The sequence below is a fragment of the Mucilaginibacter sp. cycad4 genome (genome assembly GCF_034263275.1).
Lineage (GTDB): Bacteria > Bacteroidota > Bacteroidia > Sphingobacteriales > Sphingobacteriaceae > Mucilaginibacter.
In genome coordinates this window covers 4900908-4958578 of the sequence record NZ_CP139559.1, presented here as the reverse complement: position 1 = coordinate 4958578, position 57671 = coordinate 4900908, and the positions used below count along the sequence as shown (strand labels likewise).

Here is a 57671-nt window from a genome sequence, read left to right as displayed (position 1 = left end):
AGTTTGATAACGGACGCTTATTCGCACAAAGTAGTTGGCTATCATTTGGCTGATACCTTAGAAACGATCGAAACGATACAGGCCTTGAAAATGGCTTTAAAAGACCTGCCTGAACAATTGCCGGAGGCACTTATACATCACTCGGACCGGGGAGTGCAATATTGCACAGAAAGCTATGTAAAGCTATTACAGGACAGATACATCAAGATCAGTATGACCGAGAACGGTGACCCATTAGAGAATGCCGTTGCTGAACGAATGAACGGCATTCTTAAAGAAGAATATCTTAAGCATCACCGGCCTGAGAATAAGCAACAAGCAAAACAATTACTGGATAGAGCTATCGAGTTGTATAACAAACACCGGCCACACTTCAGTATCGGTCTGCTAACGCCCCAACATGTGCATGATAAAAGCTTGCTACCTCAAAAATTGTGGAAGAACTATTATCGCAAAAACACTAACATTGTAAACGTATCACAGGACATCACTACACTTGTAAATACATAACAGGACTATCTCATAAAATGTAAACTTTTTTTAGGACGAGACAAACTTCAAAACTCCGTAGGAGTATCATGTTTATAGAATTTATTAACAACAGCGCGTTGGCTCCGTAGGTGCCTCCTTTTTGATTGGCAAAACAAGTCGCTTACTCATAACTATGCCGCTCAAAATCATAATCAGATTGTGAGCTGATGATCTTCTTTCGCCGCTGGATATCTGTATCCAGGTTATGGTCATAAATATTATCGGTAACAGCCATATCGCGTTCCTTATCGCGCTCGGCAAGATGAATATTGGCTTCGGCGGTTTTAGCGATGGCTGTATCATAAGGCCCTTTGGGCGACATCAGTTTTACAAACACCGGCAAACATTCAAACAGAATAAACAGGTAGCCAATAAAGGAGATAGCGAGATACGTATCCAGGTCGCGCTTGCCGTTTTCGGTGTAGGTGAGTTGCCCTAACGCCCAGTTACGGTCGGAGAAACCTGCTATGGCAGACAGGCTATCCAGCTGATGTTCGGTAAAAAGGCGCGTGCCGTTTAAACCCTCATAATCCTTACGGGCGCTCAGGTACTGGTCCATCTGCCCTAAATTATCGGTAACGGTTTTAAGGCGGACTTCCTTTTCTTCCAGTACGGCCTGCTTTTGCTTGGCATATGTGCCATAACCGGTAATGCCCGACGTTTGATTGGTTTTATCGCCAAAAACCTCCTGGTTAAGCTGGTAGCGCGAACGGTTAATATCCCGCTCCAGCGAGTCCTTTTCTTTTTTCAGGTCGGTATTTTTACCCAGCTCCATGGCATATTTTTGCATGTAGGTTTTTTCAAGGGTATCGATCTTGCTGCGCTGGCCTTTAAGATAAGCGGTTTTTAACTTCTGGCGAATCTCTTTATCGAAGATCTTGAGTTCGAGCGGGCGCGATATCACTATACCTATCATAATGGCCAGCAAAATACGCGGTGATGCCTGCAGGATCTGCTGGTTGGTTGTACCTTCTTTATTGATGCTGGATACAATGTAGCGGTCCATGTTAAAAATGGCAGTTCCCCATAGCAGGCCAAAAAGTATAGCAAAACCTACAGCAAATGCGTCACCATTAAAAACAAAGTACATGGCATAGCCACCGGATAAGGCCGCGAATAAAGCGGTAAAAAATATGGTTGCCCCAATACCAACATACTTATTATGTTCAATTGGGTACTTTTTTAGGGTATCGATATGTGCTCCTGAACAGAACCAGAAAAAGCGAGTAACTTTTTTCATTAAGTAATTATTGTGTAAACATATATGAAACGCTCATACACTTTGATTGTTACAAATAACAAGCCTAAATATTTGATTAAGAAAAAAACTACCTTTGAATTATAATTACATTTAACATGAACGAGATAACCGTACAGGAACTAAAAGAAAAAATTGACAAAGGCGAAGACTTTCAACTGATTGACGTTAGGGAAGATTTTGAATATGAAACTTCAAACCTTGGCGGACAGCTTATACCGCTTGGCGGCGTGCTGATAGAATCGGAAAAGATAAGTAAAGACAAGCCGGTAGTAGTAATGTGCCGCAGCGGTAAACGCAGCGCGGCTGCCATTATGCAACTGGAGCAGCAGGGTTTTACCAACCTGTCAAACCTAAGAGGCGGGATCCTTGCATGGCAGGCCGAAATTGACCCTGAATTAAACGTATACTAATAATGGGTTTTAAACTGGTGCTCAATGTGCTTTACACCATGGGTGTAGCCTTGTGTTTTATTGTGGCTTATAAAATGTTCACCGAAAAAAACTACCTGATCATGGCCGGTGCCATGGTTGTTGGTGTAGTTGTTATTTTTATGAAGCTGAGACTTTTGAAAGAGGTTAAGGAGACCCAGCAAGTGAAAGAGGTTAAGGGTGCGCAGAAAAAGAAATAATTGAGCACTAATTTTTTCGAATTAGAGCGAATTACACGAATTAACAATATCCTTTAACATATCGCATAACAGACTTACGAAGTTTTTGAAACTTCGTAAGTCTTCTTTTTCCCTGGCGCAAGTTTTGAGCGGCGGAAATGAGCCCCGGATAACTTGTGCCCATCATGCTAAGCCAACCACCAATCTCAGGCAATTTAACAGCCCTAATCACCCTAAAAAACATTCTTTTACAATAAGCTTGCAGCATGCAAAAAAAGCTTAACTTCATTGCATGTTTATAGCAGTATTAGGAGTTATTGTACTCATTGTGGGTATAGTGCTCAAACGTTCGCCCGAGCCGGCCGGCCGCTTTAATGGCGTGGTAACCGCGGTAGGTATAGCGATGGTAGTATTGGGTTTGGTACTTAACATGTTTAAAGTTATTGAACCGGGTAAAGTAGGTGTGCAGGCCCTGTTTGGTAAGGTACAGGACCAGGTGCTTGAAAGCGGTTTGCATATTGTAAACCCGGTTGTGGAGATCACCACCTTTGATGTCCAGACCCAAACCTATACCATGAGCGCGGTAAATAACGAGGGCCAAAAGGAAGGTGATGATGCTATCCGGGTGCTTTCATCAGATGGGCTTGAGGTTACCATCGACCTTTCAGTGCTGTATAAAGTAAAACCCGACAAAGCTCCTTACATTATGCAGAACATTGGCGAAAACTATGTGGATAAGATCGTTCGCCCGGTTTCGCGTACTGCCATTCGTGATAATGCAGTTGCTTATGCTGCTGTCGATCTGTATTCGACCAAACGTCAGGAGTTCCAGGATAAGATAAACCGGTACATTACCGCCAGTTTTGAAAAACGCGGACTGGAACTGCAGCAGATCCTGGTGCGTAACATAACACTCCCCGCCTCGGTACGGGCCAGCATCGAATCAAAGATCAATGCCGAGCAGGATGCCCAGAAGATGGAGTTCGTGCTACAAAAGGAACGCCAGGAAGCCGAGCGTAAACGCGTGGAAGCACAAGGGATTGCCGATTATCAGCGCATCCTTTCCACCGGGCTATCGGATAAACAGCTGCAATATGAAGCCATAAAGGCCCAGAAGGAAATTGCGCTTTCGCCAAATACCAAGGTGATCATTATGGGTGGTGGCAAGGGAAACCCAATCATGATAAGTGATAAGTAAAAAGTAATACGTTCCTGTCGTAACGGGAAGGCATGAGATGAGGGTAAAAGTTTAGTCTGCCTTATAGGCTTTCAGCACTTTCCTTTCCCTGCCTTCCCCCGGCCAAAGGGTGATCTTGTAATGGTCGGTGCCTTCATCCTCATCGGGGTTCACGTTTTTTACCGCGTACGAGTAAATACGTACGCGATATCTTGCCGGGGTGACAATGGTTTTCAGGATGATTTTGGTATCCGGGAAATTCAGGACCTCCATAATGCCCGAACTTAGTTTTACACTGCCCTCTACAACATGGTCGTATTTGCCGAAATCCTTTTCGATGTCGGCCGTGTTGAGCACATTAAGTTCGGCCCGTATGTGGCCGTAACTGGCTGTTTTTATGCCGATGATATCTTCGGTAGTACCTAAGCGCGCATTTTGGGCATCGTTGTTCCAAAAGGTTGTGTCGCCGGTAGTGCCGGTAAACGCTGAATCGCACAGGTAAAATTGGTTATGGGTAGTAAAAAAATCAAGATTGTATTTGCCGGAGGGGCGCATGGAAAAAGCAAAGAGCACAGGCAGCATCAAAAGGCATACGAGTAATACTGAGCGGTGTGTTTTTTGCCTTTTCATTGATAAGGCAAGTTACAAAAAAGATAAAATTAAATCCTCCAATCAAAATAAACAACCCCTAAATGTTGCTTGAAAAGGATACTTTTTATTGCTTTTGCGTGGCTTTATTCACAACTTCTTTAAAATCGGCATAATAAGAATCTATTGTTTCTTTCTTGATACCAGGCCAAAGGCTTTTATCAACGCTTAACTTATCTATGTCTTCGTCTTTTACCTTATCAGGGGCAGTTAAAACATTGATCCATCGTTGATCATATAACTCGTCGTTTGCGGTTACATAGGCTATAACCCGGGGAACAATCTTTTCTAAGGTATCCAAATGCTTAAACGCATATTCGTTTATCGACATCCCGATTGGGCCGTTCCAGTTGGCTGCCGATACGGTTTTATCTATACTGCGGTTTACATCATACCTTGCCCTTAATTGCGCTACATAAAACCAAAAACAGGCATCGCTATATTTTTCCTGCCCAAATAAAACCATGGCCATAGTAAATAATACCGGTGGGATATGTTTACCGGCGTTGGCCTGCAAAGAGGCAATAAGTTTATTTTGAGTTTTGTTGGCCCCGGGATCATAAAATGCCATCATCGTTTTCAGGTCTTCATCATTCAATATGATCTGTTCGGCTTTTGATTGTTCCGCTTTTAAAGCCGCAAAATCCTGCGCTTTAACAATACAAGCAGTTGTGATAAATATGAAAAGTAAAAGGTACTTCATGGTTTAGCGTTTGTTGCTAAATGTAAGCAAAAAACAAAATTATTCAGGCAACTTAATTCTCCCTAAAGCTAAAAACGCATCACCTGCGCCTCCCGCCATACATATTTAACCTGCATAGCTGGAGACGCATGTGATGCGTCTCTACAAAAAGCCCTCCCCATTGGGGAAGGTTGGGTCGGGTTATTTCTCGTTGCTCATTGAATAAGGCGCATCGGCATCTTTTGTACCTCTGTCTTTATTCGGGGCGGCTTGCATATCAAAATCAAGCACGGCACCATTTAATAACCCTTTATGGCTTAACCAGTTGTTGGTATATGGTTTTCCATCAACAGTAAGGGTGTTTACATACTTGTTATCTGCACTGTTTTTTGGTGCGTTGATGGTGATGGTTTTGCCGTTCTCTAAATTAACGGTCACTTTTTTAAACAGCGGGGCACCTAAAACATACTGATCGCTGGCCGGGGTAACCGGGTAAAAGCCCATAGCCGAGAAAATGTACCAGGCCGACGTTTGGCCGTTATCTTCATCCCCGCAATAGCCATCAGGGGTGGCTCTGTAAAGCCTGTTCATAGCTTCGCGAACCCAATATTGGGTTTTCCATGGCTGGCCTGCATGATTATATAAGTAGATCATATGCTGGATGGGCTGGTTGCCGTGTGCATATTGGCCCATACCCGCAATCTGCATTTCACGGATCTCATGGATGACGCCGCCGTAATAACTGTCGTCAAATACCGGCGGCATTTCAAACACCGAATCCAGTTTAGCTGCAAATTGTTGCTTCCCACCCATCAGGTTTATTAAACCCTGGATATCGTGGAACACCCCCCAACTGTAGTGCCAGCTGTTACCCTCTGTAAAAGCATCGCCCCATTTAAATGGATTGAACGGAGTTTCAAAAGTACCATCCTGGTTTTTACCGCGCATCAGTTTAGTTTCCGGATCAAAAATGTTGCGATAGTTTTGGCTGCGCTTTTTGTAGATCTCGATTTCTTTTTTGGGTTTGCCTAAAGCCTTACCTAATTGATAAATGGCAAAATCATCATAAGCATACTCGAGCGTACGGGCAGCGTTTTCATTAATCTTAACATTATATGGCACATAACCCAGCGTATTATAATATTGAACACCACGGCGACCTGTCGCGTTCGGGCCTTCATTGTTAGCTCCGTGTTTAAGGGCCTGGTATAATGTTTCGATATCATAACCGCGTAAACCTTTCAAGTAAGCTTCGGCTACTACCGATGCCGAGTTATTACCGATCATACAATCAGCATATCCCGGGCTCGACCATTCGGGCAGCCAGCCGCCTTCTTTATAGTCATTGATGAGGCCTTCCTGCATTTCCTTGTTGATAGATGGATAAACCAGGTTCAGGAAAGGATAAAGCGCCCTGAAGGTATCCCAGAAACCGGTACCGGCAAACAGATACCCCGGCGCAATTTTGCCGTTGAAGGGGCTGTAATGCACATTTTGCCCGCTGGCATCAACCTCATACATTTTGTTGGGGAAGAAAAGCATGCGGTAAAGGCTGCTGTAAAAAGTACGGGTTTGGTCGATAGTACCGCCTTCAACATCCAAACGGCCCAGGGTTTTGTTCCAGGTATCTTTTGCCTTTTGGCAGGTTGTGGCGAAATCGTCGTTACCAAGCTCACGTTTCAGGTTAAGTTCAGCCTGCTCAATGCTGATGAATGAGGAAGCTACTTTCAGATGAACTTTTTCGCCTTTAGCGGTTTTCAGGGTGATCACCGCTCCGGCATGGTCGCCGGTATATTCCAGCTGACCGGCATCTTGCTTCCAATCATGCCATGCTGAAGCCAGCGCGAATGGTTTATCTACATAAATAACAAAATAGTTTTTGAAGTTGGCAGGTACCGCGCCGCTGTTCTTGGTGCTGTAACCAATGATCTTTTGCTCACCGGGAATGATCTTTACGTATGAGCCTTTATCAAAAGCGTCGATCACGATATGTGAGCTGTCGCCTTTAGGGAAAGTGAACTGGAAACTGGCGGCACGCTCGGTAGGTGTAATTTCGGTTGTTACATCATAATCGGCCAGGTAAACGCTGTAGTAATACGGCTTTGCAGTTTCGGCTTTGTGCGAGAACCAGCTGGCGCGATCTTTTTCGTCCAGTTTTAACGCACCGGTTTCAGGAAAAACGGAGAACATACCATAATCATTCATCCATGGCGATGGCTGGTGGGTTTGTTTAAAACCGAGGATCTTATCGGCGTCATAGGTATATTGCCATCCATCACCCATTTTACCGGTTTGAGGCGTCCAGAAGTTCATCCCCCATGGCAGGGCTATTGCCGGGTAGGTGTTACCATTGGAGAGCGATGGCTTTGATTGCGTGCCCATGAGCGGGTTGATCAGATCGACAGGTGACGACACCTTTTCTTGTGCCGAAAGTGCCGCCGGTAAAAAGGCAAACGCCAGAAGGAGTAACTTTTTCATTTATTATTTTGGGTGCTTTATTTGCAAATCAATACAACACAGGTGTTCGGAGGAAATAAAAGGTACGGGACTGCGCGATTCCCTCCCCAGGGAGGGTGCAGGGAGGGGTTAACCGCCATGCATATTCGCTTAGCGAGAAGTATAAACCCCTTCCCTGCACAACACTTTCCACCGCACCCCTCCCGAGGGAGGGAATTAAAAATCTTCCGAACAACTATTTATCAATACAAGGACAATTTTCTTGAGCGAATTACGCAATCTCTTTTCAAAAAAACTTCCGCACACGAAATTTCATGTACAGAAGCATAAACCAACTTTCTCTCAAAAAAGAACCTTTTACCATTTAATACTCACCTTAATACCGTCAGGGCTGTTGGCAAAGCCCAGGTACAAGGTTTTTGATGATTTATCCCAGGAGGATTTTACATCAGTAATGGTTTTTCCTTCGTTATCGGTAACTACTGTTTCCGTTGGTTGCGCCGGCAACAAAATCCGGGCACTGTTTAATGTTTTTATGGGGCTTTTGGCCACAAATGTGTAACTGTTTTCCGTTACAACTTCATCATAAACCCTTGAGGCCGACGCCAATACTTTTGGCTGTTTTTTATCGGCAACGCGCTTAACTACATATAACAAGGCCTGCTCATTAGGGTTGATGATTTTTTTATCCAACACAGGTAACTGCGGGTCAAAGAGATCGATAACCGGGCCTTTTACCACGTATGGCTTGCTATCAGCATTTTCATCCATTACCGAAACAACATCATACGGTCCGCGTTCCAGATACATACTATTTTTAAATTTCAACTTACCGCCATCAGCATCTTTTTCATAAGCCTGTTTTACCAGGTTAATGAAAGTCTCGTCATTATTGGCCTGCATTACAAACTCTTTAGGGTTTTGCCTCAGTACATAAACCGCACCTTTGCCGACAACAAAACGCTGATTGTCGCCCGTTGGGTTTACTCCCAATAGTTTAAACAGGTGCTGCGATGGCGCGGTGAAGCTGTTCCCTTTGGTATCCCACCATTCCATTACCGATTGATAAGGATCATCATCACGACCGGCGTAGATCAACACACCGCCCTGTTTAACCCAGGCCGCCAGCTGCTCATGAACTTCGGCCGATACAGGTTTCATGTTGGAGTAGCTCATCACCAAAACTTTAATATCCTTAAGCGATGCCGAGTAGCCCAGGTTTTCCATGTGCACAGTTTGTACCGGAACGCCGCGTTTTACCAGCGGCAAAGTTTGTCCGTAAAAATTGGAAAACTGCGGATCTTCAAACCCATTGTGAGTAGGAAAGCGCTGAAACATCAGGGTATTGCTCATCAGCACACCGATGCCGTTAACGCCCGATACCTTATTGGTTGAAACAGGCATATCATTAAGCGCGTTCACCATGATCTGCATCTGGGTTGAGTAAAACTGCGGGATGAGTATTTTTTCATTAGTACCTAACACCGGGTAAGGATGGGTATAGATCCTTTCGGGCCATGGCATTACCTCGTAATCGGCAACCATTGGGTATAACAATTTGGCGGTAAAGGTTGCCTGGTAATTGCGTTTATAATCGCTCCAGTCGTGCACACGGTCTTCAATAGGGTCGGTAAGGAAAAACACTTTACGACCGGTTGGAGCAGTCATGGATACTACCGAACCATATTCCAGGAAAGCGTTTTCAAACACCCGTTCCTTTTCCTTACCGTTAAAATAAGTAGGCTCGCGAGAAGTACCTGTCCACACCTGGGCAATATATCCGTCAATACCCGGCAATGATGCCAGACTTGCTTCAGGGCTTACAATTTGCCATGACGAATAGTTTACCAGCGAGTGTGTAGCTATGAACACTTTAATGTTCATGCCCTTGCTTTTGCCGTACTCTTTGGCATATGATGATACCTGTTTTATGGTTTCGTAATAAAGGTTATATTTCAGTTTGTTGGATAAGTAAGTATTTTCAGGTGATGCGTCCTGCGGTTTCCAGGGGAAGCCGTAATATTTTTGCCATTGATTTTTAAAGCCGGCGCTGTAACCTGCACGGGCCCAAAACTCTGGTTCTTCTAAAAAAATGTTGGTGATACCCACATCTATCACACGCTTAACCACCGCGGTTTTCATGTATTCGATAAAGGAATCATCAGGCACTACGTAAGGCATATCCTTACCGTGGAAAATAGTATCGCCTCTTTGAGTTACCTGCCCAACGCCAAGGTGGTTTTTACCATCCCATTTGCCCCAAAAGTAATCCTTGTAATCGCCCCAGGCAATGCCGGTCATAAAATTTACATCATACCCCCTGTCTCGCCATGATTTTACGCGTTGCTCAAAGGTCATGTTTGGATGATCATTAGTACCATAAACAATGGCAATGTCTGATCGCACATCAATTTCGGGCCTCCACGGACTGCTTGTTTGAAAAGCAGTTTTCTCTTTCAAGGATGCCGGTTTCGGGTTAGGATCCTGCGCATAAGCGCCGGCAGCAAAGGCAAGTCCGCAACAAAAAAGTAGCGTATTCTTCATAGTTGTATTTTATTAAAACTGTGTTTGGGAAGAACCACTCCCTGGCCCCTCCCGCACACAGGTATTCATATTGTTTTACGGAACCTTTACCTCTTTAACGTCGGTATAGTTGTAATAATTAAGACCATAAGAAACCCTTGCACCTACGCGTACAAAGTAGCTCCTTTTACCGGGCAGTTTGCCGCCAAGCGTAGTAAGGCTAACAGTTTGACCAATGGTTGCGTTGGCCGCGTCACCGCTCAGCTTAGGCGTATAACGGTTATCGTAGTTATTGTTGCCTACGTAGTTATTTGAATTGATAAATACGGCTACATCACTCACGTTTTGCTGAAAATTAGGATCGGCAGTACCGCGGGTAACTTTAAAGCTGGTAGTTATGGTACCGTCTGCATTCAAAACAGGATCGCCGGCCCATTCTATCCTCAAAAATGGCTCGACCGAAAAGTTTACAGTGGTCACACCTTTAACATCAACGGTCTGGCTTTTATCAACAATGGTCTTGCCGGCATCATCAACCTGAACCAATGGCACAAAAGCCCCCTCGGCCGAAATTACATTTTTACCTGCAAACAGTTTGGTGTTTTGATAAGTACCATCCTGAAATGAGGATATATAAAACGGGGTTGGGTTTGAGCTCCAGCTTATCTCCAATAATTTGATTCGGGTACCCGAACCTTGTTCTGTTTGCAGGCTTTTGCCAGTCCCGGCATCAGTTACAGTACCTTTTAAGGTAACGTTGGGAGCGGCATAATTATCAACCTTTTTGCATGAGCTGCCCGCGGCAACCAATACACTTAATGCTATGCTATAAAATAGTTTTTTCATCTCTCTCTTAAAATTAATAACCCGGATTTTGAATTAAATTCTGGCTTTTCTGGATCTCGCCCTGCGGAATCTGCTCGTAGTACCAGCGCACATCAAAAGTGTATCTTGAGTTACGCTCATCTAAACGGGCATCAAAGAAGTATTTACCGTCATTAGCCGAATAGAAAGGCATCAGCGTACGGTAAATGGTACTGTTTTGTTCCTTATCGGCAACCCTCCAGCGGCGCATATCCCAATATTGTTTGTTCTCAAAACCAAGCTCTTTTTTGCGCTCTTTACGAACTATGTCGATAGTTAAATTGGCAGTACCGGTTAAAAGATCAGCACCGGCGCGCTCACGGATCTGGTTGATCTGGGTAAAGGCATCCTGTAAATAGCTTTTATCCGACTGGCCTAAGGCGTTCAACTCAACAGCTGCCTCGGCACGATTAAGTAATACTTCGGCATAACGCAGCTCGATCCAGGTTTGATCAGAACGGTTTTCCAATACTTCAGACGTCGGTTTATCAGGTACAATGTATTTACGGATAGAAAAGCCAGAAACAGAGTTGGTTCCATCGCCTGTAAAATAACCGCTTAAACCGGCAGGGTTCATGGTTGTACCGTTTGGTAATTTGTACGGGGTTTGGCTGGCATTAGCCGATTGAACAATATTGTCAGTTGGGTAATGAGCAGTTGAACCAGCAGGCAACAGCGGACTAATGCCGCCAGCGGAAGGACCGGTATAAATACCTCTGCGGATCTCGATGCTTACGCCTTTCATCACATCGCCAGGCAAAACTACGGTTGCCCTTAACCTTGGCTCTGCATTGGCAAATATATCCACAGTATTGGTGTACAGATCGTATTTACCACCGGTTGTAGTTTTGATAGTACCATCAGCATTTTTAGGGAAACCATCAAACAGCTCCACAAAATCTAACGTCGGGTTAACTTCTGATGAGTAACCGTTAGCGCCCATTAACTGGCGTGGTACGTTGTAGGCATCATAACCATGTACCGATTCAGGATAATGATACTGACGTACAAATATGTTTTCAGGGCTCGATGCATCAAAAAACAGGCTAACGTAGTTTTGATATTGCGCGTTTTTATCGCCCGCAGCCCATGCTTTTTTGTATAGGCTGTATTTACCGTCAAGCAATGCTGCCGCATCATAAGCTGCTTTAAAGTAAGTAACCGCTTTTGCAACCGGAATACCGCAAAGCCTGTTACCGCTGCCATCAACCAATGTGATCTGATTGTACTTAGCTATTGTACCGGCGTAAAGCATTGCCCTTGATTTGAACCCCGCAGCCGCATATTTACTTGCCCTGCCTGCCTGGTTAGTTTCAGGAAGGTTAGTGTAAGCATAATCCAGGTCGGCGCCGATAAAATCATAGATCTTTTCTTCCGACGAACGGGGGATTTTTAATTCCTCGATGCTTTGTTCAGGATAGTTAAGCACTTTATCAACAAGCGGCACACCACCGTAACGTTTAACCAATGCAAAATAAGTAGCCGCACGCACAAACCTTGCTTCACCTAACCAGTTATTTACCTGATCGTTGGTAAAGTTGCTCGCGTATTTGGGCAGGGTCTCGGCAAAATAGTTAGCATCCCTGATAACCTTATAGCAATCGCCCCAGGTTGAAAGACCTGTGTTTTCCTGCATGGAGTTATTCTGATCACGGCTCAGGGCTTCGCCTGTGGTAGCGCTCGTAGGGCTGATGATCCAGAACATATTTAAACCTCTTTCGGGCGAGTACCTGAAATCTTCGATAGGTAATTCGCTGTACAGCCTTGACATGTAGGCCTGAATCCCCGCGGCGGTAGCAAAAACGTCATCGTCCTTAACAATGCTCGGGGGCAGGGTATCCAGCTTTTTACATGCCGTTGTCCAGCAAAGTAAAAAAGCCAATATCGTATATGTGTATTTTTTCATGATCTGTAATTGATTATAGTTTAACATTTACACCGATGGAATAAACTTTATCTAAAGGATATAAATAGCCGTAGTTGGCCGATGGGTGTTCAGGATCAAGATATTTCAAGCCTGTGATGGTTAATATATTGTACCCGTTCACAAAGATCCTTGCACCTTTAATCCCCACCTTTTTAGCTGCCCCGGCTGGGATGCTGTAGCCAATCTCGGCAGATTTTAACCTCACATAAGCTGCGCTGTGGATGTTTGACAGCGAGTTAGTATTGGCTGTTGTACCCGTAAGGGCAAAAGTACCCGGGGTCCATGCGGTGTTTGGATCGTAAGGATCGGCCTTAGGATCAGTTGGGTGATACCTGTCCATGAACATAGATAGGGCACTGCCACCACCCCATAGCGGGATATTCAATTGTTCGATATATGATACGTTAATACCGGCAGCTCCCTGCCATACGGTATTGATGTCAAAACCTTTGTATGAACCGCCCAATGTTAAACCAAATGTGGTTGAAGGCACGCTGTAGTTATTGTTACTTACGTTTTGTGCAATAGGGTGTACGTCCTGATCGTTGATGACGCCGTCGCCGTTCCAGTCCTGCAAAATATAATCACCAACTACCGCGTTGCGTGATACAAACTGCGGACTGTTCAGGATCTGCTGGTAGTTTTGAAACTGGCCGTTGGCACCGTAACCCCAGAATATGTTGTTATAACGGTTATCGTTATTATTATGCCAGTTAAGCTGCGAGTTACCATAAGCCGAGTGTACTTTACTGATCCATTGTGTGCGGGTATAACCGAATGTACCTTTAACAAAGTAGTTAAAGCTGCCTATGTGGTAACGATGGTTTATCTCGATATCGAAACCCTGGGCACGATCGCTGTTAAGATTTTCCTGTGGTAAACCGGCACCTACTACACCCGGCAGGTTATCGGCGCGGGTATCAAGCAAGCCGCTCCTGTCGCGCCTGAAAGCATCAACAGTTAAACCTAACAAACCGTTCCAGGCCTGCAAGTCGATACCTGCATTGTATGTTTTTGCAACATACCAGAAAATATAAGGGTTAGCTATGCCGCGGCTTTGGGCACCGTTAACAAAAGTACCGTCAAATACCGAGCCCGGAGGCAACCTGTTGTTGTCGCCCGAAGCCGGGTAGTTATAACCTGTAAGATATTGGTAAGCGTTAAGACCTGCGTCATCACCCAGTTTAGCGTATGACAAACGGATCTTCAGGTCATCAATAAATGACAGAGCCGATGTGTTTTTCCAGAAGTTTTCCTGTGAGATCCTCCAACCGGCAGATGCACCCGGGAAAAAGCCCCATCTTTTAAGCGGAGAGTTTTTGGAGTTGGCGTCATCCCTGAAGCTAAACTCAACCAGGTATTTTGATTTATAATCGTAGTTTACACGACCAACAAATGATTTAGTTACAAAATCATAAGGCCAGCCTCCGTCAACCGTAGCTGTTTGATTTAAAGCATTACCCGCCGACAGCTGATCAACAGGCAGTGAAAGCTGGCGCTGTGCATTGAAGTTATCGCCTTTTTGTTCGCTTTCTTCATAAAGCGCCAAAGCTGTAATGTTATGACCTCCTTTAAACTGTTTTGCATAGTTTAGAGACAACTGCATCAGGGTGCTTGGCTTTTCATAAAACTGGCGGGTGAGTGAACCTGGTGTTTGATTAGCTATAGGCGCGTAGGTATTACTGTTAGCATCATAGTTATACTGATTATATGAACGCTGATAGATCTTGTTACTTGAAAAATAGTAATCATAGTTATACAAGCCTTTAGCACTCAAGCCCGGTACAAAGGGTACATTGTACGTTGCGGACACTGATGACTGTAACCATTTATTGGCGATTTGTTTGTAACCATCAACATCTGCATTGACCATTGCAACAGGATTTGAACCATCAACTTCGCCATTGTTCAGGTATGCCGGGTTGTTATTGGCATAAATGCTTTGGGTAGGTACCTGTCTCCAGAATGAGCGGATGATCCACCAGGCGTCCTGGTAAGGTTGATTTTTTTGTTCGATGGTACCGCTCAGGTTTACATCAATGGTAAGATTTTTATTGATTTTGGTGGTTAGGTTTGAGCGCAGGTTATATTTCTTATAGTTCAGGTCGCCGCTTTTGAAAAAGCCGTCCTGATCGGTAATACCCATACTCACAAAATAGCTGGTATTATCAGTACCGCCTGTAGCATTCAGGTTATGCTGTTGCTGCGGAGCACTGTTAGCGAAAACTGGGCTATACCAGTCTGTGCTTGTTTTTGAACCGTTTTTATAAGCAGCAAAATCAGCATCGGTGTATTTTACCTGTCCGCCATTAACGTTGTGCAAAAGTTGCTCGTTAACCAGGGTCATGAAATCAACTGCACCAACAGGTTTTGGCATGTACGATGGGATCTGCCAGCCGTAAGTACCGGAATAGTTAAGATCAACCGCACCTTTTTTGCCTTTTTTGGTAGTAACGATAACTACACCGTTTGCGGCGCGCACACCGTAAATAGCGGCAGATGCGTCTTTCAATACCGAAACGCTTTCGATATCGTTAGGGTCAAGCCTTGAAATGTTATCGCGCGGAATCCCGTCGATAACCACCAGGGGGTTACCAAAACCACGGATATCAAATGCGTTGCTGAACGAACCCGGCTCGGATGTATTCTGAGTGATGCGTACACCGGCCACTTTACCGGCAAGCATGTTCAGCACGTTCTCGTTCTTGGTGGTCACGATCTCGCTGTTGGTAACTGATGCCACCGATCCGGTTACGGTTGCTTTACGCTGAGTACCGTAACCTACCACAACCACCTCATTCATGTTAGTGGCGTTAGGCTGCATTTTAATGCTGATAGATTTTTGGCTGCCTACCGCTACCTCCTGAGGCATATACCCTAAAAAACTAAATACCAGCGTTTGACTTGGTTCCGCATTAATGTTGAACTGGCCGTTTACATTGGTAGTTGTACCATTGGGCGTGCCCTTTAGCTTAACGCTTACACCGGGCAGGGGTTGTCCGTGCTCATCATTTACTACACCGGTTATTTTGCTGCCCTGAGCAAAAGCCGAAGTACACATGGCTAAAAACAAAAGAGCGGTAATGCAGCATTGCAATACTCCCTTAATTTTAGCACGATAACGGATGCGATGGCACCCATCATAATTGGTAAAATTTTCGTACATAAATAATTGGTTAATGGGTTTATAACACTTACCTGAGGAAGAGCAAAAGCATTAAACGGGGGTGGTTAGACCCGCATAATATTTATCCTGTTTTCCATTTGGCACAGCAATGATATAGCGGGTGGTATTAAAACAAGGGTTAAAAAAGGGGTTAATTCGGGTAAAATTTTATTAACCGCGCAAAAATTAACCGCTTTTTTAAGTGGATGAGGGCAATTGAAGAAAAACAGAATAAGAATATAAGCTGCCGCGGGTTCAGCGATAGCGTAACCCGTGGTTGGATACACAGTAAGCTTTCAGCTACATTATTAAATGCGGTTCAGCTGAAAGCTGAAATCATGGTTACCACGGGTTGAAAACCCGCGGCAGCATTAAATGCGGAAGGCCTGTTTTGTTACGCAAAACAGGCCTTCCGCTATAGTTCCCCTTCAGGGGGGTAGGGGCGGGCTAAAACACCCGGCAAAGTAAACCTTTCAGGTACTCACCTTCGGGGAAGGAAGCGCGTACCGGATGGTCTTCGGGCTGGTGGAACTGGTAAATAAACTGCACCTGCTTACCGGCATCAAGCGCGGCCCAGGCAATTACCTGCTTGAAGGTTTCCATATCCATAGCACCAGAGCATGAATAGGTTGCCAGCAAACCGCCCTCGTTAAGGAGCAGCATGCCTAAGCGGTTCAAATCTTTATAAGCGCGTGAGGCACGGGTTAATGCCGAGCGTGATGGTGCATATTTAGGAGGATCGAGCACAATAACATCAAACTTTTCGCCCTCATCCCTGAATTTGCGAAGCTGCACGTTCACATCGGATTTAATGGCTGTATGTTTAGTTGCATCCAGTTTATTTAACCTGATGTTTTCGGCCAGTGTTTCAATGGCCAACGCCGAACTATCCACACTGGTCACCGATGCCGCGCCTTCTTTAAGGCTGTTCAGCGTAAAACCGCCGGTGTAGCAAAAGCAATCCAATACCTTTTTATCTTTAGTATGCACGGCCAATACATGGCGGTTATCCCGCTGATCACAATAAAAGCCCGATTTTTGGCCTTCGGTGATATTGATCCCGTAAACTACATTGTTCTCCAAAACTTCAACCAGTTCAGGCGGCGGACTGCCGGCAAGCACTTTGTTCTCTGCTTCGGCCAAACCCTCGTGAGCGCGGGAAGCATTATCGCTTTTATCTGAAATACTTCCGGGATTGAGCAGCTTTTTAAGCTCATCAATAATAACAGGCATTACATTCTGGATGCCCGATGTAAGTACCTGCACGGCTAAATGCCCGGCATATTTATCAACAATTAGGCCCGGCAAATAATCCGATTCACTGAAAATCAACCGGCAGGTATTAGTGCCGTTAGCCAGGATACTATCCCTGCTTTTAACCGCTGTAGCTACCTTTTCACGAAACCAGGCTTCATCAACCTGCACATCTTTGTTCCACTCCAGCAATCGTAAAGTAACCCTCGATTGATCGTTATAAAAGCCATAGGCCATAAATTCGCCCTGGGTGTTTAGCAATTGCACCACATCGCCATTAGCGGGCTTACCTTTTACTTTTTCAATCGCTCCTGAAAATACCCAGGGATGCCTTTGCAGTACGGCTTTTTCTTTACCCTTCTTTAATATAACGTCAATCATGGGTGCAAAGGTAATAAAGCGCTGGCAATTTTAGCTTTGCAGTAACGCCGCCCTGGGAAATGACCCTTAAAATGATCAAACCTATAAATAAATGAGAGCAAAAATTTTCACACGAATTGATTTTCAAATCAGCCACAATTAATCGAATTACACGAATTTTTATTGCTGTCGATTTGAAATTCGTGTAATTCGATTAATTCGGAAAAATTTGTGTAAAAATTTCTCACCTATCGCCCTCCTATAGTTAAATACGTTTAAAAGCGATTTCCCTGAATGCGGCCCATTTATTGTGTATTTACACAGATCGCTTCTAAACCTTGAAAATATTTTTAGGTCATACACAATAATATCTGCATTAAAACATTTGGTATCTTAGATTCGAAAACTATAATCATGAAAAAAACTTACGTATTCCTGTTCAGCATGCTGATAGCGTGTTGTTGTTTTAGCTTAAAATCATACGCCCAGATACCCCGCATACCTGAGGCCAGCTCAACTCAAACCATTATCCAGGATTTCGGATTAGGAAAAGTAACCATCACTTATTCCCGTCCCAATGTTAAAGACCGCAAAATATTCGGCGGTATCATCCCTTACGGCGAAGTTTGGCGCACCGGCGCTAACGCCGCAACTACCATTACCTTTAGCGAAAAAGTTGTTATTGAAGGCAACCCGGTACCTGCCGGTACTTACTCCCTATTCAGCATCCCTACTAAAAACGAGTGGACCATCATTCTTAATAAAGTTGTAAAACAATGGGGCGCCTACAGCTACAAGCAAGACCAGGATTTTCTGCGTTTTACTATAAAACCTATCCGCGTGAGCGAAAAAAGGGAAACCTTTACCATGGCCTTTGTTAACTCAACCACCAAATCAACCGACCTGGTATTGGTTTGGGATAAAACCGCGGCATATATCCATATGGAAACCGACGACGACGCCAAGATCACAGCCAATATCGACGAGTTGATGAAAGGCGACCGCAAGCCATACTACTTCAACGCCATACAGTATTACTACGAAAACCACAAAGATGTTGATAAGGCATTAGGCTGGGTTTATGAAGCTGAAAAAATTGAGCCGAAAGGCCCATGGTATAAGCTATGGGAATCGCGCCTGTTATTGCGTAAAGGTGATAAAGCCGGTGCCATCGCCGCAGCCGAAGCCGGTATAGCCCTGGCCAATGCCGATAAAGATGAAGAATACGCCCGCTTGAACCAGGAAGCGCTGGATCAGGCTAAGCAATAAAACCTCACCCAACCCTCTCCAAAGGAGAGGGCTTTTTAATAATAAAGGGTTCGTTTTCTGAAAACGGACCCTTTATTATTGTATATCTAAATGAACGTTAATCAGCATCCCGGGTAATGACGGCTTCAGCGGAAGTCATCATATTGATCACCCACGCAATTATAATCAGCAGGACTGCACCTATTGCATTGAGCCATAAGTATGCTATCAGGTTATAATAACCCAATATGCAAATGATAGCTTCAGTTATAACTGCCGCTATAAATACCGCAGTTCCTTTTATTTTTTTAAGATAGAAAGCCACGATAAACACGCCAAGTATAGTTCCATAGATATAGGAGCCTAACTGATTCACGGCTTCCAATAAATTACCAATGCGACCGGCGTACAATGCCATGCCGATGCAAACTACACCCCAAAACACCGTTGCCAGGCGCGACGCGTTTAAATAATTTTGATCTGTTGCGTTTGGATTAACAATACGTTTGTAAATATCAACCACACTTGTTGATGCCAACGAGTTTAAAGCACTTGCCGTTGAGCCCATAGACGCCAGGAAAATGATAGCTATCAGCAAGCCGATCAATCCTTTAGGCAAATACTGCGTAACAAAGGTGAGGAACACATAATTGGTATCATTATCGTCGGCCTTGGGATTGTTCTTTTTCATCAGTTCAATGGCGTTTTGCCTGATGGTATGGGCCTTGCTATCGGCTATCTTTAACTGGTTTTGCGCACGGTCAATACTTTCTTCATTTTTACTGTCGATAGCTTTTACCAGCTCATTGGCTTTGATCTTCTTTTGCTCAAAAGCCTGGGTATACTGCTGGTCGAGGGAATTATATTGTGTGGCATAATTGCTGCTTTTGATCTGCTTAACCTCGTATTGGTTAAAAAACATTGGCGGGCGGTTAAACTGGTAAAACGCGAATACCAGTACACCTATCAACAGGATCAGGAATTGCATCGGGATCTTGATCAAGCCGTTCATGATCAATCCTAACCGGCTTTGCCCTACCGAGCTGCCGGTTAAATAACGCCCAACCTGGCTTTGATCGGTACCGAAATAGGAGAGCTGTAAAAAGAAACCCCCGATCAATCCGCTCCAAACTGTATAACGATTATCCGGGTCAAATTTCCAGTCTATCACGTTCATGCGGCCCATTTTACCCGCCATTTTGAGCGAGCTCATGAAACTTACATTGCCGGGTAACAGGTAAACCACCAGTACTCCTGCCAAAAACATCCCCGTAAAAATAATGCTCATCTGCAATAGCTGGGTGTATGACACAGCCTTACTGCCGCCATAAACGGTATAAACAATTACTAACCCGCCAATAAACAGTGTAGTGTAAACCGTATTGATATTTAATATGGTTGAAAGGATGATAGACGGAGCGTAAATGGTAACCCCGGTTGAAAGCCCCCGCTGCACCAGGAACAGGAACGATGTAAGTGCACGGGTTTTCAGATCAAAACGCTGCTCTAAGAACTCGTATGCCGTATAAACCTTAAGGCGATGGAAAATGGGAACAAAGGTGATACAAAGTACGATCATGGCCAGGGGTAGCCCAAAGTAGAACTGCACAAAACGCATCCCGTCTGAATAAGCCTGGCCTGGTGCCGAAAGAAAAGTGATGGCACTTGCCTGCGTGGCCATTACCGATAAGCCCACATGGTACCAGGGCAATGAGCGGCTGCCCATCAAAAACTGGTCGATATTTTTATTATTGCCGCTTTTCCATATGCCATACAGCACTATAGAAAATAAGGTAAGGCCTAAAACAATCCAGTCGGTTAAACTCATTCAAAGAATTTGGTAATGAGCCAGAATACTAAAACTAAAAAAACCAGCCATGCGGCAACAATGCCGTAAAACTGGTTCCAATTTTTTATAAATGAAGGCAGGTCAGGATCAGGCCTCTTCATTGCGGCCACGAACTAACACGGCGATATATGCAGCAGCAGTTAACAAGCCTAAAACACCACCTATAAAAATCCAGGTAAAGCCTTTTTCAATAATACCGCCTACAAATAAGCCAGAGATTAATCCTACTAAATAGTATATGTAATCAAAGTTTTCTTTTTCTTCTTTATGGTGTCCCATGATGTTATGTATATGATTGCGACAAAAATAGGTGATTAATTGAATTTTACCAAAGTTTGTTTTGTAAAAGGATTGTGCGGTTTTGAAAGTTCATAATGATGACAAATCGGGAATGGTTTGCGCCTATTCTTATTTAGGCCCGTAGCAAAATCTATTAGCTACTATCCCGCGGGGCTATTGAAAACGAGGTTAGCATAACGTGAAGGAGATCTTGTTTTCTCCGCGGAGCCCATTGGATTTTCATTCTTGTTTATATGAATTCTTTTAATTAAAAAATATTTGCATCTTTGCAGCAATTCCTTAATTGTTAACCCTTTAATATTTTAAGGACTATGCTACAGAGTATCTCATCCATATCCCATTAGTGCATCACCTTTAACAGGTGGACAGCAATTCTTTTGTTTTTATTTAAACGTTTTTACCGGTGTTTTAACCGGCAACAGGTGTTGTTTGTCCGCGGATTTTTTCCATGTTAAGGCTTTGGTCGCACTTTTTAAAATGGGTAGATCCCTAACCCGGGGATGAATTTTTGAAAATCATAACAGATTTGGCAAAACTAAACACGTACAGTCCCATGGACATACATGATTTGCCGTACCGTTTAAAATCGGCACGGAGAAAAAAGCGATTGGTTAAAGAAGCATTTGATAAAAAACTGATCCAAATTAACGAACTCCAGGATAAACTAAACTCAGAAAGAAATGCGCTGCCATGGATTCCCCTCGAAAAACCATATCGAAAGGGTTGGAAACGAGAATTTGTGCTAACAGCTAAAGAAAAGCGTGGCTCTAAGGCCGATTTCTTTGAAACGTTACTGAGTAAAATAAACTCCCCTGTTTACCACTACGATGAAACATTTCAGGTAAAGAAAAAGAGGAGAATGACTTACGAATATTTAAACCGGCCTCAGTTTCTGAGGGATTTCAGTCCGTACAATTGGCGCGTGAATAAGATGATGCTTACCGACGAAGAAAAAGCTCTTTTTGAACGAAAAGAAATATGGCACGAACTATACCGAGATTGGGAAGTAAGGTTTGTGTTCACAGAACCATGGCGGTTTGAATTGGCTATTAAGCCTCATTTCATTTATCAGGTAAAACTCAGCGACGAACTACTGGAACAACAGATTGGTGAAATTGACAACCACATCATGAATTACAACCTGTGGCCGCATATAAATAAAATATTGCGCGGTAATACTTACAAATATTGGAAGACCCTTTTTTTCGAACAACCCAAATACATTAACGAATTTAAAAACAAACCGAAGTACACCTCAAAAGAGGCATATTTCGACTATTAAAACAATACCCATATGGGCAATTTAAAAACAAAAGAATTAACACAGATAGGCTACGCCGGTAATAAGCAGCGCAGCCTGGCTGTGAATATTATAGCGAAACACTTCAAACATTATAGCAAAGCAGAGGTGATGAACTTATTAACAGGTATCCGGCAGCAGCCTGATATCTATTTAAACAATGAAATAACCGGCAAAATAGCCAGAACATTCATCTGCAAAGCAAATGAACCTGTGGCGGTATCTTATGAATTACAGGAGCAACGCGCGCCTTTAGCCATTTTTGGTGAAGCCGGTATTGAGCCATACGCCATAAAACAAATAGAGCTTGCACTTAAGCTCCCGGTTAGTTTACAGGGGGCACTGATGCCTGATGCACATTGTGGCTATGGTTTGCCTATTGGTGGCGTACTTGCTGTTAAAAACGCGGTGATCCCTTACGGGGTGGGTATGGATATTGGCTGCAGAATGGCTTTATCCATCATTGATGCTGATGAGCGCTTTTTAAAACGTTACCTCCACCAAATAAAACAGGCTATAAATGATCATACCCATTTTGGTATTGATGGTGGATTAAGTGCACCGCAATATCACGAGGTGCTGGACAGCCTGGTGTTTAATCAAACCCAATTGCTTAAAAAGCTGCATGGCAAGGCAGTTAAGCAATTAGGCTCATCGGGCAGCGGTAATCATTTTGTGGACTTTGGGCTGATGGAGCTTTATGAAGATAACACTCTTAATCTGCCGCCAAAACAATACCTGGCTTTGCTGTCGCACTCGGGCAGCAGGGGTTTGGGAGCAAATATCGCCCGGCATTATACGCAAATAGCTATGGACAGCTGCAAACTTCCGCGCGAAGCGCAGCAGCTGGCCTGGCTTGACCTTAATACCGAAGCGGGGCAGGAATACTGGCTCAGCATGACTCTTGCCGGCGATTATGCAAAGGCATGTCATGACTGTATCCACACTAACCTTTTAAAAGCATTAGGATTAAAAGCACTGGCCAAAGTGGAAAATCACCACAACTTTGCATGGAAGGATGTACTGGCTAATGGCACAGGAGCGATCATCCATCGCAAAGGTGCCACACCCGCACATGCGGGCGAACTGGGGATTATCCCCGGCAGCATGGCTACACCTGCTTATCTGGTAATGGGCAAAGGAAATGACAGTGCCTTACAATCTGCCGCGCACGGGGCGGGGAGGGCTATGAGCCGCAGGGAAGCCCGGGAAAATATAACGGCTTCGGCAATGAAGAAAATGCTGACCGAGGCCGGAGTAACGCTTATCGACGGTAGTTTGGAGGAAAACCCATCAGCTTATAAAAATATCGAAACGGTAATAGCGGCTCAGCAACAATTAATTGAAGTACAGGGTAAGTTTTACCCGCACACAGTAAGAATGGACAAAGAATAATGAAAAAGATTATACAAATTACGGCGGGCAAAGGCCCGGCCGAATGTTGCCTTGTTGTTGTTAAAGTTCGGGACCTGATCCTGAAACAGGCGCGGGCACAAAACATAACCATATCTGTGACAGAAGATATCCCGGGATTACAAAGCGGCACACTCCTTTCATCCACATTAATGACCGAAGCAGAAAATCCCGACGCTTTGATAAAAGAATGGTGGGGAACGGTGCAGTGGGTTGCGCAAAGCCCCTTCCGCCCGGCTCATAAACGCAAAAACTGGTTCGTTGGCGTGGAAGTATTTGATATTCCGGAACAAACACTTTTTAATGATGCTGAAGTAAGATTTGAAACCATTCGTTCATCAGGCCCGGGCGGGCAAAACGTAAACAAGGTTGAAACAGCCGTACGTGGTATTCATAAACCTACAGGTATACAGGTTACCGTGATGGACAATCGCTCACAATTGCAAAATAAAAAGCTGTGCCTAATCCGGCTCGAAGCCCGGATAGCCGCGCTGCAGGCCGGTAAACTGATGGATCAGCAGCAAAGCCAATGGTTGGAACACCATTCGCTTGAGCGAGGCAACCCTGTTAAGGTTATAAAATTGCCGCTTATTTAAAAAACAGAATAATTTAATCTTACGAGGTTTTTAAAACCTCGTAAGGTTCTTCATGCTTTCATTTGTAGTTTAAATAAGCATCCAGTAAATCCAATCGCATTTTATTTAAATCGGCTGTTTCTGTATTGGAAAGCAGAATAAGCGTTATTCCTTTATCTATCAAATGCACCCAGTTTGATTCATTTCCGTATCCTCCGCCCTGCCGCTCGGCAAAAATGGTATTAGATTTTCCTATTTTGCGCGGGTATACCCAAAAACCAAAAGCCACATCGCCAAGTTTGGGATAGGATGTCAGCATCAAATCCACAGTAGCTTTTTTTAACAGTGTATGGTTAAATATGGCCTGGTCAAAAATGAGCAGGTCCTGCGGTGTCGAATACATGGCCCCTGCTGAGAAATGATTATCAATGTAATGATAAGTAGGCATAATTAAAGAATCCACACTGCCTGGTTTGTTGTAATAACCTTCATCAAGGTTAGGGACAATATCTTCATGGTGCAGGTAATTGGTATTGTTCATTTTAAGCGGGGCCAGGATCTTTTTTCTCAAGATAATATCAAATGGCTGCTTGTAAATTTTTTCGATGATCCTGCCTAATAAAATAAAGTCTCCATTGCTGTAATTAAATTTTGTTCCCGGTGTATCAATCAGTTTTTCGGAGCAATACCTGTTAATGAAGGTATCTACCGGCCATAAATTCTGATCGTAAGCTTCGGGAATAAATTTAGGGTCCATTTCTTTCAAATAACGACCGCTGCTGTACGTAAGCAAATTGCGAATGGTTACTTTGTGTGATGCTTCTCCTTTATACTCGGGATAGTATGCTGATATGGTTGAATCAAGATTGATCTTACCCTGCTCATATAGCTGCATAATGAGTACAGCCGTAAATGTTTTTGTAACAGAGAAAATCTGGAACCTTGTTTTTGGAGAGAAGCTGATATTATAATGCCTGTTGGCTATACCGGTATATTTTAAATAATCAGGCTTGCCGTTTTGGGCTATTAAAACTACGCCGTTAAAGTTTCTTTTTTTGATACAGGAATCAAGCACTTTATCAACGGCTTTATGCTGGCCGTAAACTGTTGATATTATTAAGGATAGGAATAGGTTTAAAAGATGTTTTTTCATTTGTGATTTGCAGATCAGAAAATTAGGCATTAATACGCTAACTTACAATTGCAGTATTTTTCAGGTGGGGAAGTATATGACATACTGAATGTTTAAATCCGGCGGGCTCTGAAGGTGAAATGACATTAAGCAAAGACGGCCTGTCATGCTGAGTAAAAGCCGCGGCCTCTGAAGGAGATATGACATTTCTCCGCCCGTCATCCTGAATTTATTTCAGGATCCCACGGGATAGGTAGGCGATTTGCTTAGCACGCGGCTTAGCGAGTGGGGTGCTGAAACAAGTTCAGCATGACCGTCTTTTATTATGTCATGGGTAGCCCCTGTTGAAGGGTCGCGTGCAGAGGCCCTGCCCGCCGGGCTTCGAGGGGCTCGGCATGACACCCATTTTAATTATGTAACGGGTAGGTTGTGATGGAGATTACATTTGGGAAATCATACTCAAAACGGGAGCACTGAGCCAATCTGACTTTTAAACAAAAAGTCGAATAGTATTGGCTCCGTAGGTGCCTCCTGCTGCCAATTGATTTAAAAGCTGCCCTTAATTTTCAAACCAGTTAAATTATCCCTAAATCCTGTATCACTTTCCGCCTGCGCGCTTCACCATAAAATCCAAAGCGGCTTTATCAGGCAAAGTCTTCGCTCCCGGCGTTTCGCCCAGGATCATTATTTTATTTTCGCTTGTTGTATAAGCAGGCCAGGCAGGTATGCCTTTCCCGTTCGGGTTACCGGTTTTAACAAAGTTTGCCCAGTAAGCGCTCATGGTATTGGCCAACTGCCGATCAACAGGCTCCCATGGGCGGTTCAGGAATTTGAGGTTATCATAGGCATAAGCAACTTCTCCGGTATGGAAAGCGCCGTATTTAACAAAATCGGCAGTGGCAGGCAGGCGGCGGGTAAAGCGGTAAACATAAATTTTCGATTTCCCTTTTTCGCTCTGCACATTGGCCCAGGTATAATTCTGCATGCCGAAGATCTGATCGCGGTTGATCCGGATCTGTGATGTAGCGGCTTCCTGATCCGAACCCGCAGGGTATAGTTTTAAAAACTCATCAGCATCGGCACTATATTGGGTTGCTATCATTTTTTTATAATCTTCGGCTGTTTTTGGAGGGCCCACAAAGGCATCGTCCTCATTCCAGCCGGTAAGTACCGGTACATCGTTTTGTTTATGCCCGTCAAAAATATCCGCTATCGCTTCGGGTAAAACATAACCATCAATAACCGGGCGGCTCTGGCCTTTGCCAACCAGTTCGGCAGCAGGTTTATTTCTGAGTTCGGCAATGGAATTTGCACCTAAAGCCGTAGCTGTTTTAACCCCGTTTTCCTCAGCTTCCCGCAACCCGCCGGCTCCCCGCGGACTAACAAAGCTGGCCCCGCTTTCGGCAATTGCGCCGCTAAACAGCCCTTTGCCTAATGGTGATGCTACCAAACAATTTACACTCATTGACCCTGCCGACTGCCCGGCTATTGTAACTTTATCCGGATCTCCGCCAAAAGCCGCTATATTCTGTTTTACCCATTTCAATGCAGCAAGCTGATCCATCAAACCATAATTTCCCGAAGCATTATGCGACGACTCTTTGGTTAACTCCGGGTGGGCAAAGAAACCGAAGATCCCAACCCGATAGTTGATAACTACAAATATGACACCCTTTTTAGCCATTGCCTCGCCATCATAAATAGGCACGCCCGCGCCGCCGCTTACAAAACCACCACCGTAAATGTATACTAATACAGGTCGTTTTTCGGACGGTGTTTTTGCGGCTGTCCATATATTCAGGTACAGGCAATCTTCGCTGATGGGTTCATAGGGGATCAGGAACTCGCGCGTGTAAACACCAAAGGGATCCGGCTTGCCCTGCATTGGGCTGGCTGCAAATTCGGTGCATTTTTTAACGCCCTCCCAGGGTTTTACGGGCTGCGGCTCTTTCCAGCGCAAATCTCCAACAGGCGGCGCAGCAAAGGGAATGCCTTTATAAATATGCACATCGCCCGCCTGATTAGTTAAGCCTGATACTTTACCTGCATCAGTAGCAACAACATCAAGATTTTTATTTTGAGCGATGACAGAGCAGGCCAGCAGCAAAAGCGGCAATAAAAGAATGTGTTTCATTGATTATAGGTTTAATGATTGGTTTGTTAAACTTACGAAGTTTTGGACAATTTGTAAGGTTTTAGCAGAGAGCCCCACCCAACCCTCCCCGGAAGGGAGGGCTTAAAATTCTCCCCAACCGGGGGGGATTATTCGCAATGGGTTTATTTTTAGCGCTTATGAGGGCTACGCCGTTTAGAGGGGACCCTTTGTAACAATCCCCACACTTAACAAAAACATCATATTGCATTTTAAATGCTTTGCTGATATTTGGCGCAATTAAATTTATTTTTCGCGATGAAGTTTAAACATCTGCTGCTTATTTCCCTCTCTTTCGCTACCGTTTCGGTATCGGCCCAAAAAAAGAAAACTACAACAGCCCCCTCGGCATCAGCATCAATTCCACGCCCAAAACTGGTTGTGGGTGTGGTGGTTGACCAAATGCGCTGGGATTACCTGTACCGCTACTATGACCGTTACCAAACCGGTGGTTTTAAACGCATGCTTAATGAAGGCTTTACCTGCGAAAATACCAGCATCGACTATATCCCTACGGTAACTGCAGCGGGGCATACCTGTATTTATACCGGATCTATCCCCGCTATACATGGCATAGTAGGTAATGATTTTATTATCCAGGCTACAGGCAAATCCATGTATTGTACCGACGACAGTACAGTTGTAGCTGTTGGCAGTACTTCAAAAGCAGGGCAAATGTCGCCCCGCAACCTACTAGTTAGCACAGTTACCGACGAATTGAGGCTGGCCACCAACTTTCGCTCAAAAGTTATCGGTATAGCGTTGAAAGACCGCGGCGGGATCCTGCCTGCGGGTCACTCGGCCAACGCTGCTTATTGGTTTGATGATGCCAGCGGCAACTGGATCACCAGTACCTATTACATGAATGATCTGCCTACATGGGTTAAAACCTTCAATAATCAAAAAATTGCTGAAAAATACCTGAAACAGGACTGGAACCCTTTATACCCTATCAATACTTATATACAAAGTGCGCCTGATAACAGCGACCGTTATGAAGGTAAGTTTGCCGGCGCCGCTACGCCAACTCTACCAGTTAAAACATCTGAATTATACAAAGGCCGTATCGGCATGATCCGTTCAACGCCTTTCGGCAATACCATGACGCTTGACCTGGCTAAAGCAGCTATTGAAGGCGAAAAACTGGGTAAAAATACCGTAACCGACTTTTTAGCGGTGAGCCTTTCATCAACAGACTATGTCGGTCATCAGTTTGGCCCTAACTCGGTTGAGGTTGAAGATACTTATTTAAGGCTTGACCAGGACCTTGCCGCGTTTTTCAATTATTTAGATGTAACAGTAGGCAAAGGCAATTACTCAGTTTTCCTGAGTGCCGATCATGGTGCCGCCCACAACCCTAACTTTTTGAAAGATCATAACATCCCTGCCGGTGTTTGGGACGATGGCAAAGCTGCAAAAGAAATGAACACGATGATCAGCGATAAATACAAAGTGAATAACCTGATCATCAGTATGGATAATTACCAGGTTAACTTTAATAATGCAGCTCTTGCCAAAGCAGGCGTTAGCGAAGACGCCATAAAATCAGATTGTATCGCATACCTGAAAAAGCAGCCGGGCATTGCCTATGCAATCGATCTGCAAAAAGTACAGGAAGCCAACATTCCCGATGAGCTTCGCAGCATGATCATCAATGGTTATAATGCTGAGCATAGCGGTGCTATCCAGATCATCCTGAAACCGGCGTGGTATACCGGTCATGGCACAAACGACCGCGGGCCTACAGGTACCACACACGGTACCTGGAACCCTTATGATTCGCACATTCCGCTGGTATTTATGGGCTGGGGCATTAAACATGGCAGCCTTACCCGCCAAACACACATGACAGATATTTCGGCTACGGTAGCATCGTTATTGCATATCCAAGCCCCTGATGGCAGCGTAGGTAAAACTATCAGCGAAGTTTTGAAATAATGTTGAAATAATATTGACGCCCCTAACCCGGGAAGTTTTTAAAGTCCGAAAGATTCTTTGTAGTTTTTCGGACTTTATATTTCGGCCAAATTTTCGGATTTAAAAATGAAAAAGTACATTTCTAAATTTCATTATCTTACACATGACCTGCCTGGTTTTAGCCACGTACAACAGGTGCAGATGGCTTGCGGTGCGGGCGCAAACTGGATACAATACCGCTGCCTTACCAAACCCGAAGATGAGCTGATTGATGAGATAAACGAGATAGCCGAAATTTGCGACGACTGGGGTGCAACCCTCATTATCGCCAATCATTATGACCTGATCGACCGGGTTGACGCGCAGGGTGTACACATAGATGATATTGACGCTGATCTGTCCAGTATCCGCAAGATTATCGGCCCGGATAAAACGCTCGGCGTATCTGCCGCAGATACCGGCGAGTTGTTAAAGCTGCAAAATACCGGCGTGGTTGATTATTACGCCTATGGTCCGTTTGCATCCACTAATACAGAAGAGCCTGCGAGGCACCCGCTTGGTTTTAACGGATATCGCCAACTGGAAAAGTTGAGTATAGGAATCCCTGTAATAGCTGTTGGCGGCATTCAGGTAGACGATATAGAACCGTTGCTTCAAACGGGCATCGACGGTATAGCAGTGTCATCGGCAATAAATATGGCTGCCGACCCGGCTGCAAAGGTTAAGGAGTTTTACAGAAAGATGTATTAAATTCCATGATGCATATTTTATATAAAGAGGATATCGACTATCTCAATAAACTATTAAACCTACCTGCAAAGGGTGATGAACAAGATTGGGATCTTGAACTGTCCGATCCGGCAAGATTAAGTGAATTTTTAGGAACCTTCAAAGCGTATCAATTTTCGCTATCAGTTAGAAAAGCCTTTTTAGCTTTAATAATGGCCTCCTATGATCAATTACTACAATATGATCCTGATGAGGACGATTTTTATTGGGTTTCTATAAAGGAATTACTGGATTCTGAAAAACATGAACATATGGCATTGTTAAAATACTGGTCATTGGAAGACTCCATGTATTATAATGAAGATGATGGTTTTCCTGTTACACCGCGAATAAGGGCCTACTTATATCAACAATAAAACGTTAGAATCTTTACTAATTCAGAAAGGCGCCCCCTCTTGTACTATTCTACCGTCATAAAACATTTGATTAGGTTTCACCAATCAATAAAAACCCCATCTTTATATTTTCATTTAATATTCATCTGTTCCATCTACATTAGCAATGTCATCACATCATATAGTACGCGAAAAACAGGAGCCTGCTTTACTGGTTTTAAGCATGGATACTTTTGATGAGGAAATGCTGGGGCAGTTGCTGGAGTGGAGTCCGACCGTGATTTGCACCACCGATACCGCCGAAAAGCTGGACGCTTCGGGCATCAAGGTTGACTGGATAATAAGCGACGGCGGTATAGATGATTTGCAGTCGGACGTGAAGGTGATGCCTGCGGGGGATGACAATGCAGCAAGTGCCGCTTTAAAATACCTGGTAATGCATAATTACCCGGCGGTTAATGTAATTACCGATGTATTGGAGCTGAAAGATTTTTTGTTTTATGCTGATAAAATAAACCTGGTGATTTTCAGGGAGCAGCAAAAGATCTACCCGGTTAACCCGGGTTTCAGCAAGTGGAAACCGGCAGGCGAGTTCATTGAATTACTTTCGCATCCTTCAGGCTTACAAATAAGCGGGCTTGAAGCCAGCGGCAATAACAGGTATAAAACCACGCACGATGGTTTTTTCACCCTGCAATTTGAGCAAGCTTTTTTGTTTATTGCCGAGGATCTGGAGTAGCGAAAACAATAGCAGGTACGTATGGATAGTATTGGTTCGCTTTTTGAGTGAAAAATAATTAAAAACGCGTTAAACCGTTTAAACATTTAATAGTCTATATATTTATATCAGCAAAAATACCATGCTGATCTGTTAAAAAATCTTTCATCATGAAAAGGACATATAAAAATCTATTAACAATTGCATTAGGGGGCTTGTTGAGCTTATCCCTGGCATTCAATGCTGATGCACAACGTGGCGGCGGTTCTCGTGGCGGCGGTGGTGGTGGCGGCGGCGGTTCAAGACCGTCAGGTGGCGGTGGTGGCGGAGGCGGTAGTTTTTCCCGTCCTTCTGGTGGTAGTTTTTCCCGCCCGTCAACTTCATTTAATGGCAGTACACGTACTGCTATAGCAGCCCCTCAGCGAAGCTATGGCACCGACTCGCGCAGCAGCGTGGGCGCTCCTCAACAACGCAGCTATGGTGGCGGTCGTGGTTACGCGGTAAGGCCGAATGGCACATCTGTAGCACCACAACGCAGTTATGGCAGCACCGGCCGTACCGTATATAATGGCAGCCGCAGTTATACTACTGTAGACAGGCGCGCTTACAATGGTGGTCGCGGTAGTTATTACAGAGGCGGTTCATACGCATACGGTGGTCGCAGGGTTTATCCTGGCACTTACCATTATGGTGGCCGTGGCGGTTACTTTGGCAATCACTATTACTATCCATACCGTAACTACTACAATTCATTCTATTATCCACGTTTAGGTTTTAGCATTGGTTTCTTGCCATATGGCTACTATCCATTTTGGTGGGGAGATTATCAATACTATTACAGTGATGGTTTATACTATCGTCAATACAATGACCAGTACACCGTTGTTGAGCCTCCAATAGGGGCCGAGATTAAAACCCTGCCTTCAGGTGCTGAATCTATCATGATCAATGGTGAGCAGTATTACGAGCTAAATGGTGTTTACTACCAGCCATATACCAAAGATGACGGCTCAACTGTTTATGTTATTGCAGGTAAAGATGGCCAATTAACTACCGATCAGGGCAACGGCGATGGCAGCAATGTTGATCAGGGCCCGCAAATTGGTGACATTGTAACTCAATTGCCGCAGGATTGCAGAAAGATCAAGATCAATGGCGAAAAGCTGTTTGTATCTCCGGATGGTTATTATTACCAGGAAACTCAGGATGGCGACAATAAAGCTTACAAAATTGTAGGCACTCCATCTGATGACCCTGAAGATAATAACAGTGACCAAAACCCTAACCAACAGTAATTAATAAAAATTCAATATATATGTAAAGGCTGCTTCCTTAATGGAGGCGGCCTTTTTTGTTAACGTAGGCTCTCAAGTAGGCAGTTTAAATTAATGCAAACATTTTTTAACTGCTAAGGGTATTATATTAAATAAAACTTAAAACCCACCAATATGCAAAATCATGATCACCGGGCCATTATCCAAAAGTTGTTGGATTGCGCCTTCGCTTGTGAACACTGTGCTACTGCATGCCTGCACGAAGAGGATGTTAAAATGATGGCCAACTGCATCAGCCTTGATCGCGACTGCGCCGATATCTGTACCCAGGCCGCCCGCTTACTTCAAAGGGATTCTGTTATTGCTCACCAATACCTGGTGTTATGCGAGGAGATTTGCCGCCTTTGCGCCGCCGCGTGCGGCAAGCATAACCACGATCACTGCCAGGAATGCGCCAAAGCATGCCTCGCCTGCGCCGAAGCCTGTCATGCGCACCATGAGCCAATTACGCAGGACTGAGGAATTACATTTGGTTCCTTTTCGTTACCGCACAGTCAATACAACTATTTAAGAAATAAGAAGCGAAGGGCCGTGCTATTACGGTAGCCGTCAACTTAAGGAATAAAAAAAGCGAGGGAACGTGCGATTCCCCTCTTGAGAGGCTACTGTGTGTACACATCTTTTAAATTCTATCAATAATTGAAAAAAATGTCATTTCGAACGAACCTGGTGGGAGAATTCGCGCGCAGGGGTGAGGAGAAATCTTCTACGCCCTGCTTTTATAAGTATGATTGTAGAGCCTGATGTAGAAGATTTCTCTTTCGCCCCACTTCTTAGCCCGCCCCTGCTCAATCGAAATGACATTTTCTTTTATTTAAAAGATGTGTACACACTGTAGCTTGAGAGGGGCGGAGGGGTGTGTTTCTGCTTTGATAAGTCTACCGCAGAACACATCCCGGCTACCGCTCATTCCTCCGCGCCCCATCTCAAGAGGGGATGTTGAAACTCCTGCTCAAGCATAAATACTATTTTACTAATTTTTTTAGGATTTAGCGTTTTCTTTTCTGAATTTTACTTTTATGAACAACCTTCCTCCATTAGCCGAACGTATGCGCCCCAAATCGCTTGATGATTATGTTGGGCAAAAACACCTTGTTGGGCCGGGGGCTGTTTTACGGAAAGCTATCGAATCGGGCTCATTACCGTCGATGATATTCTGGGGGCCGCCGGGAGTAGGTAAAACCACTTTGGCTTATATTATTTCACAGTCATTATTTCGTCCGTTTTTTGCTTTAAGTGCCATCAACTCGGGCGTAAAAGACGTAAGAGAAGTGATTGAAAAAGCATCCCTGTTAAAACAACAAGGCGAAATATTGCCGATATTATTTATCGATGAGATCCACCGGTTTTCCAAATCGCAGCAGGATTCATTATTAGGCGCTGTAGAGCGGGGCATTGTTACACTGATAGGTGCCACTACTGAGAACCCATCTTTTGAGGTGATCTCGGCTTTGCTGTCGCGATGCCAGGTATATATTTTACAATCCCTTTCTGAAACAGATCTGATCGATTTGCTCAACAAAGCCATGAAAGAAGACGTGGCTTTGAAAGAAAAAAGCGTCACCATCAAAGATCATGAGGCTTTATTGCGCCTTTCGGGAGGGGATGCCCGCAAACTGCTCAATATTTTCGAGCTGCTGGTAAACGCTTTTGATACGCCTGAAATAATACTGACCGATGAGGTTGTACTGGAGCACGTACAACAAAATATGGCGCTGTATGATAAAACCGGTGAGCAGCACTATGATATCATTTCGGCCTTTATAAAATCCATGCGGGGCTCTGATCCTAACGGTGCCGTTTATTGGCTGGCCCGTATGATAGTAGGCGGCGAAGACCCGCTTTTCATAGCCCGGCGCATGCTGATCCTGGCATCCGAAGATATTGGCAACGCTAATCCCAACGCGTTACTGCTTGCACAAAGCTGCTTTGAGGCCGTAAATAAAATAGGCATGCCCGAATCGCAGCTTATTTTATCGCAAACGGCTATCTACCTGGCAACATCGGCTAAAAGTAATTCGGCCACTACGGCTATTGGTGCAGCCATAGCACTGGTGCGTCAAACCGGCGATTTGCCCGTGCCCCTGCACTTACGTAACGCCCCAACCAAATTCATGAAAAACATAGGTTATGGTAAGGACTATAAATATGCCCATAGCTACGAAGGCAATTTTACCGATCTTGATTTTCTGCCGGATGCTATCCGCGGTACAAAGATTTACGATCCAGGTAACAATGCGCGCGAAAACGAATCAAAAGAAAAGTTAAGAAAACTTTGGGGCGACAGGTATAAATACTAACTTAAGCTTTGATTTATAGAGCCTGTTAGTTAATATCATATAACGATTTGACCAATATTAATTAATTTATAGCTTTAGGATTTGTGCACTATGCCTGTAGTTTTTATATAAAACAATTATAGCTTTGTGCTTTCATATAAAACCTATACCTTAACCTTTAACTGTCTATACTTATGATCACTACCTTTCTCGGGCACGAGCTTAAAGCTTTCTGGCGGTCAAAAAATACAGGTAAAAGTATTGCTATCCGCGTGGTAATGGCCTTACTTATCCTTTATCTTTTTGGATGTATTTTGCTTGCCGGTTTGTTTTTGAATGAAATTCTGGGCCAGGTTTTTCCGCATGATGATATAGTGGTTTCTTTTTGCGGTATCATCCTGCTTTATTTTTTGTTTGACCTGATGATGCGCATGCAATTGCAGGAACTGCCTACGTTAAGGGTGCAACCATATCTTCATTTACCCATAAAAAGGAATACGGTAGTCGGCTATCTGGCTTTTACGGCCATGCTCTCGGTTTTTAACCTGTGGCCCATTATACTTTTTGCACCCTTTGTTTTAAAAGTGATTCTTACCGATTCAGGCGCTTTGCCTGCGTTGGCTTTTATATTGGCTATTATCGGTTTCATGCTTTTCAATAACTACCTCTCGCTGTTTATTAAACGCAAGGCCAATCTTAACGGCTGGGTTTTTCTGGTGTTCGCAGCAGCCCTCATCCTCATTATCACCGGCGATTTCAGGTTTCACCTGTATTCGGTACGCAATATTTCTTATTTGTACTTTGGTCATTTGCTCAATAAACCGGCGTTGGTATTACTGCCTGTTGTGCTTGCTGCAATTATGTATTACATCAATTTTGCCTACTTAAAACAAAACCTGTACCTCGAAGAGTTAAGCTCCCGCAAGGCATCGGCTTATAAAAGCAGTACGGAGTTTCCGCTGTTAAACAGGTTTGGTAAAGTTGGTGACCTCGTCGCTAACGAGTTGAAACTGATCTTCCGTAATAAGCGGCCCCGGTCTGCATTAGTTATGGGCTTGTTCTTTATGTTTTACGGGCTCATATTTTATACCAATAAGCAGTTTGGGCAAAACATGTACATTTTTGTTGGGATGTTCATGACCGGTATTTTTATTATCAGTTATGGGCAGTTCATGTATAGCTGGCAGGGTGCTCATTTTGATGGCCTGCTGGTAAGCAAGATCAATTTCCGCGATTTTTTAAAGGCAAAATACCTGCTGTTTACCATGGTATCAACCGTGGCTTTTATATTGACTACTCCCTATGCCTATTTTGGCTGGCACATTGTTTTGGTGCATTTTGTAATGTACCTGTGGAACATCGGCGTCAACACAACCATTGTGCTGTTTTTTGCTAACCGCAATGCCAAACGGATAGATCTGTCAAAAGGTGCATCATTTAACTGGGAAGGGGTAGGGGCAACGCAAATGCTTATTTCGTTTCCCTTGATGATCACGCCGTATATCATTTACCTCCCTTTCTCCCTGTTTAAACATGCCGACATAGGCCTGGCCATGCTGGCCGGTACCGGGATCATATTCATTTTAACCAGCGATTTTTGGGTGAAAAAACTGGAGGAGGATTTTATGCAAAAACGTTATACCGTTGCCGAAGGCTTCAGAAATAAATAATCATGATTGAAGTAAGAAATCTTAAAAAAATTTATAACGGGATTACCGTTGTGGATGTACCTGCCCTGCAAATTAACAAAGGCGAAAGCGTTGGTCTTGTAGGTAATAACGGTGCAGGCAAAACCACGCTGTTCCGGATGGTGCTCGACCTCATTCGCGCCGAAAGCGGCGAGATCTTATCCAACGATGAACTTGTAGCCGGTCATGAAAAATGGAAGGACTATACCGCGGCCTATCTCGACGAAGGTTTCCTGATAGATTACCTTACGCCTGAAGAGTATTTTTATTTTATAGGAGGGCTGCATAGTCATAACCGCGCGTATGTTGACGAGGTGTTGGTTGGCCTAACCGATTTTTTTAATGGCGAGATCCTGAAGAAAGGAAAGTACGTCCGCGACCTGTCAAAAGGTAACCAATGCAAAGTTGGTGTAGCGGCCTGTCTGTTACAGGAGCCTCAGCTTCTAATGCTGGACGAACCTTTCGCCAATATCGACCCAAGTACCCAGTTCAGGCTTAAAAACCTGTTGAAGGACCTCAATAAAAACAAAGGAGTAACCACCATAGTATCCAGCCATGACCTTAACCACATCACCGATGTGTGCGACCGGATCCTGCTGATGGAAAAAGGTGTGATCATTAAAGATATTGCAACCAGCTCGTCAACGTTAAACGAGTTGGAAGCGTATTTTGGCGTTGAGGTCGCCCCCCCCGCCCCCTAAAGGGGGTGCCCATATGCAAACGGCCTTTTCAGAGACTTTCAAACAAAAACGCTTTGCCAAGGGCAAAGCGTTTTTGTTTGAAAGGGAATAGAAACTCTGCAAATCAAAAGCACCCCCTTTAGGGGGCGGGGGGGGCCTGGATTAGATCATCCGTCAGCTTTTCAAACTCGCTGATAAACTCGGTATAATGATCTCCTGTTCCGGGGCCGTTGAAACCTGTATGGATCTTTTGTACGTCGCCGTTTTTATCAATAATGATGGTGGTAGGGAAGCCAACCACTTTTGATAACATGGGCAGGCTTTGGGCGGTTTGCTTTTTATCGCTGGTATAGCCGGTCACCAACAGCGAATAAGGTACTTTAAACCTGTCTTTTACCTGCTGCAGCGCTTTCTTTGATTTTTCAAAATCGGTGGTACGCTCATAAGCCAGGCCAATTACCTCAACACCTTTATTGTGATATTTTTTATAGTAGTTAACCATATAGGCTGTTTCGTCCATACAGTTGGGGCACCATGAACCCAATATCTGCACAATTACCACTTTGTTCCTGAACCGGGCATCATCAAGCGAAACGGTTTTGCTATCAAGGTCCTTAAAGCTGAAAGCTATTTTTTTATACCCCGGTTTTAATGAAGTGAGCGAATATGCATCGGGCAGTTGGGCGTTTTCGTCCTTTACAGCAGTCCAGGGTTGAACTGCCGAATAGCCGGCATAAAATTTACCATCGGTAATGGTTTTATCATCGCCTATAGTAGCAGTAAAGGTATAGGCATGGCCTCCGTCAAAAGTTGACAGGTATAGTTTATTGCCATTCACCGTTCCTTCTAAAAAACGATAGTCGCCGGTGGTAGTTAGGAATGTACCGGTAAGTTTATTCCCATCCTGTTTAAATTCGCCGACGGTGGTATCGCGGCCCTCGCCCTCACCAAACACTGCCGACCAGCGGCCGCCGATATTAAATGCCGGTTTTTCAGTATTTTTAAAAAAGCGCCATGAAGTGTTAGGCTGGGCGCTGAACGGAACAAGAAGATCATTATCCGCCAGGTGCCTTACCCAGTTGCCGTTAAGACTATCTCCGTTAAGTTTCAGTTTAAATTCTGAATTGAACAGCGGCATATGGATAAATACCGAATCGCCTTTGGTGGCAACGTCTGTTACCTTAAAATGCTCAGCACCGTTAATGATAGCTAATTGTTGTTTGCCGCCTGTATTGTTAACCTCGAAATTAAAAGGGATTTCGGTACCTGATTTGGTTTTGAGCGCAGCGCGCCATACACCGGTTTTGAGTTTTGTTTGAGCAAAGCCGGTTTGCAGAAATAATAATCCGCAAACACCGGCCGCGATATTTTTGAAAGTCATACTTAAATATATAGTCTACTTAATCTATATACTTTCAAAGGTATAAAAACAGCGCTGTTATTTCAACAATCCGCGCGAAATGACAATTCTTTGAATTTCAGACGTTCCCTCATAAATCTGAGTTATTTTGGCGTCCCGCATCAGGCGCTCAACGTGATATTCCTTCACATAACCATACCCCCCGTGAATCTGCACCGCTTCGGTGGTGGTGCGCATAGCTACTTCAGATGCGTATAGTTTAGCCATTGATGATGCCTGGGCGTAGGGTTTTCCATGATCTTTAAACCAGGCTGCTTTAAGGCACATTAAACGGGCTGCCTCAATTTCGGTAGCCATATCGGCCAGCTTAAATTGGATAGTCTGGTGGTCGGCAAGTGATTTGCCAAAAGTTTTGCGCTCCTTAGCATATTGCACTGCCAGTTCGTAAGCACCTGAAGCAATGCCTAAAGCTTGTGAAGCAATACCTATACGGCCACCATCCAACACGTTCATGGCAAACTTAAATCCAAAGCCGTCGTCGCCAATGCGGTTCTCTTTAGGCACTTTAACGTCGGCAAACATCAGCGAGTGGGTGTCCGAGCCTCGTATGCCCATTTTGTTTTCTTTAGGGCCAACGGTAAAGCCGGGCATTCCTTTTTCAACAATAAAGGCATTAATACCATGGTGCTTTTTTTCCGCATTGGTTTGGGCAATTACAATGTAGGTAGATGCGCTGCCTCCACTGGTGATCCAGTTTTTGGTGCCATTAAGCAGGTAATGATCACCCATATCAATGGCTGTGGTGCTTTGCGATGTAGCATCAGAGCCGGCCTCGGGTTCCGAAAGACAGAAAGCGCCAATGCATTCGCCTTTAGCCAGCGGCATCAAATATTTCTGCTTCTGTTCTTCGCTGCCATACTTCTCCAATCCGTAGCATACCAGCGAATTATTCACGGAAACAATTACCGAGGTTGATGCATCAACTTTTGAAAGCTCCTCCATTACCAGCACATATGATATGGCATCCATACCGGCACCGCCATATTGAGGGGATACCATCATGCCCAGGAAACCCAGCTCACCAAGTTTCTTAACCTGCGCAGCGGGGAATTTTTGCAGTTCGTCGCGTTCAATAACACCAGGTTTTAATTCTGTTTGCGCAAAATCACGCGCAGCCTGGCGAATCATTTTTTGTTCTTCGGTCAGTTCAAAATACATGGGTATAATTAAAAGCATAAATATATAAAAATTACTATGCATGCATAGTAATTTTTATAAACAAAAAAAGAGAGCTTTTTTTGAAGCTCCCTTTCCCCTAATTAATTTAAACTATTGATTAAACCCAAAACAAAGAACAAAAAATCTCAACTTGGGCGTCTGAGAATTCAATTTAATTTTTCACAGGTAGATGTTACTAAATCTTTTATTTTTTCACAGATGATACAGGGCGAATATCTATATACAAATCCTTTGCCATAATTATAAAATTGTGGCATTAATATTTCATGTTTAAACGTTAGTCGCTCATTTTTATAAAAGAATAATATCTGCATATAAAATGTAATGATGTTATTTTATATTTAGCTTACGTAAAAAATACAAAGTGTCATATTAGCCGATCCAGTCATGCTTTTAACTGATTTTGAATATCTTAACAACACTGATAGCGCATTTAAACGCAAAGTTGCCTTGCAGATTAAAACTTTACGCAAGCAAAATCAGGTTACCCAGGAGAAGTTTTTTAACGAAACGCACATAAATATTGCCCGGCTCGAATCCGGTATTATTGATATCAGGTTGGAAACACTTCGTAAAATTTGTTATTATTTTAACGTTTCCTTAGCAGGTTTTTTCCAGGAGATATAATAAATTATCATATTTTAAAAAATACGCTGTCCTAAATTCTATTTTACCATACAGTTGTTGTATTTTAATTCATACACACACCTAAAAAATGAACAGAAAAACCCAGTCCTTATCTATAATTGCCGCCGCGCTTGGTACTTTGCTTAGCGCCTGCAGCCAAAACGACAAAACAAAAGCTTACGAAGCCGGCGACCCCGTGATCCATAATATGGACACCACTGTAAAACCTGGCGATGACTTCTTTAAATATGCTAACGGCACCTGGCTGCGCAAAAATCCTATTCCGGCGGCGTACGCCTCATGGGGCATCGGCAATGTTGTGCAGGAAGAACTGCGCGACAAGATGAAGAAGATCAACGAGGACGCGCTTAAAGCCAGTGCTGCCAAAGGCAGCAACACTCAAAAAATAGGCGATTTTTATTTCAGCGGGATGGATACCGTTAACATAGAAAAGCAGGGCCTGTCACCGCTGAAGGATGAACTGGATAAAATTGACCGGGTAACAGATATCAAAAACCTGGTTGAGGAGTTTGCCCATTTGCAAAGAATCGGCGTTACACAACCTATCGGCGCTTATGTGGGGCAGGATGCCAAAAACAGTGCAAAAATGGCTTTGGGTTTATACCAGTCGGGCATTGGTATGCCAAACCGCGATTATTATTTTAATAAAGATGAGCATAGCGTAGCCATCCGTACCGACTATCAAAATAAATATCTGCCTGCGATGTTTAAACTGGCGGGTTTATCTGCCGATAAAGCAATTACCGCCGCAAAGAAAACTTATTCGTTGGAAACCTTCCTGGCCGATAGCAGCCGCAAGCTGGAAGATCTGCGAGATCCTTATCATAATTATAACAAAATGACGCTTGCTGCCCTGAGCAGGCTGGCCCCGGATATCGACTGGAAATCCACTTTTGAAAAGATGGATTACAAAAATGCCGATACCGTAATTGTAGGGCAGCCCGAGTATTACAGGGCACTTAATAAAGCACTAAAAACTTTTACTATAGACGATTGGAAAAATTACCTGCGCAACAACCTGATTACCACCTTTGGGCCATATCTGAGCAAACCATTTGATCAGGAGGTGTTTCGGTTTTATGACAAGGTGATCTATGGCAGCACAGCCCAGCTTCCGCGCTGGAAAAGGGTGCTGGATACAGAAAACGGTTTGATGGGCGAGGTATTAGGGCAAATCTTCGTAAAAGAATATTTTCCCGAAAAAACAAAAGAGCGCTATGTAAAACTGGTTGAAGAAATGCGTACCAGCTTTAAAGAGCATATTGAAAAGCTGGATTGGATGAGCCCTGAAACCAAGGAGAAAGCTTACTATAAATTATCAAAAGTTGTCCCTAAAGTTGGTTACCCTGATAAATGGAAGGATTTTTCAACCTTAGAGATCAACCGCGGCCCATATGCCCTTAATGTTTTGCGGGCAAACGAGTGGTGGCATAATTTCAGTGCAGCAAAGTTGGGCAAACCTGTCGACCGTACAGAGTGGGACATTACACCGCAAACCTATAACGCTTACTACAACCCATCCAACAACGAAATTGTATTGCCTGCCGGCATTTTTACCATTCCGGGCTACAAGGATGAGAATATTGACGATGCCATTATTTACGGCTATGCAGCTGCCTCGACCATTGGCCACGAAATGACCCACGGTTTTGATGACCAGGGCCGCCAGTTTGACGCTGCCGGAAACCTGAAGGCCTGGTGGAAACCGCAGGACTCAGTAAAATTTAGTCAGCGTGCCAAAATGCTTATCGACCAGTTTAATGGTTACAGCATTTACGGTTTGCATGTAAACGGCAAAGCCACCCAGGGCGAAAACATCGCCGACCTTGGCGGCATTGTAATAGGTCTTGATGCGTTCAAAAAAACACAGCAATATAAAGAGGGTAAACTCATTAACGGATTAACACCGTTACAGCGCTACTTTTTAGGATACTCATTAGGCTGGCTGACGCAGGATAGGAAGGAATCGCTTTCAAGCCAGATCCTCACCAATGAGCACGCTCCGGGTTTTATGAGGGTTAACGGCCCATTTACCGATGTGCCTGAGTTTTATGAGGCTTTCCATATTAAAAAAGGCGATAAAATGTGGATAGACCCGGATAAAAGGGTGAAGATTTGGTAAACGTAATGATGTGCCATGCCCCTTTATGGCCAAAATTTTATTATGTTATAAGCAGGCACGAAGCAATTCCAAACCTACAGGGCGGCTGTAAATCGGGGATTGCCTCGTGTCTTATAATGACATGGCGGCAGGTTGCCCATGTCAAATGTAATTATACATCATTACTCTTTTTTAAAGGGTATCCTGGTGCCCTGCCAGCAATGACGTTCTAACACAGCTTCTACAATATAAACTTCGTGCTCAGGAAATTGGAGTTATTGTCATTCACAATTTCGTTGATGATGTTTTTATTGGTTTCGGTCATTTTGGTAGTTACCAACGAACGGATTGAGAACGATCTTAAAGCATCATGTACCGAAAGAGTTCCCTCGGCACTGTCCTTGCGCCCGGTGAACGGAAAAACATCCGGGCCGCGCTGGCACTGACTGTTGATGTTTACGCGGCTCACTAAATTCACAAAGGGATCGATAAGTGACGAAATTTCTTTGGCATTATTACTGAAAATACTCACCTGCATACCATGCGGTGAATCTATCTGGTAAGTGATCGGCTCCTCAATATCCTCAAAAGGAATTACCGGGATCACCGGGCCAAATTGCTCTTCGCGGTACAGTTTCATATTTTCATTAACCGGGTAAACTATGGCCGGGAAAAAGAACGAAGCCGATGTTTCACCTCCGTTGTCGTTAATCACTTTTGCGCCGTTGTCTAAGGCGTCATTTACAATATCGGTAAGGTAAGCCGGTTTATGAGGTTCGGGGAGCGGGGTAAGTTTTACGTCTTTTTCCCAGGGCAGGCCGAACTTAAGTTTGGCAACGGCCTCACTTAACAGTTTTAAAAACTCATCGGCAACGGCTTTATGTACAAATATCACTTTAATAGCAGTACAACGCTGGCCGTTAAATGATAGCGAACCTAAAATACACTCGCTTACGGCCTGCTGCAGGTCTGCGTGTTTTGTTACGATGGCAGCGTTCTTGGCATCCAGGCTTAAAACAGCCCTTAAACGATTAATTTTAGGGTGACGCTTTTTCAAATCATTTGCTACTTTGCTTGATCCAATGAAAGCCAGCACATTCACCTTGCCCGATGACATCAGCCCGGGTGTTACCACGGCGCCCCTGCCATAAATGGTGTTCACTACGCCTTTAGGGAATGATTCCTGGAACGCTTTTAGCAATGGGTAATGCAGCAGTGTACCGTGTTTAGGCGGTTTAAATAAAATGGTGTTCCCCATGATCAGCGCGGGGATCAGCGTAGTGAATGTTTCGTTTAGCGGGTAATTAAATGGCCCCATGCAAAGCACTACACCCAGGGGCGAACGGCGGACCTGGGCCACCAACCCTTCGGCCATTTCAAAGCGTGACGACTGGCGGTCGATATCTTTTAATGCGTCGATGGTGGCATTGATGTATTCAATAGTACGGTCAAATTCTTTAGCCGAATCGGCGTATGATTTGCCTATTTCCCACATCAGCAGTTTTACCACCAGCGTACGCTGTTCGCTCATTTTGTAAATAAAGTGCTCCATGCATTTAATACGGTCGGCAATGCTCATGGTGGGCCATTCGCCGCGGCCATTGTCATAGGCTTCAAGGGCGGCATCCAGGGCTTCAAAAGCTTCTTTTTCGGTGCAAACCGGGTAGGTGCCAATCAGCTTACGGGTAAAAGTACCGTCCTCTGCCCAAAAACCGATAGGCGAGTAAACTTCACTTACTTCACCGGTCCATGATTTCATTTCGCCACCGCTCAGGTATTCGCGCTGGTGTACTTCTTCAATCTGAAATTCGGGGGGGATATTATTTTCATCAATAAAAATTGAACTGAGCTGGGTTTTAAAACTCATATTTTTTCAAGGGTTTGATTTCCCTAAGATAAAAAAAGCCTGCTGTAACAAGCAAGCTTTATGTGTTATAATGTTTACTGATTTTTAATAGCCGAAGGCATTGTTGATAATCCGCTCCACCTCCGCGAAAGAATTATACTTTTGAAGCGCCTTTGATTCCCCGATTTCCTGCTTCTTATCAAAATCCTGGTTTAGGGAAATTAACGCCGCCCGCGGCAAGCTCCTTAAGCATTTGTTCCTGTAGGTTTATCTTGGCATTAAGGAAATCGGCGGGATCAACCCAAACATTAATAGTAAACCTTACGCAATCGTTATCCAGGCTGATAACACCCACCCGCGCGGCCGGGTCTTGAAGGATATCTTTATTGGCATTTACTACGCCGGTCATGATGGCCTTCGCCTTTTCTATATCATTGTTGTAGCCTACCCGCAATTCAAAATCAAGACGGCGGCGGCCTTCGCGGGTTATGTTTACAATAACCTCGTTAAATAGCTTTCCGTTAGGGATAATAACGGTTTTGTTATCGGCCGTAATAAGCACAGTATAAAACATCTGTATAGATACCACTCTGCCATCCTGGCCTTGCGCTACAATGCTGTCATCTATCTCAAAAGGTTTTAATAACAGGATCAGCACACCACCTGCAAAATTTTGAAATGTGCCCGACAGAGCCAAACCGGCAGCTACTGAAAATGCGCCGATAATGGTTGTGAAAATGCTCATTTCCAACCCGATGATGTTCATTACCCAAATAATGAGTAAAACATACAGTGCTGTAATGGTTAGGCTCAGGAAAAATGGTTGTAATGATGAGTGGATGCCGCGCTTCATCATACGCATGCGAAGCCTTGCACGTAAAAACTTAATAAACCATAAACCAATAAAAAATATGATTAGTCCACCTAAATAATTAGGGCCGCGGTTAATAAGCCAATGGTGGAACTCAGTGTAAAATTCGTCCAGTTTCATAACTGGGCGCAAAGTTAATAATTATCTATTAACTGTATAAAGATACGAAGAGCTCGGGGCCCTTGAACAGCATCCACTCAACCAGGGTGCTTTGTATTTGTTTTGTTTTTTGAGATAGAAGTTTCATGACCTGCAATATTCAAATCCTGTGCCTGATTAATGCTGTATCAGATTTGTTATGCAAATTTAGGTTTTAAATAAGGTATAGAAGATGAAAATTAATCAAATGATTAATAAATGACTGTTGCTTTACCTTAGGATGACTATAACAGCTTGTTATAAAGCACAAACCCCTGTCTGGAAAAACAGACAGGGGTTTGAATAGTATATTTTATTGAACACCCCCTTTAGGGGGCCGGGGGCATTACATCATACCGCCCATGCCGCCACCCATTGGTGGAGCGCCTGCTTTTTCATCTTCAGGATCATCAGCCAATACAACTTCTGTTGTTAACAACATAGCTGCAATTGAAGCTGCGTTTTCTAAAGCTACACGACCTACTTTAGTTGGGTCGATAACACCTGCAGCAATCAGGTTTTCATATTTATCGGTACGTGCATTGTAACCAAAGTCGGCAGTGCCTTCTTTAACTTTTTGCACAACGATTGAACCTTCGATACCTGCGTTTTCGCAGATCTGACGTAAAGGCTCTTCGATAGCGCGACGGATGATCTGGATACCAGTGTTTTCGTCTTCGTTATCACCTTTAAGGTCAGCTAAAGCAGCAACCGCGCGGATGAAAGCAACACCACCACCGGCTACGATACCTTCTTCAACAGCGGCACGTGTAGCGTGTAGCGCGTCGTCAACACGATCTTTTTTCTCTTTCATTTCAACTTCGGTAGCAGCACCTACGTAAAGTACAGCAACACCGCCAGATAATTTGGCTAAGCGCTCTTGTAATTTTTCGCGGTCATAATCAGAAGTTGTTGATTCGATCTGAGATTTGATCTGGCTTACGCGGCCTTTGATCTCTTCGGCAGAACCAGAACCATTGATGATAGTAGTATTATCTTTGTCGATAACGATTTTTTCAGCAGTACCTAAGTAGCTAAGGTCAGCGTTCTCTAATTTATAACCTCTTTCTTCAGAGATTAAAGTACCACCGGTAAGGATTGCGATATCCTCTAACATGGCTTTACGACGGTCACCAAAGCCTGGAGCTTTAACAGCAGCAACTTTCAATGAGCCACGGATTTTGTTAACTACCAAAGTAGCTAAAGCTTCGCCGTCAAGATCCTCGGCAATGATCAATAATGGTTTGCCGGTTTGTACTTGTTTTTCAAGGATAGGAAGCAATTCTTTCATTGAAGAGATCTTCTTGTCGTAGATCAGGATGAAAGGGTTTTCTAATTCTGCTTCCATTTTATCAGCATTGGTTACGAAGTATGGAGAAAGGTAACCACGGTCAAACTGCATACCTTCTACAGTTTTAACTTCAGTTTCGGTACCTTTTGCTTCTTCAACAGTGATCACACCGTCTTTACCAACTTTTTCCATTGCTTCAGCAATTAACGAACCGATAACCTCATCGTTATTTGCAGAGATAGAAGCAACTTGTTTGATTTTGTTGTTGTCTTCACCAACGGTTTGTGACTGTGATTTCAGGTTTTCAACAACCGCAGCAACAGCTTTGTCGATACCGCGTTTCAAATCCATCGGGTTTGCACCGGCAGCTACGTTTTTAATACCTGCTGTTACAATAGCCTGGGCTAAAACGGTAGCAGTAGTAGTACCATCACCTGCAATATCGGCAGTTTTTGAAGCTACTTCTTTAACCATTTGTGCGCCCATGTTTTCAAGGGCATCTTTTAATTCAATTTCTTTAGCTACAGTAACACCGTCTTTAGTGATGGCCGGTGAGCCAAATTTTTTGTCGATAATTACGTTACGGCCTTTAGGGCCTAAGGTTACTTTTACTGCGTTAGCAAGGATATCAACACCGCGTTTTAAGGCGTCGCGTGCTTCAACATTGTATTTAACTTGTTTTGCCATGATTTTTAATTATTGAATTATTGAATTAGCGAATGAGTGATTGATTTCGCATCCAATAATCTATTTTTTTGATTTTTTTGGTTTTGAACCGGTGGGTTTGAACAGGAATAGATCACTAATTCAATAACTCACTAATTCACTAATTGATTAAAGAACCGCGTAAATGTCAGTTTCACGCATGATTAAGTACTCTTTACCTTCGTAGGTAATTTCAGTACCGGCATATTTGCCATATAAAACCTCGTCACCAACTTTTACGGTTAAAGGCTCATCAACTTTTCCCTGTCCTACAGCAACGATAGTTCCACGCTGAGGTTTTTCTTTAGCAGTATCCGGAATAATGATACCTGAAGCAGTCTTCTCTTCGGCTGGTGCGGCTTGTACCACAACCCTGTCACCGATCGGTTTAATGTTTAATGACATAGTTATAACTGTTTATTTTTATTTAAGTTTTCAGCACATCAACGCACATCAATTATGCCAACCAATTTGAATGGTAAGTATTGACAGGCTAAACTGTTTTAATGTCAGCAAAAGGTTATTTTGATTTGGCGGCTTAACAATTTTTTAACCCGATGATGTCAGGATGTCAGTATGACTTAAGGATGACGATCCCGATTTTCAGGGTGTTTCTTTATTTTCGAATTGCTGTTGTTTTTCAGCCGCAAAGCTTGTTGCATTTGATCTAATGAAAGCTTAGGGTTTTTAGAGTTGGCTTGCCTGGCCAGTTCGTTCATTTCTGAAAATGATATGTTGTAATTCATCTTTCTTGTACCCAATACTCAAAAATGCTATTTCTTAATTGATAAAAAGTGAAAGATAAGGGACTATTTAAAGCAATGCAAGTGTTCAACGGCAATGAAAAGATTTTGATCTTTGGCAGTTTTCTTAAGCAGTTTTCCTTATAGCCGAAAGCTTCTTCAATTCATCCTTTGCCTTCGCAAACCACACCTTATTGCTTTTACGTTCAACAGGGCTTAGGTGTGCCTGCTCATTTAGCATATCAGTGAAAATTTGCCAGGCATCCTCATCGCGGCCGGCACGGGTAAGGAACAGGCCATATTCGTAACGGGGCTCAAAGTAGGAATAGCGGCCTTTCATTAATTTAAATTCATTTTCGGCCTGCTCTGCCTGGTAAGTAAATTCAAGCGATTTGGCGTATAAGATATGGGCTTTTGAACGGGCAAATTGCGGTAGTTTATACAGCTTTTTAGCAATGGGGACCACCTCGTTATACATCCCTTTTTCAAAATAAGCCACAATGAGCTGTGCCATTACGTGCTCATTTTCGGCAAAGGCGCCGGTAAGGCTGTTTTTATATATTTCGAGGGCTTTATCGGTAAGGCCGGCTTCAAGGCAGGCATCTGCCAGTTTCACGCGGTTGGCAAAGGTGTCTGTAAACCTTACTTCCTCTTCAAGGCGTTTGATCTTGGCCCCAGGGTTTATGACTGCTTCAACATTAATTTTGGGTGCACGGATGCCGCGGTTGGAGAGTATTTCGCTATAAATATAATACAGGCAACCAAATACGGGTATCACTATCAGGATCCAGAGCCATTTTTGCTGGGTGCCCCGTCGCAGGCTATGTATTATACAAAAAGCCTCTAATATCAATATAAGATAATAATAATTGCCACCGCCGAAGTACATGCCTGTTTATGATATAAGATTTGGTAATATCCAAAAATAAAGAAAATGCAGTTTTAATCAAGGGGGTTTATAGCTGTAAAATGATTTTTTTGCTAATACATTGAGTATTGGATAGCCGGTGCTAATATCGTTCTTATCACTAAAATAAAAAAGCCACCAGCACTGCTGCCTGGTGGCTTTGTATTAAAATAACCCTAACTGTCCCTGGTTATCTATGTCGATATCGTCAGGGTTAGTGATCTCAAAATCTATTTTTTTAGCAGGAGGGGGCACCGGTTGATCTTGTGATTTCTCTGATGCTGTTGATGATTGCTCCGGTTGATCTTTTTGCGGCGCTTCATCCACATCATCTGCAGCTTCCGTTGGCTGCAGCTCTTCTCTGTCTGGCCCTTCTGTTTCAGTCTCTTCAGTTGCAACCTCGTCGCTAATTAACTCAACCGATTTTATAGGATGCTGTGACAGGCGGTTACCCATGGCCTTCATGCCTTTAACATCAATCACTTCAGAAAGGTTAAGTTCAATGGTTTCGGGAGTTTGATCTTTGCCTTTGAGTTGCACTACACTAACCACAGGAGCTGCTTGTGCCATCAGTACCAGTTTTGAACCCGGCTCATCGCTGATGATACTTATCTGTTTGCCAAGTGCTATGTTTTCGAACGTAAACCGCTTAACCATATAGTTTTTCGATTTGCCATCAATATGGATCACCGAATAAACTTTTTGAGCTTCGTACTTCTCAATCAGGATCATCTTATCATCAAAGTGATTGTTCAGATCAAAACTGGTGAGTTCATAAATACCATTGCTCAATACATTCAAAATGCGGTCGTCGCCATCAAACTCGCCCAGGTATTTACCGCGGCCATCGGCATTAAGGCGTTTTAAAATATCATCATACCAAATTTTGCGACCGGCCAAAGTTGATACGCCTTTACTTTTGAGCATGATCTTTTTAACCGGGTATTTGGTAATGATATTACCCATCGAGCCACGGCCTTTAATAGCTATTGCCGCAAAGTCTTCATCAAACTGCAGTTTTTTAAGTTTGGCATGAGGCTTAAGCGCCACATTCACTACCTCGGCTTCACCGTTGGGGTTGGCAGTAAAGTATAACACTTTTGAGCCCTTTGTGCCCTTGGTTAGGTCATATTCTTTATCACGGGTTACGCCAACTACCGAGAAACGCTTGATATAACTGATGCCGCTTTCGCCATCTTTATATATCATATTATAAACGGTGCGTTCGTCATTCTTTTTAAATACAGCAACGTGGATAATGTCTTTCCCAACAAAAACCTTGTCCTGCACTTTGGTGATCATGCAGCGCCCGTCGCCTCTGAAAACAATGATCTCGTCAATGTCTGAGCAATCGCCAACATATTCAACCGAATCATCTTTCTTCAGGCCAGATCCAATAAAGCCGTCGGCCCTATTAACATATAACTTGACATTCGCCAACGCTACCTGTGCAGCTTCAACCTTATCAAAGGTGCGCAGTTCGGTTTTACGCTCCCTGTCCTTACCATATTTATCCTTTAGTTTTTCGAACCAGGCAATAGTATACTCGGTAAGGTGTTTCAGGTGATGTTTTACCTGTTTTATCTCATTTTCGAGCGCTTTCATCTGCTCATCCGCTTTTTTAACATCAAAGCGGGTGATGCTGCTCATAGGTTTATCTATCAGCTTCTTATAATCCTCGGGCAGGATGGTGCGGTAAAACTGCGGAAAGAAAGGCTCAAACAAACGGTTCAACACTTCCAGCACCACCTCAAAGTTACCTGAATTTTCGTAGTCGGGGTTTTTATACATCCCTTCCTGTATGAAAATTTTGAGCAACGAGCTGAAAAAGATCTTCTCCATCAAATCTTTCAGCCTGATCTCCAGTTCCTGTTTAAGCAGGTCTTTGGTAAAGAACGTGCTTTCGGTAAGCATATCGTTCACGCTCATGAAGCGTGGCTTGTCGTCCTGTATTACGCAGGTGTTTGGCGATATGGATACTTCGCAATCTGTAAAAGCATAAAGCGCGTCGATAGTTACATCGGGCGAGATACCTGGCGCCAGGTGGATGATAATCTCTACATCTTTAGCGGTATTATCTTCAATTTTTTTGATCTTGATCTTACCCTTGTCATTGGCCGAGATCACGCTATCTATCAGGCTGCCGGTAGTGGTGGTAAAAGGTATTTCGGTAATGGCGAGCGTTTTTTTATCGCGCTCAATAATTTTAGCCCTTACCCGCACTTTACCGCCGCGCTGCCCTTCATTGTATAAGGAAGCATCGGCCATACCGCCGGTAGGGAAATCAGGCAGGAGGTTAGGGCGCTCGCCTTTTAATACGGCGATAGAAGCGTCAATTAGTTCAATAAAGTTATGAGGCAATATTTTGGTAGCCAAACCTACCGCAATACCTTCGGCCCCCTGTGCAAGCAGCAAGGGGAACTTTACCGGCAGGGTAATAGGTTCTTTGTTACGGCCATCATAGCTGGCCTGCCAAACGGTGGTATCCGGGTTAAAAACAACATCGAGCGCAAATTTTGATAAGCGCGCTTCGATATAACGGGGGGCTGCGGCCGAGTCGCCGGTTACCGGGTCGCCCCAGTTACCCTGGCAGTCTATCAGCAGGTTTTTTTGACCAATCTGCACCATGGCGTCACCAATGGAAGCATCACCGTGGGGATGATATTTCATGGTGTTACCGATAACGTTGGCGGCCTTGTTGAAACGCCCGTCGTCCATTTCCTTCAACGAATGCAGGATGCGGCGTTGCACAGGCTTTAACCCGTCGTTGATATGCGGAACAGCCCTGTCGAGAATTACATAGGATGCGTAATCAAGAAACCAATTTTCATATAACCCATCGAGTGAGGTAACAGCGTGTAGTTTTTCTTCATTAGGGCTTGGTGTATCGTTTTGATGCAGATCTTCACTCATTATTCAATAAAAACTTTTGGATTGGTAAAGATACGGATTATGTGTTGATGTGCAGATGAGGTAAGCCACATTTTAATGTCTTGCTAATATTGATTTATAATAAAATTGTTACGTTTGGGCGGATTTGCAACAATTACAAATCGCGAGCGTAAAAATTCTTATCACAACAAATAAATAATTGATATCATCGTTAAAGAATGGCGGTTAATTGAATGTAGGAGGGTGTTGATTAATTAATTTGTTTATATATTTACCTATGGTGCTTTAACCTGGATTTTTTTTCCGGCTGCCCCTTAAATGAAAACTATTTTGAAGTTAAACCGGCCCTTATTGCTTATGGCTTTATCATTGTTATGCTTTACAAAAAGCATAGCCCAGGTAAAACCCCGGCTGTTATATGCTCAAAATAACAAGAAACATACGGTTGCAAAAGTTAAACCTGGTTACTCAAAATCTAAAGCGATAGTTACAGATCAGTTTAAAGAATTTAGCAAGCTTTTGGCCCAGGCCAATGTAATTTACACTCCGCCCAGGGGTTTTAAAGAGATCCCGGCCCCAAATGATGAGGATTTCTCATTCGACTATGCACTACAGCTACCGGGGCAGGATTTTGAAGTGTGGTTCCAGGTAAAATCTCAGAAACAAAACTATACCAGCTATGAGCAGGGGCAGTATGATATTGACCGTGAAACCGAAAACCCCGACTCGATATATATAAATATGAGCAGGGCGCACGCCATTGCTTTTTCCGGCGAAAGGGATAATTTTATCCGGAGCATACCGGTTAACGTTTTAAACAGGTATAAAGCAGATGCCGGAAAATCATACCTGTTAAACCTGCTCGATTTGCCTGCTACCAAACATTACAAATATGCGCTGCTTATTGCATTGCAGCGTAACCATACCGGCACCATTATGGCTGTTTGTTTTACTAACGATAAGGGCCCCGAGTTTTTTAAAAATGTGGACAGGGCAAGTAATTGTTTGAAGTTTAAGCCGTAGCGGATAGATAGCTAAGCTCTGCTGTGTCATTTCCTTTTAGAATCCCCAAATGTTAATAAGTTGATATCTGCCTCCCACTAATTCAAGCCGGAAGTTTTATTTTTGCAGTTAGGCGTATTTTACGCTGTTTAAATTTTCTACTTTATATACATGGCAGAACCAGTTAATTATAGTGAAGATAGTATCCGCTCCCTCGATTGGAAGGAGCACATCCGTTTACGCCCCGGTATGTATATTGGCAAACTGGGCGATGGCTCTGCTTATGACGATGGTGTATATGTATTGCTCAAGGAGATCATTGATAACTCGATAGATGAGTTTGTAATGGGATCGGGCCGTACCATTGAGGTTAATATGAGCGATCATAAGGTATCGGTACGTGATTATGGCCGCGGTATCCCTTTGGGTAAAGTGATCGATTGCGTATCTAAAATAAATACGGGCGGTAAATATGATAGCAAGGCATTTCAAAAATCGGTAGGTTTAAATGGTGTGGGTACCAAGGCGGTAAATGCTCTTTCCAACTCATTTACAGTGCAATCATACCGCGATGGACGCACCAAGCTGGCCGAGTTTGCCAAAGGTGAGCTGATTCGTGATGAGAGTGAAAAAGACACTACCCAGCGCAACGGTACTGCTATCAATTTTATACCTGATGATACCATTTTCAGACATTACCGCTTTATCCCGGAGTTTGTTGAAAGTATGATCTGGAACTATGTGTTCCTGAATGCGGGCCTTACCATCAACTTTAACAACCAAAAATATTTTTCGGAACGGGGCCTTTATGACCTGCTTACCCGTAATACTGATGCCGAAACCTTGCGCTACCCGATCATCCACCTTAAGGGCGAGGATATTGAGATAGCCATGACCCATGGCCAGCAATACGGCGAAGAATATTATTCGTTTGTTAACGGTCAAAATACTACCCAGGGCGGTACACACCAGGCGGCTTTCCGTGAGGCGGTGGTAAAAACAGTGCGTGAGTTTTACAAAAAGGAATATGACGCATCCGACATCAGGGCTTCAATAGTAGCTGCTATTGCGATAAAAGTTCAGGAGCCGGTGTTTGAATCGCAAACTAAAACCAAACTGGGTTCACAAAATATTGGTCCGGATGGGCCATCGGTACGCGGCTTTATCAACGATTTTGTTAAAAAGGAGCTTGACAACTACCTGCATAAAAACCAGGCGGCTGCCGATGCCCTGCTAAAACGGATCCTGCAATCGGAACGTGAGCGCAAGGATATTGCCGGCATCAAAAAACTGGCCAATGAGCGTGCAAAAAAAGCATCATTACATAACCGCAAACTGCGCGATTGTAAATTGCACTTTGACGATACACACGAACGTAAGCAGGATACTACCTTATTCATAACCGAAGGTGACTCGGCCAGTGGTTCCATCACTAAATCGCGCGATGTGATGACACAGGCTGTATTTAGCTTAAAGGGTAAACCGCTTAACTGCTTTGGCCTCACCAAAAAGGTGGTTTACGAAAACGAAGAGTTTAACCTGCTGCAGCACGCCTTAAACATTGAGGATGGCCTTGATGCTTTACGTTATAACAATATTGTAATAGCTACTGATGCCGATGTGGATGGTATGCACATCCGCCTGCTGCTCATGACCTTCTTTTTGCAGTTTTTCCCCGACCTGGTAAAGGCCGGTCACGTTTCTATCCTTCAAACGCCGTTATTCCGGGTACGCAATAAAAAGGAAACCATTTATTGTTACAGCGATGAGGAACGCCGCAATGCCATAGCTAAATTGGGTAATAAACCCGAGATCACTCGCTTTAAAGGTTTAGGAGAGATTTCGCCCGAAGAATTTGGTTTGTTTATCGGTAAGGATATGCGCCTTGACCCGGTAATATTAAGGGATGCTAATATCAAAGCGCTGCTTGAATATTTCATGGGCAAGAATACGCCAACCCGCCAAATGCATATTGTAAACAATCTTCGTGTTGAAAAGGATGATGAAACCATCAACCCAACGATAGCTGAAAAAGCTGAAGCGGAAGCGGAATTGCCAGTAGCTGTGTAACCATGATTTGCCTGATTAAAGGATTTCCTTGAGTAGTGTAGTACTTGGGAGGGCTTTAATCAGGTATTTTTATCATGGGAATCAAATAATCCTAAAAATCAGGGTTCTTATTAAAAAATTTCCTTATCTTGTTTCCCCCGATTTTTTAACAGGGGTTGATAACATATGATAAGTCATGAAATTAAAATAGCCTTTGATGAATACGAATCATTGGCCGATCTCCATAAAACCGACCGTGAGCTGTGCCTTGAAGCGCAGAAAGCATTAAAAAATTCGCATTCTCCATATTCCAAATTCCGCGTTGGGGCTGCACTACGTTTGCAAAGTGGCAAAATTATCTATGGTAGTAACCAGGAAAATGTAGCCTACCCATCAGGTCTGTGTGCCGAGCGGGTAGCGTTGTTTAACTGGGGTGCCAACCATCCCGATGATCCTATCCAGGCCATGGCGGTGACTGCCCATTCGGATGATTTTCCGATTGTGAAGCCAATAACCTCATGCGGATCATGTTTGCAGGTATTAGCCGAATGCGAAAAGCAGCAAAATCAATCAATAAAAATTATATTGCATGCCGAAGATGGACCGGTATGGATCATCAAAGGCATTGAAAACCAATTGCCGTTTTTATTTTTTGAAGAACGTATAGCTACCCCATAATGAAACTAAAGCTTTTTTTACTGTTTATCGGTCTTGCATTCAGCGTCGGTGTATCGGCCCAGCAGGGTTTCCCGTTTGATAATGAGATCAGGGCGTTTAAGCACCAGGACAGCCTGAGTTTTCCGAAACCGGGCGGCATTTTATTTATCGGCAGCTCATCTATCCGCATGTGGACCGATCTTGAGCAACGTTATGCTGGCAAGCCTATCATCAGGAGAGGGGTAGGCGGCTGCGAGTTATGGCAGATAGCTGATTATTACACGCCTTATATCCTGTTCCCGTACGCACCACGTAAAATTTTTATTTATGCAGGCGAAAACGACATTTCAGCCGGTAAATCGGCACAGGCTGTCGCCGCTTCATTTGCAAAACTCTGGGAGTTGATCCATCAGAAATTACCGGGCGCCGAGGTTTATTTTATGTCGATAAAACCGAGCCCGGTGCGTGCTAAATATTATGACGTTGTTTATGCTGCGAATGAGCTGGTAAAAAGCTACCTGAAGGGAAAACCTAAAAGTTATTATGTTGACCTGGTGCCGGCTATTTACAAACCGGGCACTACACTGCCCGATTCAAGTTTATTTAATAACGATTACCTGCACCTTAATAGTAAAGGGTATGACAAATGGCAAAAAGTGCTTGATCCGCTGGTGAAATAAAATAAAAAAAGGCCCCGCACCAACGGGGCCTTTACCTACTTACATATTAAACACTAAACTAAAACTTGCTTATTTAAAAACGCTGTACACGTTTGTGATTTTCCAGCCGCTGCCGGTGTTGGTAACGGTTACATAATTGCTGCGGGTAAAAGTGCTGTATTTCATATCAACTTTTACCACGGCAAGGTCATTGTTGCTTTCAACAATTGAAGTGCTGGTAACGCAATCCTGCTCGGTATTTTTGTTGGCTTTTAATAAGTCAACTACTTCTGTTTTGCTAAAACTTAATACTTTAGTACCGCGCAGCATGTTGAATTTTGCCGATTGATCTACCACTTCGCTAAAGCCTTGTATTTTACCACGGGTCATGGCATCTATATAAGTGTTGATGGCGTAGTTTTTGGTTAGGTTATCGCCTTCTATTTTATCTGTTGCTTTTGCAGCAGTGCCTATTACTAATAAGGCTAAGCCAAGCATGATTGATTTTAAAGTTTTCATATTGTTGTTGCTTTTTAGGTTCTTAATTTTTAAATTGTTTTTATACTCATAAGACATCGCTACCATGCATTACGTTACAGCCGGTACAACTAAATATGACGATTTAACAAACATTTAACATTTTCGCATATTTTTTAGGCATGATGGTAACAATATGCCATTAAATAATACTTATGGTTGATTTTAATACTATTATATTACAGTTTGCCGAGCAGGGTGAAAAAACAGGGTGGACGTACATTGAAATTCCGGCCGATATAGCGCAGGAAATGAAGCCCGGAAATAAAAAATCATTTCGTGTAAAGGGTAAGCTTGATGAATTTGAGGTGCGCGGTATGGCCCTGATGCCTATGGGCGAAGGGAATTTTATAATGGCTTTGCGAAAAGAGGTCTGTAAAGCCATCCACAAACATCGCGGTGCCATGCTCCGGGTGCGCCTTGAACCCGATGATGATTTTAAATACATTATTCCCGATGATCTGCTGGAATGTTTTGAATATGAACCCGAAGGCGGCGAGTTTTTCAATAGCCTGGCCGGAAGCCACCGTGGGTATTTTATAAAATGGATTGAAAGTGCCAAAACTGAAGTTACCCGCGCTAACCGTATAGCACAAACCGTTAACGCCATGGTGCGCCGCATGGATTATGGTCAAATGCTACGGGCTCAAAAAAAAACAAGGGAGTAACATGTGTAATTTATCAACAGTTATAAATTTGATGGTTAACAATTATTAATGGAAATCCCTTCATTTAAGCTCAATGGCCGCATCTGGATAGAAATAGGCGAGGAAAAATTACTTGGCCATGGCCGCATTGAGTTGCTTGAGCGGATCCATGCATCAGGCTCCATCAGGCAGGCCGCACTTCAAATGAAAATG

At 43.7% G+C, this 57671-nt stretch carries 48 protein-coding genes (2 of these 48 cut by a window edge); 25 read left to right on the top strand and 23 right to left on the bottom strand.

The annotated features are described in order from the left end of the window. Window positions 1-510 carry the 3' portion of an IS3 family transposase gene (locus SNE26_RS20025; RefSeq protein WP_321554647.1) on the top strand. 426 nt of this gene lie to the left of the window's left edge, so only the last 510 of its 936 coding nucleotides appear in the window; the start codon falls outside the window, past its left edge; its stop codon occupies window positions 508-510. Between the two features lie 142 nt (window positions 511-652). Here SNE26_RS20025 and SNE26_RS20020 read toward each other — a convergent pair whose 3' ends face one another. Further along, window positions 653-1771 carry a DUF4407 domain-containing protein gene (locus SNE26_RS20020; protein ID WP_321555670.1) on the bottom strand — a complete coding sequence of 373 codons (1119 nt, stop codon included), beginning with the start codon at window positions 1769-1771 and terminating at the stop codon, window positions 653-655. A 116-nt stretch (window positions 1772-1887) separates the two neighbouring features. Here SNE26_RS20020 and SNE26_RS20015 point away from each other — a divergent pair, with 116 nt between their 5' ends. The 3 genes from SNE26_RS20015 to SNE26_RS20005 all read left to right on the top strand — a co-directional run bounded on the left by SNE26_RS20015 (window position 1888) and on the right by SNE26_RS20005 (window position 3597). Continuing rightward, the gene (locus SNE26_RS20015; RefSeq protein ID WP_090531100.1) at window positions 1888-2202 is read left to right on the top strand and encodes a rhodanese-like domain-containing protein; all 315 of its coding nucleotides are present in this window, start codon (window positions 1888-1890) and stop codon (window positions 2200-2202) included. A gap of 2 nt (window positions 2203-2204) precedes the next feature. Further along, complete coding sequence (locus SNE26_RS20010) at window positions 2205-2420, top strand: DUF6358 family protein (RefSeq protein ID WP_321555669.1); 216 nt, start codon at window positions 2205-2207, stop codon at window positions 2418-2420. 271 nt (window positions 2421-2691) lie between these two features. Continuing rightward, window positions 2692-3597 carry a prohibitin family protein gene (locus SNE26_RS20005; protein ID WP_321555668.1) on the top strand — a complete coding sequence of 302 codons (906 nt, stop codon included), beginning with the start codon at window positions 2692-2694 and terminating at the stop codon, window positions 3595-3597. Between the two features lie 51 nt (window positions 3598-3648). Here SNE26_RS20005 and SNE26_RS20000 read toward each other — a convergent pair whose 3' ends face one another. The 8 genes from SNE26_RS20000 to SNE26_RS19965 form a co-directional block, all read right to left on the bottom strand. Further along, complete coding sequence (locus tag SNE26_RS20000; RefSeq protein WP_321555667.1) at window positions 3649-4206, bottom strand: hypothetical protein; 558 nt, start codon at window positions 4204-4206, stop codon at window positions 3649-3651. A gap of 85 nt (window positions 4207-4291) precedes the next feature. Further along, entirely contained in the window at window positions 4292-4927 is a 636-nt protein-coding gene (locus SNE26_RS19995) for a hypothetical protein (RefSeq protein WP_321555666.1), read from the bottom strand. Between the two features lie 180 nt (window positions 4928-5107). Further along, window positions 5108-7384: a GH92 family glycosyl hydrolase gene (locus SNE26_RS19990; protein ID WP_321555665.1), complete on the bottom strand. Its 2277-nt coding sequence runs from the start codon at window positions 7382-7384 to the stop codon at window positions 5108-5110. 336 nt (window positions 7385-7720) lie between these two features. Then, window positions 7721-9907, bottom strand: coding sequence for a hypothetical protein (locus SNE26_RS19985; protein ID WP_321555664.1), 2187 nt, complete (start codon window positions 9905-9907; stop codon window positions 7721-7723). Between the two features lie 75 nt (window positions 9908-9982). Beyond that, window positions 9983-10732, bottom strand: a complete 750-nt coding sequence (locus tag SNE26_RS19980) for a DUF3823 domain-containing protein (protein WP_321555663.1) — start codon at window positions 10730-10732, stop codon at window positions 9983-9985. Between the two features lie 13 nt (window positions 10733-10745). Next, window positions 10746-12656, bottom strand: a complete 1911-nt coding sequence (locus SNE26_RS19975; protein ID WP_321555662.1) for a RagB/SusD family nutrient uptake outer membrane protein — start codon at window positions 12654-12656, stop codon at window positions 10746-10748. 13 nt (window positions 12657-12669) lie between these two features. After that, window positions 12670-15843: a TonB-dependent receptor gene (locus SNE26_RS19970; RefSeq protein WP_321555661.1), complete on the bottom strand. Its 3174-nt coding sequence runs from the start codon at window positions 15841-15843 to the stop codon at window positions 12670-12672. 447 nt (window positions 15844-16290) lie between these two features. Then, window positions 16291-17478: a class I SAM-dependent rRNA methyltransferase gene (locus SNE26_RS19965; protein WP_321555660.1), complete on the bottom strand. Its 1188-nt coding sequence runs from the start codon at window positions 17476-17478 to the stop codon at window positions 16291-16293. A 393-nt stretch (window positions 17479-17871) separates the two neighbouring features. On the opposite strand from SNE26_RS19965, the gene SNE26_RS19960 reads away from it, so the two are divergent. Beyond that, window positions 17872-18726 (top strand): DUF2911 domain-containing protein, encoded by an 855-nt coding sequence (locus SNE26_RS19960; RefSeq protein ID WP_121232564.1) that lies wholly within the window; start codon window positions 17872-17874, stop codon window positions 18724-18726. Between the two features lie 97 nt (window positions 18727-18823). Here SNE26_RS19960 and SNE26_RS19955 read toward each other — a convergent pair whose 3' ends face one another. Together SNE26_RS19955 and SNE26_RS19950 are read right to left on the bottom strand one after the other, a co-directional pair. Beyond that, window positions 18824-20533 carry a sodium:solute symporter gene (locus SNE26_RS19955; protein ID WP_321555659.1) on the bottom strand — a complete coding sequence of 570 codons (1710 nt, stop codon included), beginning with the start codon at window positions 20531-20533 and terminating at the stop codon, window positions 18824-18826. Between the two features lie 108 nt (window positions 20534-20641). Then, window positions 20642-20833 carry a hypothetical protein gene (locus SNE26_RS19950; RefSeq protein WP_321555658.1) on the bottom strand — a complete coding sequence of 64 codons (192 nt, stop codon included), beginning with the start codon at window positions 20831-20833 and terminating at the stop codon, window positions 20642-20644. Between the two features lie 547 nt (window positions 20834-21380). On the opposite strand from SNE26_RS19950, the gene SNE26_RS19945 reads away from it, so the two are divergent. The 3 genes from SNE26_RS19945 to prfH are packed head-to-tail and all read left to right on the top strand — an operon-like array spanning window position 21381 to window position 24163. Beyond that, the gene (locus tag SNE26_RS19945; protein ID WP_321555657.1) at window positions 21381-22136 is read left to right on the top strand and encodes a hypothetical protein; all 756 of its coding nucleotides are present in this window, start codon (window positions 21381-21383) and stop codon (window positions 22134-22136) included. Between the two features lie 12 nt (window positions 22137-22148). Next, entirely contained in the window at window positions 22149-23549 is a 1401-nt protein-coding gene (locus SNE26_RS19940; RefSeq protein ID WP_321555656.1) for an RtcB family protein, read from the top strand. Next, window positions 23549-24163, top strand: coding sequence for a peptide chain release factor H (gene prfH, locus SNE26_RS19935; protein WP_321555655.1), 615 nt, complete (start codon window positions 23549-23551; stop codon window positions 24161-24163). The genes SNE26_RS19940 and prfH overlap by 1 nt, the downstream gene beginning before the upstream one ends. A gap of 58 nt (window positions 24164-24221) precedes the next feature. Here prfH and SNE26_RS19930 read toward each other — a convergent pair whose 3' ends face one another. Both SNE26_RS19930 and SNE26_RS19925 read right to left on the bottom strand, forming a co-directional pair. Further along, window positions 24222-25295: a serine hydrolase domain-containing protein gene (locus tag SNE26_RS19930; RefSeq protein ID WP_321555654.1), complete on the bottom strand. Its 1074-nt coding sequence runs from the start codon at window positions 25293-25295 to the stop codon at window positions 24222-24224. A 577-nt stretch (window positions 25296-25872) separates the two neighbouring features. Continuing rightward, entirely contained in the window at window positions 25873-27408 is a 1536-nt protein-coding gene (locus SNE26_RS19925; protein ID WP_321555653.1) for a carboxylesterase family protein, read from the bottom strand. Window positions 27409-27684: 276 nt separating this feature from the next. On the opposite strand from SNE26_RS19925, the gene pafA reads away from it, so the two are divergent. From pafA to SNE26_RS19880, 9 genes are all read left to right on the top strand, one after another. Further along, on the top strand, window positions 27685-29364 hold the full coding sequence (gene pafA, locus SNE26_RS19920; protein WP_321555652.1) for an alkaline phosphatase PafA: 1680 nt from the start codon (window positions 27685-27687) through the stop codon (window positions 29362-29364). A gap of 105 nt (window positions 29365-29469) precedes the next feature. Beyond that, the gene (locus SNE26_RS19915) at window positions 29470-30093 is read left to right on the top strand and encodes a thiamine phosphate synthase (RefSeq protein ID WP_321555651.1); all 624 of its coding nucleotides are present in this window, start codon (window positions 29470-29472) and stop codon (window positions 30091-30093) included. Between the two features lie 5 nt (window positions 30094-30098). Then, window positions 30099-30488 carry a hypothetical protein gene (locus SNE26_RS19910; protein WP_321555650.1) on the top strand — a complete coding sequence of 130 codons (390 nt, stop codon included), beginning with the start codon at window positions 30099-30101 and terminating at the stop codon, window positions 30486-30488. Between the two features lie 145 nt (window positions 30489-30633). After that, window positions 30634-31206, top strand: a complete 573-nt coding sequence (locus SNE26_RS19905; RefSeq protein WP_321555649.1) for a thiamine diphosphokinase — start codon at window positions 30634-30636, stop codon at window positions 31204-31206. 149 nt (window positions 31207-31355) lie between these two features. Next, window positions 31356-32480 (top strand): DUF6515 family protein, encoded by a 1125-nt coding sequence (locus SNE26_RS19900; protein WP_321555648.1) that lies wholly within the window; start codon window positions 31356-31358, stop codon window positions 32478-32480. 153 nt (window positions 32481-32633) lie between these two features. Continuing rightward, window positions 32634-32978, top strand: coding sequence for a four-helix bundle copper-binding protein (locus tag SNE26_RS19895; protein ID WP_321555647.1), 345 nt, complete (start codon window positions 32634-32636; stop codon window positions 32976-32978). A gap of 560 nt (window positions 32979-33538) precedes the next feature. Then, the gene (locus SNE26_RS19890; protein ID WP_321555646.1) at window positions 33539-34819 is read left to right on the top strand and encodes a replication-associated recombination protein A; all 1281 of its coding nucleotides are present in this window, start codon (window positions 33539-33541) and stop codon (window positions 34817-34819) included. A gap of 173 nt (window positions 34820-34992) precedes the next feature. Next, window positions 34993-36468 carry a DUF5687 family protein gene (locus SNE26_RS19885; RefSeq protein ID WP_321555645.1) on the top strand — a complete coding sequence of 492 codons (1476 nt, stop codon included), beginning with the start codon at window positions 34993-34995 and terminating at the stop codon, window positions 36466-36468. A 2-nt stretch (window positions 36469-36470) separates the two neighbouring features. Then, complete coding sequence (locus SNE26_RS19880; protein WP_321555644.1) at window positions 36471-37187, top strand: ABC transporter ATP-binding protein; 717 nt, start codon at window positions 36471-36473, stop codon at window positions 37185-37187. Window positions 37188-37305: 118 nt separating this feature from the next. Here SNE26_RS19880 and SNE26_RS19875 read toward each other — a convergent pair whose 3' ends face one another. Both SNE26_RS19875 and SNE26_RS19870 read right to left on the bottom strand, forming a co-directional pair. Then, window positions 37306-38547: a TlpA disulfide reductase family protein gene (locus tag SNE26_RS19875; RefSeq protein WP_321555643.1), complete on the bottom strand. Its 1242-nt coding sequence runs from the start codon at window positions 38545-38547 to the stop codon at window positions 37306-37308. A 57-nt stretch (window positions 38548-38604) separates the two neighbouring features. After that, window positions 38605-39744 (bottom strand): acyl-CoA dehydrogenase, encoded by a 1140-nt coding sequence (locus SNE26_RS19870; protein WP_321560046.1) that lies wholly within the window; start codon window positions 39742-39744, stop codon window positions 38605-38607. A gap of 408 nt (window positions 39745-40152) precedes the next feature. On the opposite strand from SNE26_RS19870, the gene SNE26_RS19865 reads away from it, so the two are divergent. After that, window positions 40153-40392, top strand: a complete 240-nt coding sequence (locus SNE26_RS19865; RefSeq protein WP_321555642.1) for a helix-turn-helix transcriptional regulator — start codon at window positions 40153-40155, stop codon at window positions 40390-40392. An 88-nt stretch (window positions 40393-40480) separates the two neighbouring features. Beyond that, window positions 40481-42535: a M13 family metallopeptidase gene (locus SNE26_RS19860; protein WP_321555641.1), complete on the top strand. Its 2055-nt coding sequence runs from the start codon at window positions 40481-40483 to the stop codon at window positions 42533-42535. 220 nt (window positions 42536-42755) lie between these two features. Here SNE26_RS19860 and SNE26_RS19855 read toward each other — a convergent pair whose 3' ends face one another. The 7 genes from SNE26_RS19855 to SNE26_RS19825 all read right to left on the bottom strand — a co-directional run bounded on the left by SNE26_RS19855 (window position 42756) and on the right by SNE26_RS19825 (window position 51928). After that, window positions 42756-44381 carry an NADP-dependent glyceraldehyde-3-phosphate dehydrogenase gene (locus SNE26_RS19855; RefSeq protein WP_321555640.1) on the bottom strand — a complete coding sequence of 542 codons (1626 nt, stop codon included), beginning with the start codon at window positions 44379-44381 and terminating at the stop codon, window positions 42756-42758. Between the two features lie 178 nt (window positions 44382-44559). Then, window positions 44560-45351, bottom strand: a complete 792-nt coding sequence (locus SNE26_RS19850) for a mechanosensitive ion channel domain-containing protein (RefSeq protein ID WP_321555639.1) — start codon at window positions 45349-45351, stop codon at window positions 44560-44562. Between the two features lie 364 nt (window positions 45352-45715). Then, window positions 45716-47350: a chaperonin GroEL gene (gene groL / locus SNE26_RS19845; protein ID WP_373695604.1), complete on the bottom strand. Its 1635-nt coding sequence runs from the start codon at window positions 47348-47350 to the stop codon at window positions 45716-45718. A 144-nt stretch (window positions 47351-47494) separates the two neighbouring features. Continuing rightward, entirely contained in the window at window positions 47495-47770 is a 276-nt protein-coding gene (groES, locus tag SNE26_RS19840) for a co-chaperone GroES (RefSeq protein WP_321555637.1), read from the bottom strand. 176 nt (window positions 47771-47946) lie between these two features. Continuing rightward, complete coding sequence (locus SNE26_RS19835) at window positions 47947-48084, bottom strand: hypothetical protein (protein ID WP_321555636.1); 138 nt, start codon at window positions 48082-48084, stop codon at window positions 47947-47949. Between the two features lie 151 nt (window positions 48085-48235). Beyond that, window positions 48236-48997, bottom strand: coding sequence for a hypothetical protein (locus tag SNE26_RS19830; RefSeq protein ID WP_321555635.1), 762 nt, complete (start codon window positions 48995-48997; stop codon window positions 48236-48238). Between the two features lie 183 nt (window positions 48998-49180). Further along, entirely contained in the window at window positions 49181-51928 is a 2748-nt protein-coding gene (locus SNE26_RS19825) for a DNA gyrase/topoisomerase IV subunit A (RefSeq protein WP_321555634.1), read from the bottom strand. 336 nt (window positions 51929-52264) lie between these two features. Here SNE26_RS19825 and SNE26_RS19820 point away from each other — a divergent pair, with 336 nt between their 5' ends. The 4 genes from SNE26_RS19820 (at window position 52265) to SNE26_RS19805 (ending at window position 56295) form a co-directional block, all read left to right on the top strand. Continuing rightward, a complete protein-coding gene (locus SNE26_RS19820) occupies window positions 52265-52930 on the top strand; it encodes a hypothetical protein (protein ID WP_321555633.1) in 666 nt (221 codons plus the stop codon). Between the two features lie 150 nt (window positions 52931-53080). Then, a complete protein-coding gene (locus tag SNE26_RS19815; RefSeq protein WP_321555632.1) occupies window positions 53081-54979 on the top strand; it encodes a DNA topoisomerase IV subunit B in 1899 nt (632 codons plus the stop codon). Between the two features lie 165 nt (window positions 54980-55144). Then, window positions 55145-55636, top strand: a complete 492-nt coding sequence (locus SNE26_RS19810; protein ID WP_321555631.1) for a cytidine deaminase — start codon at window positions 55145-55147, stop codon at window positions 55634-55636. Continuing rightward, a complete protein-coding gene (locus SNE26_RS19805; protein WP_321555630.1) occupies window positions 55636-56295 on the top strand; it encodes a GDSL-type esterase/lipase family protein in 660 nt (219 codons plus the stop codon). Before SNE26_RS19810 ends, SNE26_RS19805 begins: the two co-directional genes overlap by 1 nt. Before the next feature lie 69 nt (window positions 56296-56364). On the opposite strand, the gene SNE26_RS19800 is transcribed toward SNE26_RS19805, so the two are convergent. Next, on the bottom strand, window positions 56365-56793 hold the full coding sequence (locus SNE26_RS19800) for a nuclear transport factor 2 family protein (protein WP_321555629.1): 429 nt from the start codon (window positions 56791-56793) through the stop codon (window positions 56365-56367). 173 nt (window positions 56794-56966) lie between these two features. Between SNE26_RS19800 and SNE26_RS19795 the strand changes: the two genes are divergently transcribed. Both SNE26_RS19795 and SNE26_RS19790 read left to right on the top strand, forming a co-directional pair. Beyond that, a complete protein-coding gene (locus SNE26_RS19795) occupies window positions 56967-57479 on the top strand; it encodes a YdeI/OmpD-associated family protein (RefSeq protein ID WP_321555628.1) in 513 nt (170 codons plus the stop codon). Between the two features lie 48 nt (window positions 57480-57527). Continuing rightward, window positions 57528-57671, top strand: partial view of a winged helix-turn-helix domain-containing protein gene (locus tag SNE26_RS19790; RefSeq protein WP_321555627.1) — the 5' portion only. The gene runs 192 nt beyond the window's last position; only the first 144 of its 336 coding nucleotides appear in the window; its start codon is at window positions 57528-57530; its stop codon lies beyond the right edge, outside the window.

What these genes read in the sequence shown, in the direction of transcription:
- SNE26_RS19880 (WP_321555644.1), top strand. Translation starts at nt 36,471, where the DNA reads ATGATTGAAGTAAGAAATCTTAAAAAAATTTATAACGGGATTACCGTT.
- SNE26_RS19960 (WP_121232564.1), top strand. Translation starts at nt 17,872, where the DNA reads ATGAAAAAAACTTACGTATTCCTGTTCAGCATGCTGATAGCGTGTTGT.
- SNE26_RS19825 (WP_321555634.1), bottom strand. Translation starts at nt 51,928, where the DNA reads ATGAGTGAAGATCTGCATCAAAACGATACACCAAGCCCTAATGAAGAA.
- SNE26_RS19815 (WP_321555632.1), top strand. Translation starts at nt 53,081, where the DNA reads ATGGCAGAACCAGTTAATTATAGTGAAGATAGTATCCGCTCCCTCGAT.
- SNE26_RS19995 (WP_321555666.1), bottom strand. Translation starts at nt 4,927, where the DNA reads ATGAAGTACCTTTTACTTTTCATATTTATCACAACTGCTTGTATTGTT.
- SNE26_RS19850 (WP_321555639.1), bottom strand. Translation starts at nt 45,351, where the DNA reads ATGAAACTGGACGAATTTTACACTGAGTTCCACCATTGGCTTATTAAC.
- SNE26_RS19950 (WP_321555658.1), bottom strand. Translation starts at nt 20,833, where the DNA reads ATGGGACACCATAAAGAAGAAAAAGAAAACTTTGATTACATATACTAT.
- SNE26_RS20010 (WP_321555669.1), top strand. Translation starts at nt 2,205, where the DNA reads ATGGGTTTTAAACTGGTGCTCAATGTGCTTTACACCATGGGTGTAGCC.
- SNE26_RS19975 (WP_321555662.1), bottom strand. Translation starts at nt 12,656, where the DNA reads ATGAAAAAATACACATATACGATATTGGCTTTTTTACTTTGCTGGACA.
- SNE26_RS19930 (WP_321555654.1), bottom strand. Translation starts at nt 25,295, where the DNA reads ATGAAAAAACATCTTTTAAACCTATTCCTATCCTTAATAATATCAACA.
- SNE26_RS19965 (WP_321555660.1), bottom strand. Translation starts at nt 17,478, where the DNA reads ATGATTGACGTTATATTAAAGAAGGGTAAAGAAAAAGCCGTACTGCAA.
- SNE26_RS19985 (WP_321555664.1), bottom strand. Translation starts at nt 9,907, where the DNA reads ATGAAGAATACGCTACTTTTTTGTTGCGGACTTGCCTTTGCTGCCGGC.
- SNE26_RS19890 (WP_321555646.1), top strand. Translation starts at nt 33,539, where the DNA reads ATGAACAACCTTCCTCCATTAGCCGAACGTATGCGCCCCAAATCGCTT.
- prfH (WP_321555655.1), top strand. Translation starts at nt 23,549, where the DNA reads ATGAAAAAGATTATACAAATTACGGCGGGCAAAGGCCCGGCCGAATGT.
- SNE26_RS19875 (WP_321555643.1), bottom strand. Translation starts at nt 38,547, where the DNA reads ATGACTTTCAAAAATATCGCGGCCGGTGTTTGCGGATTATTATTTCTG.
- SNE26_RS19905 (WP_321555649.1), top strand. Translation starts at nt 30,634, where the DNA reads ATGTCATCACATCATATAGTACGCGAAAAACAGGAGCCTGCTTTACTG.
- SNE26_RS19910 (WP_321555650.1), top strand. Translation starts at nt 30,099, where the DNA reads ATGATGCATATTTTATATAAAGAGGATATCGACTATCTCAATAAACTA.
- SNE26_RS19830 (WP_321555635.1), bottom strand. Translation starts at nt 48,997, where the DNA reads ATGTACTTCGGCGGTGGCAATTATTATTATCTTATATTGATATTAGAG.
- SNE26_RS20000 (WP_321555667.1), bottom strand. Translation starts at nt 4,206, where the DNA reads ATGAAAAGGCAAAAAACACACCGCTCAGTATTACTCGTATGCCTTTTG.
- SNE26_RS19940 (WP_321555656.1), top strand. Translation starts at nt 22,149, where the DNA reads ATGGGCAATTTAAAAACAAAAGAATTAACACAGATAGGCTACGCCGGT.
- pafA (WP_321555652.1), top strand. Translation starts at nt 27,685, where the DNA reads ATGAAGTTTAAACATCTGCTGCTTATTTCCCTCTCTTTCGCTACCGTT.
- SNE26_RS20015 (WP_090531100.1), top strand. Translation starts at nt 1,888, where the DNA reads ATGAACGAGATAACCGTACAGGAACTAAAAGAAAAAATTGACAAAGGC.
- SNE26_RS19925 (WP_321555653.1), bottom strand. Translation starts at nt 27,408, where the DNA reads ATGAAACACATTCTTTTATTGCCGCTTTTGCTGCTGGCCTGCTCTGTC.
- SNE26_RS20005 (WP_321555668.1), top strand. Translation starts at nt 2,692, where the DNA reads ATGTTTATAGCAGTATTAGGAGTTATTGTACTCATTGTGGGTATAGTG.
- SNE26_RS20020 (WP_321555670.1), bottom strand. Translation starts at nt 1,771, where the DNA reads ATGAAAAAAGTTACTCGCTTTTTCTGGTTCTGTTCAGGAGCACATATC.
- SNE26_RS19805 (WP_321555630.1), top strand. Translation starts at nt 55,636, where the DNA reads ATGAAACTAAAGCTTTTTTTACTGTTTATCGGTCTTGCATTCAGCGTC.
- groES (WP_321555637.1), bottom strand. Translation starts at nt 47,770, where the DNA reads ATGTCATTAAACATTAAACCGATCGGTGACAGGGTTGTGGTACAAGCC.
- SNE26_RS19990 (WP_321555665.1), bottom strand. Translation starts at nt 7,384, where the DNA reads ATGAAAAAGTTACTCCTTCTGGCGTTTGCCTTTTTACCGGCGGCACTT.
- SNE26_RS19835 (WP_321555636.1), bottom strand. Translation starts at nt 48,084, where the DNA reads ATGAACGAACTGGCCAGGCAAGCCAACTCTAAAAACCCTAAGCTTTCA.
- SNE26_RS19885 (WP_321555645.1), top strand. Translation starts at nt 34,993, where the DNA reads ATGATCACTACCTTTCTCGGGCACGAGCTTAAAGCTTTCTGGCGGTCA.
- SNE26_RS19820 (WP_321555633.1), top strand. Translation starts at nt 52,265, where the DNA reads ATGGCTTTATCATTGTTATGCTTTACAAAAAGCATAGCCCAGGTAAAA.
- SNE26_RS19900 (WP_321555648.1), top strand. Translation starts at nt 31,356, where the DNA reads ATGAAAAGGACATATAAAAATCTATTAACAATTGCATTAGGGGGCTTG.
- SNE26_RS19970 (WP_321555661.1), bottom strand. Translation starts at nt 15,843, where the DNA reads ATGTACGAAAATTTTACCAATTATGATGGGTGCCATCGCATCCGTTAT.
- SNE26_RS19795 (WP_321555628.1), top strand. Translation starts at nt 56,967, where the DNA reads ATGGTTGATTTTAATACTATTATATTACAGTTTGCCGAGCAGGGTGAA.
- SNE26_RS19870 (WP_321560046.1), bottom strand. Translation starts at nt 39,744, where the DNA reads ATGTATTTTGAACTGACCGAAGAACAAAAAATGATTCGCCAGGCTGCG.
- SNE26_RS19800 (WP_321555629.1), bottom strand. Translation starts at nt 56,793, where the DNA reads ATGAAAACTTTAAAATCAATCATGCTTGGCTTAGCCTTATTAGTAATA.
- SNE26_RS19860 (WP_321555641.1), top strand. Translation starts at nt 40,481, where the DNA reads ATGAACAGAAAAACCCAGTCCTTATCTATAATTGCCGCCGCGCTTGGT.
- SNE26_RS19865 (WP_321555642.1), top strand. Translation starts at nt 40,153, where the DNA reads ATGCTTTTAACTGATTTTGAATATCTTAACAACACTGATAGCGCATTT.
- SNE26_RS19855 (WP_321555640.1), bottom strand. Translation starts at nt 44,381, where the DNA reads ATGAGTTTTAAAACCCAGCTCAGTTCAATTTTTATTGATGAAAATAAT.
- SNE26_RS19810 (WP_321555631.1), top strand. Translation starts at nt 55,145, where the DNA reads ATGATAAGTCATGAAATTAAAATAGCCTTTGATGAATACGAATCATTG.
- SNE26_RS19895 (WP_321555647.1), top strand. Translation starts at nt 32,634, where the DNA reads ATGCAAAATCATGATCACCGGGCCATTATCCAAAAGTTGTTGGATTGC.
- SNE26_RS19955 (WP_321555659.1), bottom strand. Translation starts at nt 20,533, where the DNA reads ATGAGTTTAACCGACTGGATTGTTTTAGGCCTTACCTTATTTTCTATA.
- SNE26_RS19980 (WP_321555663.1), bottom strand. Translation starts at nt 10,732, where the DNA reads ATGAAAAAACTATTTTATAGCATAGCATTAAGTGTATTGGTTGCCGCG.
- SNE26_RS19915 (WP_321555651.1), top strand. Translation starts at nt 29,470, where the DNA reads ATGAAAAAGTACATTTCTAAATTTCATTATCTTACACATGACCTGCCT.